General features: G+C 44.5%; 59 protein-coding genes, 1 tRNA gene and 4 pseudogenes (1 of these 64 cut by a window edge). 51 read left to right on the forward strand and 13 right to left on the reverse strand.

Going from position 1 to position 57357, the window contains the following annotated elements; translation table 11 throughout:
- Window positions 1-149: 149 nt before the first annotated feature.
- Entirely contained in the window at window positions 150-335 is a 186-nt protein-coding gene (locus tag HMPREF0650_RS08820; RefSeq protein ID WP_040563009.1) for a DUF4250 domain-containing protein, read from the reverse strand.
- A gap of 285 nt (window positions 336-620) precedes the next feature.
- Here HMPREF0650_RS08820 and HMPREF0650_RS08825 point away from each other — a divergent pair, with 285 nt between their 5' ends.
- Window positions 621-2987 (forward strand): TonB-dependent receptor, encoded by a 2367-nt coding sequence (locus HMPREF0650_RS08825; RefSeq protein ID WP_050774860.1) that lies wholly within the window; start codon window positions 621-623, stop codon window positions 2985-2987.
- A gap of 14 nt (window positions 2988-3001) precedes the next feature.
- On the forward strand, window positions 3002-4048 hold the full coding sequence (locus HMPREF0650_RS08830; protein WP_162013133.1) for a DUF4249 domain-containing protein: 1047 nt from the start codon (window positions 3002-3004) through the stop codon (window positions 4046-4048).
- A gap of 89 nt (window positions 4049-4137) precedes the next feature.
- Here HMPREF0650_RS08830 and HMPREF0650_RS08835 read toward each other — a convergent pair whose 3' ends face one another.
- The 6 genes from HMPREF0650_RS08835 to HMPREF0650_RS08865 form a co-directional block, all read right to left on the reverse strand.
- The gene (locus HMPREF0650_RS08835) at window positions 4138-5379 is read right to left on the reverse strand and encodes a D-alanyl-D-alanine carboxypeptidase/D-alanyl-D-alanine-endopeptidase (RefSeq protein WP_155813618.1); all 1242 of its coding nucleotides are present in this window, start codon (window positions 5377-5379) and stop codon (window positions 4138-4140) included.
- Window positions 5380-5454: 75 nt separating this feature from the next.
- Window positions 5455-6108 (reverse strand): carbohydrate-binding family 9-like protein, encoded by a 654-nt coding sequence (locus tag HMPREF0650_RS08840; protein WP_004350129.1) that lies wholly within the window; start codon window positions 6106-6108, stop codon window positions 5455-5457.
- A 7-nt stretch (window positions 6109-6115) separates the two neighbouring features.
- The gene (locus HMPREF0650_RS08845) at window positions 6116-7213 is read right to left on the reverse strand and encodes a phosphotransferase enzyme family protein (protein ID WP_004350130.1); all 1098 of its coding nucleotides are present in this window, start codon (window positions 7211-7213) and stop codon (window positions 6116-6118) included.
- Between the two features lie 133 nt (window positions 7214-7346).
- Window positions 7347-8735 (reverse strand): MATE family efflux transporter, encoded by a 1389-nt coding sequence (locus tag HMPREF0650_RS08850; protein WP_004350131.1) that lies wholly within the window; start codon window positions 8733-8735, stop codon window positions 7347-7349.
- 1888 nt (window positions 8736-10623) lie between these two features.
- Window positions 10624-11283, reverse strand: a complete 660-nt coding sequence (bamJ, locus tag HMPREF0650_RS08860) for a BamJ family beta-barrel-assembly machinery protein (protein WP_004350134.1) — start codon at window positions 11281-11283, stop codon at window positions 10624-10626.
- Window positions 11280-12881, reverse strand: coding sequence for a glycine--tRNA ligase (locus HMPREF0650_RS08865; protein ID WP_004350135.1), 1602 nt, complete (start codon window positions 12879-12881; stop codon window positions 11280-11282). The genes bamJ and HMPREF0650_RS08865 overlap by 4 nt, the downstream gene beginning before the upstream one ends.
- Window positions 12882-13035: 154 nt before the next feature.
- Here HMPREF0650_RS08865 and HMPREF0650_RS08870 point away from each other — a divergent pair, with 154 nt between their 5' ends.
- The 7 genes from HMPREF0650_RS08870 to HMPREF0650_RS08900 all read left to right on the forward strand — a co-directional run bounded on the left by HMPREF0650_RS08870 (window position 13036) and on the right by HMPREF0650_RS08900 (window position 20104).
- A complete protein-coding gene (locus tag HMPREF0650_RS08870; RefSeq protein ID WP_004350137.1) occupies window positions 13036-13797 on the forward strand; it encodes a YaaA family protein in 762 nt (253 codons plus the stop codon).
- Between the two features lie 133 nt (window positions 13798-13930).
- A complete protein-coding gene (locus HMPREF0650_RS08875; protein ID WP_004350139.1) occupies window positions 13931-16666 on the forward strand; it encodes a DNA gyrase/topoisomerase IV subunit A in 2736 nt (911 codons plus the stop codon).
- Window positions 16650-17489 (forward strand): DUF3316 domain-containing protein, encoded by an 840-nt coding sequence (locus tag HMPREF0650_RS08880; protein ID WP_050774862.1) that lies wholly within the window; start codon window positions 16650-16652, stop codon window positions 17487-17489. The genes HMPREF0650_RS08875 and HMPREF0650_RS08880 overlap by 17 nt, the downstream gene beginning before the upstream one ends.
- Entirely contained in the window at window positions 17486-18559 is a 1074-nt protein-coding gene (locus HMPREF0650_RS08885; protein ID WP_004350141.1) for a S41 family peptidase, read from the forward strand. Before HMPREF0650_RS08880 ends, HMPREF0650_RS08885 begins: the two co-directional genes overlap by 4 nt.
- Window positions 18560-18561: 2 nt before the next feature.
- Window positions 18562-18849 carry a hypothetical protein gene (locus HMPREF0650_RS08890; protein ID WP_004350142.1) on the forward strand — a complete coding sequence of 96 codons (288 nt, stop codon included), beginning with the start codon at window positions 18562-18564 and terminating at the stop codon, window positions 18847-18849.
- 94 nt (window positions 18850-18943) lie between these two features.
- Window positions 18944-19025: transfer RNA gene (locus tag HMPREF0650_RS08895), tRNA-Leu, on the forward strand.
- A 254-nt stretch (window positions 19026-19279) separates the two neighbouring features.
- The gene (locus HMPREF0650_RS08900) at window positions 19280-20104 is read left to right on the forward strand and encodes a hypothetical protein (protein ID WP_245543489.1); all 825 of its coding nucleotides are present in this window, start codon (window positions 19280-19282) and stop codon (window positions 20102-20104) included.
- Between the two features lie 108 nt (window positions 20105-20212).
- On the opposite strand, the pseudogene HMPREF0650_RS08905 reads toward HMPREF0650_RS08900, so the two are convergent.
- Window positions 20213-20401: pseudogene (locus HMPREF0650_RS08905) on the reverse strand (GntR family transcriptional regulator); the annotation flags it as partial.
- A 324-nt stretch (window positions 20402-20725) separates the two neighbouring features.
- Window positions 20726-22165, reverse strand: coding sequence for a C69 family dipeptidase (locus HMPREF0650_RS08910; protein WP_004350145.1), 1440 nt, complete (start codon window positions 22163-22165; stop codon window positions 20726-20728).
- Between the two features lie 644 nt (window positions 22166-22809).
- Between HMPREF0650_RS08910 and HMPREF0650_RS08915 the strand changes: the two are divergent.
- From HMPREF0650_RS08915 to HMPREF0650_RS09100, 40 genes and pseudogenes are all read left to right on the forward strand, one after another.
- A pseudogene (locus HMPREF0650_RS08915) lies at window positions 22810-23414 on the forward strand (IS30 family transposase); the annotation flags it as partial.
- A 93-nt stretch (window positions 23415-23507) separates the two neighbouring features.
- A complete protein-coding gene (locus HMPREF0650_RS08920; RefSeq protein ID WP_004350148.1) occupies window positions 23508-23966 on the forward strand; it encodes a hypothetical protein in 459 nt (152 codons plus the stop codon).
- 237 nt (window positions 23967-24203) lie between these two features.
- Complete coding sequence (locus HMPREF0650_RS08925) at window positions 24204-25241, forward strand: hypothetical protein (RefSeq protein ID WP_004350150.1); 1038 nt, start codon at window positions 24204-24206, stop codon at window positions 25239-25241.
- Between the two features lie 14 nt (window positions 25242-25255).
- Entirely contained in the window at window positions 25256-25861 is a 606-nt protein-coding gene (locus HMPREF0650_RS08930; RefSeq protein ID WP_040563040.1) for a PKD domain-containing protein, read from the forward strand.
- A pseudogene (locus tag HMPREF0650_RS13580) lies at window positions 25848-25997 on the forward strand (IS982 family transposase); the annotation flags it as partial. The gene HMPREF0650_RS08930 and the pseudogene HMPREF0650_RS13580, both read left to right, overlap by 14 nt.
- A gap of 353 nt (window positions 25998-26350) precedes the next feature.
- A complete protein-coding gene (gene rpsL, locus HMPREF0650_RS08935; RefSeq protein ID WP_004350155.1) occupies window positions 26351-26734 on the forward strand; it encodes a 30S ribosomal protein S12 in 384 nt (127 codons plus the stop codon).
- Between the two features lie 253 nt (window positions 26735-26987).
- Window positions 26988-27464: a 30S ribosomal protein S7 gene (rpsG, locus tag HMPREF0650_RS08940; protein WP_004350156.1), complete on the forward strand. Its 477-nt coding sequence runs from the start codon at window positions 26988-26990 to the stop codon at window positions 27462-27464.
- Between the two features lie 25 nt (window positions 27465-27489).
- Window positions 27490-29604, forward strand: a complete 2115-nt coding sequence (gene fusA / locus HMPREF0650_RS08945) for an elongation factor G (RefSeq protein ID WP_004350157.1) — start codon at window positions 27490-27492, stop codon at window positions 29602-29604.
- Window positions 29605-29698: 94 nt separating this feature from the next.
- On the forward strand, window positions 29699-30004 hold the full coding sequence (gene rpsJ, locus HMPREF0650_RS08950) for a 30S ribosomal protein S10 (RefSeq protein ID WP_004350159.1): 306 nt from the start codon (window positions 29699-29701) through the stop codon (window positions 30002-30004).
- 133 nt (window positions 30005-30137) lie between these two features.
- Window positions 30138-30752: a 50S ribosomal protein L3 gene (gene rplC, locus HMPREF0650_RS08955; RefSeq protein ID WP_004350161.1), complete on the forward strand. Its 615-nt coding sequence runs from the start codon at window positions 30138-30140 to the stop codon at window positions 30750-30752.
- Window positions 30752-31381 carry a 50S ribosomal protein L4 gene (gene rplD / locus HMPREF0650_RS08960; RefSeq protein ID WP_004350162.1) on the forward strand — a complete coding sequence of 210 codons (630 nt, stop codon included), beginning with the start codon at window positions 30752-30754 and terminating at the stop codon, window positions 31379-31381. Before rplC ends, rplD begins: the two co-directional genes overlap by 1 nt.
- Window positions 31382-31397: 16 nt before the next feature.
- Window positions 31398-31742, forward strand: coding sequence for a 50S ribosomal protein L23 (rplW, locus tag HMPREF0650_RS08965; protein ID WP_004350164.1), 345 nt, complete (start codon window positions 31398-31400; stop codon window positions 31740-31742).
- A gap of 8 nt (window positions 31743-31750) precedes the next feature.
- The gene (gene rplB / locus HMPREF0650_RS08970) at window positions 31751-32575 is read left to right on the forward strand and encodes a 50S ribosomal protein L2 (RefSeq protein ID WP_004350166.1); all 825 of its coding nucleotides are present in this window, start codon (window positions 31751-31753) and stop codon (window positions 32573-32575) included.
- Window positions 32576-32597: 22 nt separating this feature from the next.
- Window positions 32598-32864, forward strand: a complete 267-nt coding sequence (gene rpsS / locus HMPREF0650_RS08975) for a 30S ribosomal protein S19 (protein WP_004350168.1) — start codon at window positions 32598-32600, stop codon at window positions 32862-32864.
- Between the two features lie 33 nt (window positions 32865-32897).
- Window positions 32898-33302 carry a 50S ribosomal protein L22 gene (gene rplV / locus HMPREF0650_RS08980; protein ID WP_004350170.1) on the forward strand — a complete coding sequence of 135 codons (405 nt, stop codon included), beginning with the start codon at window positions 32898-32900 and terminating at the stop codon, window positions 33300-33302.
- A gap of 8 nt (window positions 33303-33310) precedes the next feature.
- Window positions 33311-34042 (forward strand): 30S ribosomal protein S3, encoded by a 732-nt coding sequence (rpsC, locus tag HMPREF0650_RS08985; RefSeq protein WP_004350172.1) that lies wholly within the window; start codon window positions 33311-33313, stop codon window positions 34040-34042.
- Window positions 34043-34056: 14 nt separating this feature from the next.
- Window positions 34057-34485 (forward strand): 50S ribosomal protein L16, encoded by a 429-nt coding sequence (gene rplP / locus HMPREF0650_RS08990; protein WP_004350174.1) that lies wholly within the window; start codon window positions 34057-34059, stop codon window positions 34483-34485.
- Between the two features lie 3 nt (window positions 34486-34488).
- Window positions 34489-34683, forward strand: coding sequence for a 50S ribosomal protein L29 (gene rpmC, locus HMPREF0650_RS08995; protein ID WP_004350176.1), 195 nt, complete (start codon window positions 34489-34491; stop codon window positions 34681-34683).
- An 11-nt stretch (window positions 34684-34694) separates the two neighbouring features.
- Window positions 34695-34951, forward strand: a pseudogene (gene rpsQ, locus HMPREF0650_RS09000) (30S ribosomal protein S17).
- Window positions 34952-34953: 2 nt separating this feature from the next.
- Window positions 34954-35319 carry a 50S ribosomal protein L14 gene (gene rplN / locus HMPREF0650_RS09005; protein ID WP_004350179.1) on the forward strand — a complete coding sequence of 122 codons (366 nt, stop codon included), beginning with the start codon at window positions 34954-34956 and terminating at the stop codon, window positions 35317-35319.
- 19 nt (window positions 35320-35338) lie between these two features.
- The gene (gene rplX / locus HMPREF0650_RS09010; RefSeq protein WP_004350181.1) at window positions 35339-35656 is read left to right on the forward strand and encodes a 50S ribosomal protein L24; all 318 of its coding nucleotides are present in this window, start codon (window positions 35339-35341) and stop codon (window positions 35654-35656) included.
- A 1-nt stretch (window position 35657) separates the two neighbouring features.
- Window positions 35658-36212 (forward strand): 50S ribosomal protein L5, encoded by a 555-nt coding sequence (gene rplE, locus HMPREF0650_RS09015; protein ID WP_004350183.1) that lies wholly within the window; start codon window positions 35658-35660, stop codon window positions 36210-36212.
- 6 nt (window positions 36213-36218) lie between these two features.
- Window positions 36219-36521, forward strand: a complete 303-nt coding sequence (gene rpsN / locus HMPREF0650_RS09020) for a 30S ribosomal protein S14 (RefSeq protein WP_004350185.1) — start codon at window positions 36219-36221, stop codon at window positions 36519-36521.
- Between the two features lie 86 nt (window positions 36522-36607).
- Window positions 36608-37003: a 30S ribosomal protein S8 gene (gene rpsH, locus HMPREF0650_RS09025; protein WP_004350187.1), complete on the forward strand. Its 396-nt coding sequence runs from the start codon at window positions 36608-36610 to the stop codon at window positions 37001-37003.
- Between the two features lie 14 nt (window positions 37004-37017).
- A complete protein-coding gene (gene rplF / locus HMPREF0650_RS09030) occupies window positions 37018-37590 on the forward strand; it encodes a 50S ribosomal protein L6 (protein ID WP_004350189.1) in 573 nt (190 codons plus the stop codon).
- Between the two features lie 18 nt (window positions 37591-37608).
- Entirely contained in the window at window positions 37609-37953 is a 345-nt protein-coding gene (gene rplR / locus HMPREF0650_RS09035; RefSeq protein ID WP_004350191.1) for a 50S ribosomal protein L18, read from the forward strand.
- A 6-nt stretch (window positions 37954-37959) separates the two neighbouring features.
- Window positions 37960-38472 carry a 30S ribosomal protein S5 gene (gene rpsE / locus HMPREF0650_RS09040; RefSeq protein WP_004350193.1) on the forward strand — a complete coding sequence of 171 codons (513 nt, stop codon included), beginning with the start codon at window positions 37960-37962 and terminating at the stop codon, window positions 38470-38472.
- A 12-nt stretch (window positions 38473-38484) separates the two neighbouring features.
- Window positions 38485-38661 carry a 50S ribosomal protein L30 gene (gene rpmD, locus HMPREF0650_RS09045; RefSeq protein ID WP_040563013.1) on the forward strand — a complete coding sequence of 59 codons (177 nt, stop codon included), beginning with the start codon at window positions 38485-38487 and terminating at the stop codon, window positions 38659-38661.
- 22 nt (window positions 38662-38683) lie between these two features.
- Complete coding sequence (gene rplO, locus HMPREF0650_RS09050; RefSeq protein ID WP_004350195.1) at window positions 38684-39130, forward strand: 50S ribosomal protein L15; 447 nt, start codon at window positions 38684-38686, stop codon at window positions 39128-39130.
- Between the two features lie 3 nt (window positions 39131-39133).
- Complete coding sequence (gene secY / locus HMPREF0650_RS09055; RefSeq protein ID WP_004350197.1) at window positions 39134-40471, forward strand: preprotein translocase subunit SecY; 1338 nt, start codon at window positions 39134-39136, stop codon at window positions 40469-40471.
- Between the two features lie 393 nt (window positions 40472-40864).
- A complete protein-coding gene (gene infA, locus HMPREF0650_RS09060; RefSeq protein WP_004350199.1) occupies window positions 40865-41083 on the forward strand; it encodes a translation initiation factor IF-1 in 219 nt (72 codons plus the stop codon).
- 13 nt (window positions 41084-41096) lie between these two features.
- A complete protein-coding gene (gene ykgO / locus HMPREF0650_RS12830) occupies window positions 41097-41213 on the forward strand; it encodes a type B 50S ribosomal protein L36 (protein ID WP_004350205.1) in 117 nt (38 codons plus the stop codon).
- Between the two features lie 95 nt (window positions 41214-41308).
- Window positions 41309-41689, forward strand: a complete 381-nt coding sequence (gene rpsM / locus HMPREF0650_RS09065; protein WP_004350207.1) for a 30S ribosomal protein S13 — start codon at window positions 41309-41311, stop codon at window positions 41687-41689.
- Between the two features lie 84 nt (window positions 41690-41773).
- A complete protein-coding gene (gene rpsK, locus HMPREF0650_RS09070) occupies window positions 41774-42163 on the forward strand; it encodes a 30S ribosomal protein S11 (protein ID WP_004350208.1) in 390 nt (129 codons plus the stop codon).
- A 73-nt stretch (window positions 42164-42236) separates the two neighbouring features.
- On the forward strand, window positions 42237-42842 hold the full coding sequence (rpsD, locus tag HMPREF0650_RS09075) for a 30S ribosomal protein S4 (protein ID WP_004350211.1): 606 nt from the start codon (window positions 42237-42239) through the stop codon (window positions 42840-42842).
- A 12-nt stretch (window positions 42843-42854) separates the two neighbouring features.
- Window positions 42855-43847, forward strand: a complete 993-nt coding sequence (locus tag HMPREF0650_RS09080; protein ID WP_004350213.1) for a DNA-directed RNA polymerase subunit alpha — start codon at window positions 42855-42857, stop codon at window positions 43845-43847.
- 172 nt (window positions 43848-44019) lie between these two features.
- Window positions 44020-44625 (forward strand): 50S ribosomal protein L17, encoded by a 606-nt coding sequence (rplQ, locus tag HMPREF0650_RS09085; protein WP_004350214.1) that lies wholly within the window; start codon window positions 44020-44022, stop codon window positions 44623-44625.
- Window positions 44626-44857: 232 nt separating this feature from the next.
- Window positions 44858-46297 (forward strand): B12-binding domain-containing radical SAM protein, encoded by a 1440-nt coding sequence (locus tag HMPREF0650_RS09090; protein ID WP_004350216.1) that lies wholly within the window; start codon window positions 44858-44860, stop codon window positions 46295-46297.
- Window positions 46298-46435: 138 nt separating this feature from the next.
- The gene (locus tag HMPREF0650_RS09095) at window positions 46436-47539 is read left to right on the forward strand and encodes an alpha/beta hydrolase family protein (protein WP_004350217.1); all 1104 of its coding nucleotides are present in this window, start codon (window positions 46436-46438) and stop codon (window positions 47537-47539) included.
- 106 nt (window positions 47540-47645) lie between these two features.
- Window positions 47646-48284: a hypothetical protein gene (locus tag HMPREF0650_RS09100; RefSeq protein ID WP_040563017.1), complete on the forward strand. Its 639-nt coding sequence runs from the start codon at window positions 47646-47648 to the stop codon at window positions 48282-48284.
- Between the two features lie 199 nt (window positions 48285-48483).
- Here HMPREF0650_RS09100 and HMPREF0650_RS09105 read toward each other — a convergent pair whose 3' ends face one another.
- The 4 genes from HMPREF0650_RS09105 to HMPREF0650_RS09120 form a co-directional block, all read right to left on the reverse strand.
- Complete coding sequence (locus HMPREF0650_RS09105; protein WP_004350219.1) at window positions 48484-50091, reverse strand: C10 family peptidase; 1608 nt, start codon at window positions 50089-50091, stop codon at window positions 48484-48486.
- Between the two features lie 201 nt (window positions 50092-50292).
- The gene (locus tag HMPREF0650_RS09110) at window positions 50293-51141 is read right to left on the reverse strand and encodes a hypothetical protein (RefSeq protein WP_004350221.1); all 849 of its coding nucleotides are present in this window, start codon (window positions 51139-51141) and stop codon (window positions 50293-50295) included.
- Between the two features lie 31 nt (window positions 51142-51172).
- Window positions 51173-52783 carry a RagB/SusD family nutrient uptake outer membrane protein gene (locus HMPREF0650_RS09115; protein ID WP_004350222.1) on the reverse strand — a complete coding sequence of 537 codons (1611 nt, stop codon included), beginning with the start codon at window positions 52781-52783 and terminating at the stop codon, window positions 51173-51175.
- A gap of 17 nt (window positions 52784-52800) precedes the next feature.
- Window positions 52801-56028, reverse strand: coding sequence for a SusC/RagA family TonB-linked outer membrane protein (locus HMPREF0650_RS09120; RefSeq protein WP_004350223.1), 3228 nt, complete (start codon window positions 56026-56028; stop codon window positions 52801-52803).
- A gap of 623 nt (window positions 56029-56651) precedes the next feature.
- Between HMPREF0650_RS09120 and HMPREF0650_RS09130 the strand changes: the two genes are divergently transcribed.
- Both HMPREF0650_RS09130 and HMPREF0650_RS09135 read left to right on the forward strand, forming a co-directional pair.
- The gene (locus HMPREF0650_RS09130) at window positions 56652-56855 is read left to right on the forward strand and encodes a hypothetical protein (protein WP_004350224.1); all 204 of its coding nucleotides are present in this window, start codon (window positions 56652-56654) and stop codon (window positions 56853-56855) included.
- A 494-nt stretch (window positions 56856-57349) separates the two neighbouring features.
- A protein-coding gene (locus HMPREF0650_RS09135) for a hypothetical protein (RefSeq protein ID WP_004350225.1) crosses the window boundary here: on the forward strand, window positions 57350-57357 show its 5' portion. The gene runs 685 nt beyond the window's last position; the window shows 8 of its 693 coding nt (coding positions 1-8); its start codon is at window positions 57350-57352; its stop codon lies off the right edge, out of view.

Genomic DNA, 57357 nt, shown 5'->3' on the forward strand with positions numbered 1-57357 from the left:
AGTTGGTAAGATGATGAGCTTTTGAGTTAATAAGTTGGTAAGTTAGTGAGTTGATGCGTTATTTAGTTATTGAGTTAATGAGTTAAAAGTTTATGTGTTAAGAACTTACTCTATCGACGCATAACGTACCGTTCATGCAACATCAACCACTACCAAACCCTATTCAGCTCGGCTGAATATTGAAATCCGCCAGCTGCCAGACGCTTTTCAAGATCAGCTCTATCAACATTGAAGTGATAACAGATTTGGTCGAGATTATCAAACTCCTCATCACGCAACAAAAAATTAATGGCGGACACCAACATCGGCGTATCATGTAATGGCAAATGATCCATGTTTCTTTCTTCTATCAATTAATGAATGCAGGCAAAGTTACAACTGCCTACATCCATGTTCCCTGCGACCAAGAGCCTCAAACGGGCATAGTTACGGGCGAATACAAAGGTAATTAAAAAATTATGATCAATATTGATAAGCGTCAAAAAAAACGTTCGGCGAAAAAATATGATGGGCTCATAGCATCTACATCCTGCTTTTTTACTAATTTTGCAGCCAGTTTTCTTACAACTAATTGTTTAGTAACGCCTTCGAAGCAAGAAGGCAAGACGTTTTTTGTATTTATGAACATTTGGAAAAAATGTGTATTATGCCTGGCCGCCTTACTGTGCCTTGCGGCCTCAGCCCAAAAGCGGTTCACCATCAGCGGATATGTCAAGGACATCCACTCCAGTGAAACACTCCTCGGGGCAACCATCCAAGACGCTAACAGCCACATGGGGACAACGACCAACTCGTATGGATTCTACACGCTGACGCTCCCTGCCGGACAGGTGCAGGTGGGTTATTCGTATGTAGGCTACGCACGCATGCAGAAATCATTTGTGCTGAACAAGGACACCGTCATCAACATCCAGCTCACACCATCGGCCAACCTGCCCGAGGTAGTAGTGTCATCGGCGAAAGATAATGCGGGAATCCTCGCCACCGGCATGGGCGTGACAGACATCGGTGTGAGCCAAATAGAACACACGCCCTCACTGCTCGGTGAGACGGATGTCATCAGAACCATTCAGCTCATGCCTGGCGTTCAGCCGGGATCCGATGGAGGGTCGGCTCTTTATGTCAGGGGAGGCAATGGTGACGAGAACCTGATTTTGCTTGACGGCACGCCCATCTACAAGATTGACCACCTGTTTGGATTTTTCTCGGTGTTCACGCCAGAGGCTTTGAAGAAGGTCACCTTCTATAAAAGTTCCTACCCCGCACGCTACAATGGGCGGTTGTCATCGGTCATTGACGTGAGGACGAAGGATGGCGACATGAACCACTTTCACGGAACGGCGTCGCTGGGTTTGCTCACCAGTAGGGTGCAGTTGGAAGGGCCTATCGTAAAGAATCGCACATCGTTCAACTTCTCTGCACGCACCACCTACATCAACTGGGTGTTGCAACCGTTTATGAAGAGCGACGAGAAGTTTGGCTATCAATTCTACGACCTTCACTTCAAGCTCAACCACCGCTTCTCGCACACGGATCGGTTGTATCTGAGTGTGTATCGGGGACACGACATGATGAAAGAGGACTACAAAGACCGCTACAGCTCATCCAGCTTCGAAATCAATTCTGCCTACGGTGACGACATCAACTGGGGAAACACCATCGCCTCACTGCGATGGAACCACATCTTCAGTAACAACCTCTTTGCCAACATCACGGCGGCCTATAACCATTACAACATGCACCTGGATAGCTACGATCACTCATGGCGTACCGATGTACTTGAGAAGAACAGCGCCAGCTACCGGTCGAAAATACGTGACTGGTCGGCAGCCATCGACTTTGATTACGAGCCGCTTCCCTCACATAGAATCAAGTTCGGGTCGTCCTACACCTATCATACCTTCAGCCCTGAGACCTCTGGAAGCAGCTTCACGGAAGAGGGAAAGGATGGAAAGGTGAACAGATCGGGCGAGTATTCTTCCCCCAGCAATCCCATCTACGCACACGAGGCCTTGGCTTATGCCGAAGACGATTGGCGGATTCTGCCATCTCTTACCCTCAATGCGGGTGGGTCTGTATCGATGTTCCATGTCAGAAACAAGTCGTACCTCACGTTTCAACCGCGTGTTTCGCTGCGCTGGCAAGCCCTGTCCGACGTGGCACTGAAGGCATCGTACAGCGAGATGTCGCAATATATCCACCTGCTCACCTCAATGCCCATTGCCCTTCCCACCGACTTGTGGGTTCCTATCACCGACAACATCAAACCAGAAAGGTCAAGACAATATAGTGTTGGCGCCTACTACACGGGCTGGAAAGGATGGGAATTGTCGGCGGAAAGCTATTACAAGCAGCTCGACAACGTGCTGGAATACAAGGACGGCATGAGTTTTATGGGATTCTCAGGCAACTGGGAACGTCTGGTCAGCATGGGTGAGGGACGTTCAAAAGGCATCGAACTGATGTTGCGACGCACCACAGGACGTGCAACTGGCTGGCTATCTTACACGCTTTCCAAGAGCGACCGCAAGTTCAGTGAGGACAGTGGCGTGAATGGTGGAGAGCGATTCCCTTTCACCTACGACAGGCGGCACAACGTGAATATGGTGGCAAACTGGAAGATGACCAAGCGCATTGACTTGGATGCGACATGGTCGTTCTACTCTGGAGCAACCGCAACGATATCCTTGCAGAGAGGATACGAGATGACTCCCGAAAGCATCGGAGAGAGTAGTTATGTATCAAGCCGCAACAATTACAGGCTTCCGCCTACGCACCTGCTCTGCTTAGGCATCAACTTCCGCAAGACATTGAAACGAGGCGTTGAGCGAACATGGAACGTCAGCGTGTACAACGCCTACAATGCGATGAACCCAAACTTCATACTGAGAAAGACTGACGAGTACGGAAGGGAAGTGCCGAACAAGCTGTCCAAATACACGTTGCTGCCCTGTCTGCCGTCGTTCACCCTCACTTATAAATTCTAATGACAATGAACAGAATGAAAACTTACCTATATTGTTGCCTCTCAGTTATGCTCTTCGGTCTGTCAGCATGCGAGAACGAGTTGGAACTTGACACAAAGACGGCCAGCAAGCAACTGTCGGTGAACGGATTCATCAATGCCGACAGCACCATCAACAGGCTATTGGTGTCGTTCACGGGCATTGACCGTCCTACGATTGTCACCGATGCTACCATCAAAATATCAGTCAACGGGAGCTTGCGCGAGACTGTTCATGAGCTTCCAGCGGGTTCGGAACAATATATCATCCATGGCCGCTTCAACCCAGGTGACCATGTGCGCATCGAGGTGTCTACACCTGATAACAACTATCAGGCTACTATAGAGGAAACGGTGCCGCAACCCATTGACAAGATTGAGCGCATCAGCACCGAGTTTGTCAAGGATGTAAGCTATGTGGACGAATATGAAATGGCGCGGGTAGACGACTTACAAAAAATCAATCTCTCATTTCAAGACAACGGACAGCGAGCCGATTATTACCGTCTGACGCTGGCTGGATACCAGACTATCATGAACACACAGTTTAACTACACGCTGCGAAGAAAAGAGCCCACCTATCGATATTTCGTCAGCGACATGGGCAGTTCGTACATTGCCACGGGCGACCCAATCATCATGGAAGGCAGGGTATGCACACCTTCAACCGACATGGGCTTTGCCTCACCCAACAATGTGGTGAACCAGATGGGCGTCTTCAACGACCTTTTGTTCAACGGACAGGAATGTTCCATCAGCGTATATTCCAAACTATACCTATTCAATAGGATGTCTGATCCAGATATGAAGACATCACTTGACCTGGTAGCAACCATCTCATCGTATACATCAGCGGCCTATTACTATCTGAAAGCCATGAATTTGAAGAAGTCAACGTATTATAGTGACTACAACGATTTGACCGGTCCCATCAAGATGCCGTCCAATGTTAAGGGCGGAACAGGCTTGGTAGGATTCTACACATCGAAGTCAATACCGGTTCATGTCTACGGAACTGATCGATATCCGCACCTCTACGAGTGATAGGATAGGAAGCCAAAACATGCGAAATGCCGTGTATCAATATCACAATCGGGGTATTGATACACGGCATTTTCGTAAGAATACACTTGTTATTCTACCAGTTTCTCGCACAACCTACGTTGCAACACACGGGCATCGAGGACAGACATCTCGCTGCTCATCACGGCAAATGCCAAGTCGTGTCCGTTACTTCCACGGCAATATCCCGCCAATGAACTGATGCCATAAGGATGCGACAGGGTACCCGTTTTAGCGTGTATTTTGCCCCGTGTCTTGGGACCTGCCATCTCATGTGCCAACGAACCATCAACGCCAGCTATCGCAAGGTTTTGCATAAGCATCGTGTGAATACTCTTATCCTTATAGCCATACACGAGAATCGCCGTCAATGCTTGGGGAGAAAGATGATTGTAGGTACACAAACCACACCCATCGTGTACAACCAATGAGGTGTCGGTCATGCCGAGATCTTCCCTTAAAAACTTTCTAAGATATTCTACCCCCGTAGCTGTTGGGTCGGCTTGTGTGTTAATACGGTGTCCAATGGTGTACAGCAGTGCGGTGGACTGGGTGTTGGAACTGTTCTTCCACATGCGCTTAACAATGCGATGAATGGGGGTACCGTATCTGTAAATAGCCTTTGAACCAGCAGGCATCGTACCCAACACCACCTGACTGTCAGCGAAAGCGATACCCTGAGTGCGCATCACACTCTTCAAACTCTTCATCACCCGAGGCGCACCTTTGTAAAACAAGCCATATCGACTGAAAGATAAATCCCAAGGATACCAATGCTCTTCGCTTTTCACAGGTTCCTGTATCACGAGATCCACATAGATCTTGCCATTCACTCTGTTGATTCCTCTCTTCTTTGCAGCCTGCCCAAATCGTACAAGCTCCTGTTCGTTGAGCTGTGGATCCAGGCTTCCCTTGAAGGTTAGGTCGCCTTGAAGGACACCATCAGACACCTTTCCCCGCTGATACAAGCCCGTAATATACAGATAATCGCTGCCCAAGAGGTGTAGACCTGCCACGCCACTAAGCAACTTCAAGCACGAGGCCGAAGGCTGTGACAAGGTTTCTTGGTAGCCATATACGGGCTTGTCCGCAGTAAGGTCGTACACATGAAAGGCAAATTTGCCCTGCACCCTGGGGCCTTGTGCGAATGCTGCCAAGCGCGAACGCAAGCTATCGTCAATCGCTATATCAAGCTTCTTTCCTTTCGGTTCTTTCTGATGCTTATCGCTACAAGCCACGAACAGCAGCGCAACACTCATCAAAATCATCAACGGAGTTGGCGCAACCGCCATCGTTCTAAAGACTTTCCTCATAGACTGCAAAGTTAATCATTTCTTTCCTAAACTACTTATCGTAAAGGAAAGAATGAAAACCGCCCAGGTACTCATCTACTCAAACGTGATTTCACCGAAGAAATCGGGACGATGGAAATCGGGCTTCTCGATGTTGATAGGGTTCCATGATAGGAAATGCGGCTTCTTCAAGGCGTCACCACACTTGTAAAAGTTGGCGCGAATGGTCTTCCCACTCAGGGATTTGATGTCATGCATGAAGAAAGTCTTGAGCGGAATGATGAAAGCCATCTGCCAATCATAAGGTCCTTTGAGTTCTTCAAAAGGTCGACGACCAAGCGATGACCAGCGGTCAACCTGGTCCAATACCGTCTGAGGGGCTAACGTTCTGCCTTCTCTTCCTTTGCCACATCCCACCAAGATGGTTCCTCCACAATTACATTCTATATTATAATAGGTACCATCATCGGCAGGTTGTGAGAAAAACTCGCAACAAGAGTCTTCCCACACGCGCCCATTATCATGAGGAGCCGCCGCGCGAATGGAGTCCTCTTTCACACGATAATGCAAGAAGATAGCACGGTCACTATAAGCAATTCGGAAGACTACCTGTGGCGTATAGGGATATTTCTCGGCCCAGTTGGCTTGATTAATGACATGATATTCTATCCCCTCCTCATCCATCATAGAAGGAATGATGGCTGCGGCATAAGGATGCTGCTTGAGTTTCTTAACTGTTAGTTTTTCCATGACAGATTTATTGATTCAGACAAGTATGAATGACGGACACCATTTCGGGTTCATGAGCGCAAACACGGCGGAACAGACACAACTGATTTTGCGTGCGCACCAAATTATGCTTGTCGTAGTTAATCTTATAATAGGTATCACCATTGATGTAATCGGCTAGGAACCTCACGCACTGCATGTACGGAAAGAGCTTGGCGGCATACGGCAGATTCTCTATTTCGATGGGTTCCAAGAAGCGTTGAGCCGATTCAAGATAGCCCTTCGTGAACGCCTCGAAGATGTCCATCCGGAAGTCTATTTGGTCAAATTCTTTTGAATCTTCGGCTACGGTATTGGCCCCTGTGCGCAGAAAATCGCCGTAATCGGAGAACACGAAGCTGGGCATCACCGTATCCAAATCGATGACACACAGCACCTTTCCATCCTGGTCGAACATCATGTTGTTCACCTTGGTGTCACAATGACAGATGCGTTTCTTCAATTTTCCCTCGCGATACAAGCGTTCGGCCTTGCACATTTCCTCGGCATACTGCTCCAGTTCGTCCAAGATGGGCTGCACCTCTGCCACTCTTCCCACCTTATCTTCGGCTACGGCTTCGCGCAATTGGCGCATGCGCAGCTCCATGTTGTGGAAATCGGGAATGGTTTCGCCCAGCTGTTCAGGCACGTCTACCAGCATCGACTCGAAGTTTCCAAAGGCCTTACCGGCATGATATGAGTATTCAGGATTGACGGTTTCATAGGTTTTAGCATCAGGAATGAACAAAGAGATCCGCCAATACAGGCCTTCATCATCCTTGTAATAAGTCTTTCCCTCAGCCGTTTGGACAAATCGCAGCACCTTTCTGTCCAAGTCATCCTCACCCTTTTCTTCCAGTTTTTGGCGGATATGCGCCGTCACCACCTGTATGTTGCGCTGCAACAGGTCTACATCCGTAAAGATGGCATCGTTGATGCGTTGCAAAACATAATCAGGAGTGTCCTGACCTTGTGTCACCACTCGATAGGTATCGTTAATCAGACCATTGCCCAAAGGCAATATGCGGTCTACCGTCCCCACGGTTTCAAAGTGAGAAACTATCTGTTTAAGTTGTTCATTTTCCATGCATCTTGTTGTTTGAGGGTTGATTTTTTCAATAGATACGGCGCATTCGAAGACCGCTCCATCGTCTCCTGTTCATGATCGTAATAGATACCGCAAAAATAAAGAATTATTCCCAAACGACAAAATACGAAGGTTAAGAAGATGCCTGTTGCATCTTATGAAGCCACTTGCCGCTGAACAATCGGTACAAGAAAATACAGCCCCGGAAGGCCAGTTCTATAGCCATGGCTGTCCAAACGCCCGCCAATCCATACTGAGGAGCCAGTATGGCGGCCAGGGTAAGGCGCACGCACCACATAGACAGCAGGTTCATCATGGCAGGTTTCAGGGTGTCACCAGCCCCAACGCACACACTGTAAACAACGATGGCAGCAGCAAAGAAGGGTTCGGCGAAGGCCTCGATGCGCAGGCTCTGGATGCCCAACACACGGATTTCCTCCACCGGTGTGAGCACACCAATCATCTCCGGAGCAAAAATGTACATCAGTATACCCATGAAAGCCATGACGCCCATGCCCAGCCACACCGTCATGTGAGCGAAGCTCTTGCAGATGTCATAGCGCCTGGCACCCGCACTCTGTCCCACCAACGTGGTTGCCGCCTCACCAATACCGTACCCCGGCATGTAACAAAGGCTCTCGGCGGTAATGGCGAAAGTATTGGCGGCGATGGACACCTTACCCAAAGGTGCCACGATGATAATGCTGACAATCTGCGCGCCACTCATCAGAATAGATTGTGCAGCCATCGGTGCACCTATCTTCAAGGCGTTCGTGACGTAGTTTGACATCCATCTGAATGGACCCTCGTCTTGCTTCAAAGCCAAAATCTTGTTGCGGAAGATGGCGAAGTAGGCCTGCATCACCGAACCAATGAGGTAGGCAGTTGCGGTTCCAAAAGCTGCTCCCAACACCCCTAAATGCAAGATGTAGATGAAAAAATAATTAAAACACACGTCCATGATGCACATGCCCACACTCATCATACTGGGTATTTGCATGTTGCCCGAGCATTTGAGCATGGCCCCAGTGAGGTTGGCCAGTTGGATGAAAGGCATGGCTAAAGCAAAAACCAGGAAATAAAGCGAGGCATCGTGTGCGATGTCTTCCGTTCCGCCCAGCCAGTAGGGTAGTGGTTGATAAATAAACAGAGCAATGACCGCAATAACCACACTTAACAGAAGACAACAGATGAGTCCATGCCTGAACACCTGTCGTGCTTTCACAAAGTCGTTGGCTCCGATAAAATGGGCTACCTGCACGGAGAAGCCCATGGATGCCGAGGCGGTGATGCTGCCCAACAGCCAGGTAGTGCTTTCTACCAAACCAATAGATGCTGACGGATTGGTTCCCAAATGTCCCACCATCGATGCATCGATGAAGAACATCAGTACGGTGGTGATTTGGGCAAGAATAGACGGAATACTCAACTGTACAATCAAGTTGAGTTTCTCACCATTCGTCATGCTCCTTCCCTCACGAATGCTGGCCAGTAGCGCATCTGTCTTGGTTGTTGAAAACATCTCGTTTAATTCTGTGACAAAGATAGAGCAAGCCGAGGACAAAGGAAACTTGTTTGCTTTGTTGAGGCGAAGCCTATCTTATGCAAAGATAGCGCAAGCCGAGTGCAAAGAAAGTTTACTCGCTTTGTTAAGGCGCAGCCTATCATTTGCAAAGGTACGGATTATAATTTGTTTTGGGTGAGATTTTTCAGAAAATCCTTTACGATTACGTCCCATATATCAACACATCGTCCAGACAGGCGGAACGTGATGAATCACGTCCCTACATTGTTCAAAAAAATGACAATAAAATTGAACGTGTGAATGTGAAATCTAGAAAAAATCAATAGGCTTATGGTAGGCAAGCGGCCACCATTTGCAGTAAGAAATCCTCATTTTTGAAGCAAAATCATTCGTTTCACCCAATTAGTAGGGTCACTTTGTGATGTAATTGGTACCAGATTGCGGTGTAAAAGCATGCTTATTGAGCCTTTAGAGCAATGCTTTTGTGCATAAGGGTAGCGAAAACTTATTGGATAACCCACAAATAACCCTCAATTTACTGACATTCAACAATTTACAAAACCATCTTATTTTTGGCGTATTTTCGACCAGGCCAGAGGTTGATGATTTAGAAGCAAATTATAGAAGACTTGTTGTCAAGAATATTTCCAATACGCATCATTCTTTTCAGGTGCCATTGCCTGTTCAACTACAACGTCGCTGGGTGCATCATCAAACGAGCAGATGGAGAAAACAAGACATAAAAAAAAGCGACTCACCTCTTCAGTGTAATCGCTCCTTATCATATTGATTTCTTTCTATAATCTCTCAAAAAGGGAAGTATTTTTGTTTCTCTCACGCCCCTCCCGCGGCGTAGCCAGTGCAGCATATTGCTGCGACTAGGCTTTTCATCCAATCCTAAACAATCTTTTACCTAACCTTCTCCAACGCTTATCGTGTGGTTGGAGCCTTTTACTATTGAAGATTTCTCCTTACTAACAACCTTAAACTTTACCTTAACTAACCCTATTTTCGTCTATCCTAAAACACTTTTACCTTGACTAAACCTATCTTCTGTCTATCCTAAATCTTATTTACCTTAACTAATACCTCTTCTGTGTCTATCCTAAAATCTTTTACCTTAACCAATACCTCTTCTATGTTATCCTCTGTCAAACCTTCTCTTTACCAACTAATACCTGATATCTTCATCTTTTACCTTTGGGTCTAATACCTATGATATCTCTCAAATTTTCAATTGAATCGATTTTATTTCGAACATCTCCCGACATCCTTTTTGTCTCATTGACGATGCAAAGATACTGCTGTTTCCGCACACAACCAAGAAACAGCAGGTGGTTTTTTACACAAAAACAGTGTTTCTTGATGTAAATCAAAATGAAATTGATATATCCATATAACAACAAAAGGCCAAGCAAATCCACCCCAAACTTCGTAGTTTTTCCTTTAAAAGTTCGCAAATCATTGACAACCAAGCTTCTTTATTCTGGTTTGGAGATGCGGTAACCCACGGGCTGAAAGCCCAAAAGCCTATAGCCCAGGGCATCGCCCTGAGGTTGTGATGCGTTGAGGTAACTGCGTCCTGTAAGGACAAAAGCATTTGACTGACATTGTATTGCGCGTGCTTTTGCCCCTGCGGGGCGTACGTCTTGCAACACACTTACCCAAGGCGATGCCTTGGGCTATAGGTTTTTGGGCTTTCAGCCCGTAACCACCTCGACCAACAGGCACATAGTAAAACGCCCAGAGGCCGTATGCGTCTGAAACGAATTGGGTGAAGCAAAGATGAAGTCAGGTAATGGATGCTTGCATATATAACAACAAAAGGCCAAGCCAGTCGTCCGAATTCGAAAGACTTGCTTGGCCTTTTAAGCTGGTATTCAGCCTATTTCTTGATCCAAGAACCAGACACCACACCTGCTCGGGTAGGAGCCTTGGGGCGATAATAACCCGCCAAACCGATATCGAAAATCAGCGTAGAATAGCCAGGGATTTCGCTTTTGGGAGCTTTCTCCGTACCATAACCCAACTTATAGGGAATGTAAACCTCCCAACGGTCGCCGATAGACATGTGCAACAGTGCCGTGGTAAAGCCGTCGACAAGTCCACTCACTGCAAATTTGGCAGGGTTCATGGTCTGCGGATTGTACGCACCCGAATAGCTACGATCGAACAAATAGCCTGATGTATAGGTGGTCGAGGGGATGAGACGACCACGATAGTTCACCATCACCGAATCGGTGTACAGCGGACTACCCGAGGTACTGTTGCCTCGTTCCAATACATGCACGATGATATAATTGTTCAAATCGGCATGAAATTTCTGACCGTCGGCTGGCAACGACCAGTTGCGAATGATCATCCAGTTCTGGTCGCCCTTCGCAATCCGCTCTTGCGTAGCGGCATGAAGCTGTGCGAAATAGGTTTCGTTTTTATGTTGCCAATCGGCAAACTCTTCCACCTCGCCGCTGTCTTCGCTACACGATGCCATCGTGAAGACAGCCATCATGAGCAGGAGAAGGTAGCATATTGAATTTTTCTTCATTGTCGTTTCGTTCTAATTTGCCTACATAAGCCTTGGATGGCTTGCAGGCAGTGGGATTTATTGCATTTTTTCAGCAAGCTGGTAATACTTACCTTTTCTTCTATCACCGAGCACAACTCGCTGATGTCCACGCGCTGCTGTTCCATGGTGTCACGATGGCGCAGCGTCACCTTGTTGTCTTCCAGTGTGTCAAAGTCAACCGTCACGCAATAAGGCGTGCCAACCGCATCCTGACGGCGATAACGCTTACCGATAGAATCCTTCTCGTCGTAGCTCGTATTGAAGTGGAACTTGAGCAAGTCTACTATCTCGCGCGCCTTCTCGGGCAAGCCCTCCTTACGCACCAAAGGCATCACCGCGCACTTCACGGGAGCCAAAGCTGCTGGCAAACGAAGCACGACACGCTTTTCACCGTTCTCCAATTCTTCTTCCTGATAACTGTGGCACATCACGGAGAGGAACATGCGGTCTACGCCAATAGAGGTCTCAATGACGTAAGGCACATAGCTCTCGCTGGTCTCTGGGTCGAAATATTTCAGGTTCTTGCCACTGAACTTCTCGTGTTGCGACAAGTCGAAGTTGGTTCGTGAGTGTATGCCTTCCACCTCTTTGAATCCAAATGGCATCTTGAACTCGATGTCGGTGGCCGCATTAGCATAGTGGGCCAGCTTCTCATGGTCGTGGAAACGATAGTTTTCGGCGCCGAAACCCAGTGCCTGATGCCACGCCATGCGTGTTTGCTTCCATTGCTTGAACCACTCCAACTCGGTGCCGGGCTTCACGAAGAACTGCATCTCCATCTGCTCGAACTCGCGCATACGGAAGATAAATTGGCGCGCCACAATCTCGTTGCGGAAAGCCTTACCAATCTGTGCGATACCAAAAGGCAGCTTCATGCGCCCCGTTTTCTGCACGTTGAGATAGTTCACAAAGATGCCTTGCGCCGTCTCTGGCCGCAGATATATCTTATTGGTAGCGTCCGAGAGCGAGCCCATTTCGGTGGAGAACATCAGGTTGAATTGGCGAACATCGGTCCAGTTCTTGGTGCCACTGATGGGGTCTACGATGCCTTCGTCTACGATAATCTGCTTCAGTTCTGCCAAATCGGGACCTTGCATGGCCTGTGTGTAACGCTCATGCAGGGCATCACGCTTGGCCTGATGGTCGAGTACGCGTTGGTTGGTAGCCCTGAATTTCGCCTCATCGAAAGCATCACCAAACCGCTTGGCAGCCTTGGCCACCTCCTTATCGATTTTTTCTTCGTACTTAGCAATCTGGTCCTCTATCAGCACATCGGCCCGATAGCGCTTCTTCGAGTCGCGGTTGTCTATCAAAGGGTCGTTGAAAGCATCCACGTGTCCGCTGGCCTTCCAGATGGTGGGGTGCATGAAGATGGCCGAGTCGATGCCCACAATGTTGTCGTGCAGCAGCACCATGCTCTTCCACCAATATTCTTTGATGTTCTTTTTCAGCTCAACACCATTCTGTCCATAGTCGTAAACGGCTGCCAAACCATCGTATATATCACTGCTGGGGAACACAAAACCATATTCCTTGCAGTGGCTCACAATCTTTTTGAAAACATCTTCCTGTGCCATATTTATTTCAATTTATGATTCTATAACGTCTGGCAAAGGTACTGATTATTTTCGAGTAAGCGGACATCTCGCCTGTAATTCTTTGTGTTTCGTGTCATTTTAAGCATGTTTCTAACAATCATTTTGTATTTTTGTAAGCAAAAAGAATCGTTCCATGCAAATACTCCTTTCGTGCGCCAAGGACATGACAGACACCGCTGCCGCCACGGACTTGGGCGCCACACAGCCCCTCTTTCAGCGAGAAGCCGAGCAAACGGCCGTGCAACTCACGAGATACAACGCCGACGAGTTGGCTGAAATGCTGCACGTCAACCCACAATTGGCGGCGCTTAACAAACTGCGCTATGCTCATTTCTTAGATCCCAGTCCTACTCTTCAGGCCGCATGGGCCTATCACGGCATCGCCTTTAAGAAATTGGATGCCGCCACCATGACTGCCGAGCAACAGCTTTATGCTGAGCGTCACCTGTGGATTACCTCGTTTATGTACGGGCTACTTCGCCCGCTCAATGGCATCAAAAACTACCGACTGGAAGGTAACGTGCGGCTGCCCGAATACGACGACCAAACGATGTTTGACTTTTGGAAACCGCGTCTGACCGATGTTCTCATCCAATCGGTTCTCGATGATGACGGCATCTTGCTGAACTTGGCGAGCGGGGAGATGAAGAATCTGTTTGATTGGAAGCGCATCCGAAAGGCCGTGCGCATCATTGAGCCGGCCTTCAAGGTACGCAAAGGTGACAAACTGCGCACCATTGTGGTGTACGCCAAGATGTGTAGGGGCGCCATGGCGCGCCATGTCATCGTGCAACAAACACACAACCCCAACGCACTCAAAGCGTTTGAATATGAAGGATTTGCATACGATGAGCAAGAAAGCAAAGATGATCATTGGGTGTTCACCATGCTTTAAGGCCAACCGTGGGTTTTTACATCTACCCTTTTGTGCTGACATTCCAGCAGCAAAGCTGACTGACTTTTGCACATTTGGCTTATTTTTCTTACTTTTGCATATTGACTTTTCATCCTCTTTTTAATTCACGACAATGAGCGATAAAACAACAGATATAGACAACTTGGAAACTGAAGACGACGAGTTGCAGACCGACCAGCATTCTGATTACCAACCAGCCGACCGATTTGACGCTTCGGCAGTACATCATCTGAGTGGGATGTACAAGAATTGGTTCTTGGATTATGCCTCGTATGTCATCTTAGAGCGTGCCGTTCCACACATAGAGGACGGGTTAAAACCTGTGCAGCGGCGCATTCTGCACTCGATGAAGCGCATGGACGATGGGCGATACAACAAGGTGGCCAACATCGTTGGACACACCATGCAGTTTCATCCCCACGGCGATGCGTCCATCGGAGACGCCTTGGTACAGATGGGACAGAAAGACCTATTGGTAGACACGCAAGGTAACTGGGGAAACATTCTCACGGGCGACCGTGCCGCCGCACCGCGATACATCGAAGCACGACTGTCGAAATTCGCACTCGACGTGGTGTTCAATCCCAAAACCACCCATTGGCAACTAAGCTATGACGGGCGCAACAAAGAGCCCATCACACTGCCGGCAAAGTTTCCTTTGCTGTTGGCACAGGGTGCGGAAGGTATCGCCGTAGGACTGAGTTCGAAGATTCTTCCACACAACCTGAATGAGATTTGCGAGGCGGCGATACATTATCTCCGAGGCGAAAAGTTCCAACTGTATCCCGACTTCCCCACGGGTGGCAGCATTGACGTGGAGAAATACAACGACGGACAGCGTGGCGGAACGCTGAAAGTGAGGGCCAAGATTGAGAAACTGGACAACAAGACGCTGGTTATCAAGGAGATTCCGTTTAGCAAAACCACCACCACCCTTATAGACTCGATACTGAGAGCGATAGATAAAGGTAAGATTAAGGCCAAGAAAGTGGACGACAACACGGCTGCGGAGGTGGAAATTCAGGTGCATTTGGCACCAGGAGTGAGCAGCGACAAGACCATCGATGCGCTGTATGCTTTCTCCGATTGCGAAATCAACGTGTCACCCAACTGTTGCGTTATCGAGGACGACAAACCCGGTTTCCTGACCATCAGTGACGTGCTGCGGCACAACGTGGACAGCACCATGGGACTGCTTCGCAAGGAATTGGAAATACGTAAGAACGAATTGCTGGAACAATTGTTCTTCGCCTCGTTGGAAAAAATATTCATAGAAGAGCGTATTTACAAAGACAAGAAATTTGAAGAGGCCAAGGATTTAGACTCCGTGGTGGCTCATGTAGACAACAGATTGGAGCCATTCAAGCCCAACTTTATCCGTGAAGTGACCCGCGACGACATCTTGCGACTGCTGGAAATCAAGATGAACCGTATCTTGAAGTTCAACAAAGACAAGGCCAACGACTTCATCGCACGCACGAAAGCCGACATCAAGAGCATTGACCACGACTTGGCTCACATGACGGACGTGACCATCCATTGGTTCGAGTTCATTCGTGACAAGTACGGAAAAGACCATCCCCGACTGACCGAAATCAGGAGTTTTGAAACCATTGAGGCCACCAAGGTAGTGGAGGCTAACGAGAAGTTGTACATCGACCGGCAGGAAGGGTTCGTGGGAACCGGACTAAAAAAGAACGAGTTTGTGTGCAACTGCTCCGACATCGACGACATCATCATCTTCTACAAGGACGGAAAGTTCAAGATAATCAGGGTGGCCGACAAGATATTTGTGGGCAAGAACGTGATTCACGTGCAAGTGTTCAAGAAGAATGACAAGCGCACTATTTATAATGTAGTGTACCAAGATGGCAAAAAAGGCACTTACTTCATCAAGCGTTTCAACGTGACCAGCATCACGCGAGACAGGGACTACGACCTGACACAGGGCAAGCCTGGGTCGAGAGTGATGTATTTCACGGCCAATCCGAACGGCGAGGCCGAAACCATCAAGGTGACGCTGGACCCCGATCCGAAGAAGAAGAAACAGAACATCTTCCTGGAAAAAGACTTCTCTGAAGTACTCATCAAGGGCAGAGGAGCCAAAGGTAACATCCTGACCAAGAAGGCTGTTCACCGCATTGGCCTGAAGAGTCATGGACACAGTACGCTTGGTGGCCGAAAGGTTTGGTTCGATCCCGATGTCAACCGCATCAATTACGAAGAGCATGGACGGTTCTTGGGCGAGTTCAACGACGATGATGCGATACTGGTCGTGCTGACGAATGGTGACTTCTACATCACCAACTTTGATCCCAACAACCACTACGAGGACAACATCCAGGTGCTGGAGAAATGGGATGAGCGCAAGGTTTGGAGCGCCGTGTTGTTCGATGCCGACAATCAAAACTATCCTTACGTGAAGCGATTCATGATGGAAGCGACCAAGAAAAAGCAGAACTACATCGGAGATAATCCAGACAGCAAGCTGGTCTTTCTCACCGACGAGGCCTATCCCAGGCTGTTGGTGACCTTCGGTGGTAATGATGCCACGCGCCCTGCACAGGAAATTGACGTGGAAGAGTTTATTGCCGTCAAGGGATTCAAGGCCAAAGGCAAACGCATCACCACATGGGAAGTGGACAAGATTGAAGAACTGGAACCCACGCGTTTCCCCGAACCACCAGCTGACGAACGCGACAACAACCCGGAGGAAGAGGGCGAAGGCCAAGAGGATGCTGATGCAAACGAAGAAAATCTCGACCCGGATGCAGGAAAAAGTCAACAGCAGGTGATTGACGAAATATCGGGACAACTCAACCTGTTCAGCGATGAAGACTTGGGATAATCACAGGAAGCTAACATGGCAATGGGCGTGTATCGCACTAATGCTATGTTGGTCAATGGGCATGGCGGCGCAAACAGGCGCCACACCGTTGGACAAAATAACCACCAATGCCAAGATGATTGGCTGGGGCTATGGGGACATGCTCGACACTTATCTATCTCCTGAACGCTATAAGGGTTGGCAAGTCAACTACCTATCGCATACCATGCACGAGCGTGAAGACCGTCGCATCAGCACTTTAAGCGTGCACCAAGGTAGTTTTGCACACGCTGACAATAGGGCAGGCAACGCAAACGAAATGCAGGCGATGTACCATTTTGCATACGCCTGGCATTACAATTGGCACTTTATGAACCAACGTTTGAACGTCAAGACGGGCGGCATGCTCAACACACACCTCGGCATGTTGTACAATGCCCGCAACTCAAACAATCCCATGCAGGCGAAAGTGGGGCTGAACGTGGCTCCATCAGTCATGGCAAGCTATCATTTCAGCATCAAGAATAGGCCGCTGACGGTGCGCTATGAGGCTGACGCACCACTGTTGGGCATGATGTTTTCGCCCAACTATGGCCAGTCATATTACGAGATTTTCTCAGAAGGAAATTACGATCATAACGTCGTTGTCACCCATCCAATCAACGCTCTCTCACTACGACAGATGCTCACACTCGACTTCTCATTATGCAAAACCACGTTCAGAATTGGTTATCTGGGCGACTATCAGCAAGCCCATGTGAACCATTTAAGGTATCACACCTATTCGCATGTGCTCGTATTGGGCCTCGTGAAGAAATTCACCTTAAACCATCTCCGCCCATGAAACAGTTGTTCTACCTATTGATAGCCTGTCTTTGCTTGACTGGCTGCGTCGATGAAGAGCCGTTACCAGACACTCCTCGGGGCAACATGGAAGCCTTGTGGCGCATCATCGACGAGCATTACTGCTTTTTTGAATACAAAAACATTGATTGGCAAGAGGTGTATCAGCGTTATTCTAAGCAGATGGAAGAACGCATGGGACCAGAGCAACAGTTTGAAGTGCTGTCGAACATGCTGGCCGAACTGAAGGATGGACACGTCAACCTTTACACCAGTTTTGACCATGGACGCTATTGGAAGTGGCACGAAAACTACCCATCCAACTTCAGTGATACCCTGCTGAACAAATATCTCGGCACCGATTACCGCATCGCCACGGGCATGCGATACCGCATATTGGACGACAACATCGGCTATGTTTACCTGGCATCATTCAGCAACGGCATGGGTGCGGGCAATCTTGACAACGTGTTGTACCACCTGGCACCGTGCAACGGTCTCATCATTGACATCCGCAACAATGGCGGGGGCATGCTGACATCGGCCGAACAGTTGGCCGCACGATTTACCAATAAAGAGCTGCTGGTGGGCTACATGCAGCATAAAACGGGAAAAGGCCATCGGGATTTCTCCGAATTGCGAGAACAACGTCTCAAGCCAAGCAAAGGATTGAGATGGCAGAAGAAAGTGGTGGTGCTGACCAACCGACAGGTGTTCAGTGCGGCCAACGAGTTTGTAAAATACATGAAGGAGTGTCCAAACGTCACGATTGTGGGCGACCGTACAGGCGGAGGAGCCGGACTACCATTCTCCAGTGAGCTGCCTAACGGCTGGGGCGTTCGTTTTTCAGCCTGCCCCATGTACGACGTGAACAAACAGAGTACGGAGTTTGGCATCGATCCCGATTATCGCGTGGACATCTCCCATGAAGACTTTCTGCGAGGAAAAGACACCATCATCGAGTTCGCCCGCCGCATTCTCAGCACGCACGACAAGCAGACACCAATAACGAACCATGCCAAAGCCCACAAAGGGCAAATGGATCGTAACAATCTTACAACCGGACATTGACAATGAAACAAATAGTTAGTCGCATGAAACAATGGCTGCAAGGACTGTCTTTCCGCACGGGCGTGATTGTGCTGTGTATCTGCATCCCCTGTTACATTCTCTCTTTCGCCCAGATGCTGCTTCCCATCAGCCAAGCCTCCAAAGGTGCGTTGTGGGTGGTATTCTTTGGATTGGCCAAAACCTTCCAATATGGTGGCCTTACGATTCTTGGAGTGGATGGCTACAAACGACTGAAGAACAAATTCGGTCATCACAATGAGAACAAAAAGCCACGAACACCACAAGAATAAGACCTGCACATGAAGGATATTTCGTTGGAAAGCAAAAAAACAGCTCAAAACAAATAATAATAGAATATTATTCATTACCTTTGCAACCGCCTGAGCGCCCGTGGCGAAATTGGTAGACGCGCTAGACTTAGGATCTAGTGTTTTGCGACGTGTAGGTTCGAGTCCTATCGGGCGCACCGAAGAAATCCTAACCGCTTGAATGTATGCGGTTGGGATTTTTCATTCATGCCTTCGGCGTCATGCTGTGAGGGAAGCCGCAGCAACTTCTCTGCATTGCCCTGGTGTTCATGAAAAGCAAAATAGAAAGTTACAAAATAAAGTTTTTACGATTTTCAAATTAAAACACAACATGAAAGGATTATCAAGAATTTGCCCAACACTGATGTTGGCATTGTTTACATGTGTCGCATTTGCGCAGACACACGTTGGTATGACCGTCAAATTTCCCGCAGACATCGACGATCACCTCTATTGTTACCACGACTATCCTTATACAGGTAAGCCACTTCAGGGGGCCGTCAAGTCGATAACTATTGAGAGCGAAGATCAAAAAGCGGTGTACTCGTTTGACAAGGCCGGACGATTGACAGGGCTGTCCGATTATTCCAGTGGTAAAGAAATGATATATAAGCACTACAAATATGACAAGCAGGGACGCCCTGTCAAAAAGGAATACATGGACAATGGCTACAAATCTTCAGCCATTCTCATACCCGACGAGTTCGGCAATCCACTGGAAAGAAAATACAAGGAAGGCGGATACAAGGAAACAACGATATTTTCTTATGATTTTGCCAAGCGTCAGGTGACGGCCAAGCCGACTGAAGGCAATAATGCACAAGGATGGACTTATTACTTTGACGAGAAGGGCAGGGTTACCCGCAGGGAGAAACCTGGGAAGAATTTGAGCAAGTCCGTTACCACCTATGCATACAATGATCAGGATCAGCTCGTGAAACAGACAGACCATTTCGTCAAGGATGGCTATTACAGCTATGAGGAAGAGACAACCGTCCAGACCATCAGCTACGACGAGCGAGGATTTATCAGCAGAAAGGACAAGGCGACCTCATGGAGTGCCCAAGACAAAGAAAAGGATGGGAAGCTAAAGTCAGAGGTTCGTAAGGGTGACAAAAAGAGCTTCGTGCTGTATTCTGATTATGAGCTTGACGGGCATGGTAATGCAGTGAAGAACACCGTCAACCACAATGGAAAGAATCCCGAAACGGTTGTCAGGAGCATCATATATTATTGATAACGCCGCCTTTCATGGCGTTTGGATGACAACTATATGTCAACGGAAGCTCCTCCCACTCGTCTTCCACACATATACAATCGCAGAAGCCCGCAAGTCTGTTAATTCTTACTTGCGGGCTTTCTGTAGATAGATGCCATCTGACTCAATTGATATGAGGTGGCGTTTATACAAGTCGCCAATGGCCTTCTTGTAGTTTTTCTTGCTCACTTCGAAGCGACGCTTTATCTCTTCGGCGTCACTCTTGTCACCCAAATCGCAATAGCCGCCATGTTTTTGCAGATATTGCAACTGGGTTTTACGACTGACCCGTATTGATGACGCCAAGAAAAACCTGATGAAACCAAAGGTTCTGTCTTAACATAAGATAGGAGAATTGGTTTCATCGGGTTTTAGTTATGGTTCAAGGACGGTTCTATAAATTAGCTTTGACAGATTGTGAGACTATTTTTGAGGTCAATTTGTTTGTGAGTGAAGGAGTATAGCGAGCTATACGACTGAACGAACAAGCAAATTGAACCCAAAAAGAGTCCACAAGATGACAAAACGTAAAAAGACTGACATAAAAAACTTTACGGTGGTAATTTATAGAACCGCCCTCCAATAAGCCCTGCGGTTCAATTAAGCACCGTGGAACAGATATTCGGCTTGAATGTCTTTGGTGAGCTCTGTGAACAACCGCTCTTGCAGTTTGTCGGCTACACATAGTGCACGAGTCAACACCTTGTCAGAAAATTCTTGCAGCATGTCTTTCGCACGTAACGGCTGTGTTTTGTATATACGCAAATACTCTTCTTCCATTTCACGTTGCCGTTGGTCGGTTTCCTCCTCAAATTTGCGATACGTCTCTTTAATCATGGGCGCATATTTGTTGTAGTTCACCATACCCAGCGTCATCACCTTACGGAATTTCCAATAAGCAGAATCGGCACTCGACTGGTCGGTTCCCTGCGTATATTCAACTGGATATGAGCTGATGCCCTGATACAGCGGCAAGAACAAACCTAAGTCGGCCATGCCCATGGCAACGTAAGCAACACAGCCAATGGCCTGAGGCAGTTCGGGACGCACCTGAAGGATGTGGGTCTGTGTGGTTCTGAAGATAGATACCGGGCGATAAGGTTCTTTTGGATTGCTATGTAGATAGGGATCGTGTTCGGTATTGTCGTAGTGGAAACGGAATGCTGTACGTAAATCGGCGATGCTGATAGGCTTGTCGGCTTTGGCGTAAACAGGGAATGTATTTTTGGTTACGTCATTCTTAATCGCTGGTGAAAAAATCTGCTGCAGACCCCATACGCGCGGATAGTTATAGGTAGTGTCGAGTTTGACATCGCGTGCATACGATACATGGAAATCAAATTCTCCCTTCTTTGGGTCGTGTAATCCATGTTTCTCGGCAAATTCAATCAAGTCGGCAGATGCCAAATAGTTTTCTTTGTCGTTAGGATCGTACTGGCGGAAACGGCTCTGGTTGCCCGTGACGAAATATTGCTCTTTCGGCATTCTGCAAGCCAACCAACGATGTCCGCAGGCCGTTTCCAAGTACCATATTTCTTGTGCGTCTACGAATCCGATGCCGAAACCTTCTGCAATACCATGTTTCTCGATGAGCATGCCCAAGCGCTCTACGCCTTCGCGTGCAGTGTGAATGTAGGGCAGTACGACGTTGAACACGGCATTTTCGGCCAAACCCGTTTCTACCAAGGGGTCATACTTTAACACCTCATCGCTGCTGAAAATGCTTTCAGTTGCACTCATGCCCACGCCGGCGGTGTTGAATCCTGCGCTTCCCCAGTGGCGTGGTAGGTTGAAGGGTGCCAATGCACTGTAACCCAATGCTTCTTTGGGCAGTTCACAGCGGAACGGACTGTCCAAGGCGATAAATTCTTTCGGTCCCTCTTTTGTGTCTTCGTACAGTTCGTAGTTTTTGGCTTCCATGGCATCCCAGTCTTCCGAACGGGCTACGATCATGGAACCGTCGGCTGTCATCTCTTTTCCTACTATAATGGTAGTACACTCTGATGGTAATTCACTTACTTGGTTTTTCTTTTTTTTCATAGGTTGTTGTGTGTGATAGGATGTTTAAAATATAATGTTGTGCGGTATTAGACTCCGCCATTTGCAAATTTAATGAATATTTTTTGGATGATGTATCAATAGGGTTGTAAATTTTTCCAGAATCACACGGCGCTTTCATTTAAGAATGTTGGTTTGCGTTTGTATCCTATCAAACGGACCGTTCTTCGGTAAAATGGCTTCTGCTGCAGCGACTTTTTAACACAAATGCGAGGCGTTTTTTCAACTAACTTGCTCATGCACTGAAAATATGCGAGAAATAGAGATGCTTTGTTATTTTGCTGATTGTTAGATGATTATGCGATTTGAAAACTTAAAACACCATGAAAAGGTGAAGTGGTTTGAATGTGAGATACCTTCTTTTAGTACAAAAAGGCCTGCTATATGATGCAAATTGGGACATAAAAGCATGCACATTAAGCGCCAAGAGCATACCTATTGTAAGGAAAAAGCATGCATATTGCCGATTTGTTCTTTGTGAATGTGGTAAAAGATGGTGATTTCATGGCTTTGAACACCTAAATTATCTCCGTATTTTATCTATTTCGCAATTTTGTTTTGTCAAAGAAAATGAATTGAATTAACAAACGAAAGGTATTTTAACACATACGGCTAGCGATGGCTACATCTATAACATCATCCACAATGACACAACTGGGGAACTTGCCAAGCACACAAGGCATAAGATGAAATACAGGCATCGTCCGAAGGGCAGACATCTTCCAATCAAGGACAGGGTGAGTATCCATGAAAGAAGTAAGGAAGTTGACGGGAAGAGATTCGGGGATTTTGAGATGGACTTGATCGTAGACCCTGATCAGCACGCCATACTCACGCTGGTGGAGAAATCTACCAGTATGCTGCTTATGCAGAAACTGCCATTTGGAAAGCAGTCAAAGCTTCTGGCAAAGGTAGTTAGGAAACTGCTACTGCCATACAAGGACAGTCTGAAGACCATTACAACTGACAACGGACCTGAATTTGCGGCACATAAGGACATTACCAAGTACTTAGGCGTACCTGTGTACTTAGCCGATCCATATTGCTCATGGCAAAAGGGAGCTATTGAAAATACAAATAAACTTATCAGACAATATATACCGAAAAAGGAGTCGTTTGAACGTTATACGGACAAGAGAATTATGTCGATACAAAAGAAATTGAACGAAAGACCGAGAGAAAAATTAAACTTTTCTACACCAAATGAGAGTTCTTCAAACACGTTTTATAATTTTGCACTTGCTGGTTGACTCTACAGATGCCATTCATCCCAAAATAAAGTTTGAAATTCACATATTGGAGGATTATATAAAATAATGGTAGTATGTTTACTATAGGGAAATTGACATATTTGAATATAGATAAAAAGAGTTTTAGTTTTGTGACAGATACTAAAGGCTCTATAGATTATCAAAAATGGGTAAAATACATTGATAAAAATCAGGGACTATTTGTATGGTATGAAGATACAGAAGATGGAAAAAATATCTTAAAAAACATTAAAGATGTTCCAGAGGAATTTCAAAAGCATGCTCTTGCTTTGTTGAATAAGGTGCGGTGTTTTGCTAAATTTAATAGCAAAAAGAATTATTATGATATAAGTGTAGGATGTTCCGAAGAAAGCCAAAGAGTAACTATCACCTTTGAGCGAAGACCTCAAATAGAGGAGATTAGACTATTTTTAAACATGGCAAAATATTTAGATGCTATGCTCCTATACAGGGGAGAAAAAAAGATAGATGAAAAGATTATCGAGGAGTTGGAATACAACAGCAAAAAATGACAGCAATGAGAAATTTGTATATTACAATAAATAAGTTTAGTACTCTTAATCGTTCAAGATTACAAGCATTAGACTACAATAAATGGGTGAAGTATATAGAAAGTAACTCATCATATTTCATATGGTATTCAGATACAGAATCTGGCAGAAGACTCGCTGAGTCTATCACGAATTATCCCAAAACCCTGAATACCGATTATTCAGAAACATCATATTAACAACAAAATAGTTTCAAGTATGAGATATATTGAGTCACAAAAAATAGAAAATGTCAAAAGCTTCTGTCCCAGTAATGGGGACTATGCCTATACCAAAGAGCAGAAAGGTTATTTGTATATCGATGGCGTGCTTTTAGAAAAAGATGATGCACCTTTAGAGCTTTCTCTTAGAGGTAAGTATATGTATGTATGGTATAGTCATTTGGGGAGTCTTGAACTATACGAGGGGCACACACTTTTGAACAGTATAGAACGTAATGTTATTCTGCTAAATGAGCAAACTCAATATATAGGTAAGACCTATGAGGAATTTAATCCTTTTCGACAGGGTTATAACTTCGCATCTCCAATTGATGGACAACTGATATTGCCTGAGTTTATTCCGTACATGCTGTATGTGGAAGATGATATAATTATCGCCTATGATAATTTTAGCGGAGAGTTCAAGCGAATAAATACTCAAATCGAAACTCTCTGGCAATTTCCTCTTTCTTTATTGGGAGGGACGGAATATGAACCTGACGGAACCGACAAAATAGACAAGATATTGGGAGTTATTCACGGGAACATCTGGTTTTATACAGATTTTTATAGATTGGTAGCTTTGGACTTGGAAACGGGAAACAAAGTATATTCATTTGATTGCTTTGGTGTCTATTTAGACAAAAGAACAAACAACATATTTGCAATTTCATCAAATGTGATTACGATAATCGACACGGAAAAGTTAGCAGTTATAGAACGGTATGATTTCCTTGAAACTGATCCCACGGGTATAGGAACATACCGAAGAGTATTCAGTCCGATGCTTCAAGGAGACTATTTTACCTTTTTGGGTGAGAAAGAGGAGGACTTCGGTAGCAACATGCGTCGGATCGGCATTTTCGATTATAAAGCTCGCAAGCTGGTTTGGGAATATGAACTCATCAGCATAGATGAATACGAACAAACACGTAACCACTTAGTGCCTTCCAAGCCTTTGTATATGATAGGCAATAAATTATACATAAAGGACTTTAAAAATACTTTACACATCTTTGAACGAGAAGATATTTGATGATAACAGAAAATATGAAGAAAATTAAGATGCAGAATAGGAATGAATTAATATTTATGTTTGCTTTCTTAGTCTCTTCCTGTCTCAAGGAGACTGCTGTTCCTATCGAATCGGCATTCACCATAGAGACATCAGAAGATAAGACCTCACCTGTAACTATTCAACTAAAAAACGAGAGTTATGGGGCAGATGAGTATGAATGGACATTTGAAGGAGGACAGCCTGGTAGTTTTACGGACAAAAGTCCGGGTAAGGTTGTGTTCACGCAAGCAGGTGAGCACAAAATAACCTTGCGAGTCTGGAATGCTGTAGAGGAAAGGACAAGTCAGCAGACCCTCAGAGTTGACTCCGCCATGACGATAGACTTTAATTTTACCGTGGCAATCAATGGTATTGCTCCAGGAACTGTCCCCATCATCAACAAAAGCAAAGGTGGAAGCCAATACGAGTGGGCATTTGAAGGAGGTGTTCCCTCTACATCCAACCGACAGCATCCGGGCACGATAACCTTTGCGGACGGTGGTGAGCATAAGATTCACCTAAGAGTATTCAATGGCAGTAAATACGAGGAACGTACTAAGGTGCTAACCCTACAACCTCCAATTCAAGCCGACTTTTAAGTCGTACTTCCCTAACGCTGTCTCTTACAACCGTTTTGTTGAACTTGAATGTAAGGTGTTTTTCCCTCTTATGTTCTTTCTTAATCTGCGTGCATTTGGAAGATGTGCAGGTGTTACATTTGTTGACTCAACAATGAACATTACCCTTAACTTGTCAGAATAAGGTCGGGGTGAACCCGAATTGGGGTAAAAAATATAATACGCGAGAGTACGTTTTACGGATTCTTTTCGCGCTCTTCACGAACGATAAGTGATGTTGATATACATTTGTTTTCGACGTAAATTATTAAAACGAATGCTATATTTTGTTAAATTTTTAAGCTCGTGAAAAATTGAACTTATTATTTTGTACGAGTTTTAATTATTATTTGTACCTTTGCAGCCCGAAAAGGTTCATTGTATCCTATTTATTCAAAGGGGATATTGTGCCTTCTTTCGATATTGCTTTGATAATATACAAAATAATATATAAAATTAAAAAGTAAAATTATGCCTACTATTTCACAGTTAGTAAGAAAAGGCAGACGGGTGATTGAAAGCTCGAGCAAGTCGCCGGCTTTGGACAACTGTCCTCAGCGTCGTGGCGTATGCGTGCGCGTGTATACAACCACTCCAAAAAAGCCTAATTCGGCGATGCGTAAGGTCGCCCGTGTTCGTTTGACCAACCAAAAGGAAGTAAACTCTTACATCCCAGGAGAAGGACACAACTTGCAAGAGCATAGTATCGTGCTGGTTCGTGGCGGTCGTGTTAAAGATCTTCCTGGTGTGCGTTACCACATCGTTCGCGGAACATTGGATACCGCCGGCGTTGCAAACCGCACACAGCGACGTTCTAAATATGGAGCGAAGCGTCCTAAGGCAGCTAAGAAGTAAGCTGAATACAGGAAAGATTCTAAATCAGCGGGTTCTGTGGTTGGTAAGAATGTAGGTGATACATGACTTCAGAACCGGAGATTGGAAAATGGCTCAAGAGCCCAGTGACTTAGAATCTTTTCTTTATCCCATTAAAATAATATTTATCGTTTTGCTGGAGAATTATTATCAAGGTTGAGTAAATGCTCAAGAGTGAGTGTTGAAGATCAAAACAATAACAGCCTCCGCAGACACAATTTTTTATTAAGTAAAAATGAGAAAAGCAAAACCAAAGAAGCGTGTGATCTTGCCAGATCCAATCTTCAATGACAAGAATGTATCTAAGTTTGTCAATCACTTGATGTACGATGGAAAGAAAAATACAGCGTACGAAATCTTCTACAAAGCTCTGGACACCGTAAAGGCTAAGATGGGCGATGAAGAAAAATCTCCATTAGAAATTTGGAAGCAGGCGTTGGATAACATCACTCCGCAGGTGGAGGTGAAAAGCCGTCGTATCGGTGGTGCCACATTCCAGGTGCCAACGGAAATCCGTCCTGATCGTAAGCAGAGTGTGTCAATGAAAAACTTGATACAGTACGCACGGAAGCGTGGCGGAAAGAGCATGGCAGATAAGCTCGCAGCAGAGATTATGGATGCCTTTAACAACCAAGGTGGCGCTTATAAGCGTAAAGAAGATATGCACCGCATGGCAGAGGCTAACCGCGCATTCGCTCACTTCAGATTTTAACTATATAAAATAAGGTAAAAAGACAATGGCAAATCGCGATTTACATTTAACACGTAACATAGGTATCATGGCCCACATCGATGCCGGTAAAACAACAACTTCTGAGCGTATCTTGTTCTATACAGGAAAAACTCATAAGATTGGTGAGGTGCATGATGGAGCAGCTACCATGGACTGGATGGCCCAGGAACAGGAACGTGGTATTACCATTACTTCTGCTGCGACAACCTGTACCTGGAAATATTTAGGAAAAGCTTTCAAGATTAACCTGATTGATACTCCGGGACACGTCGACTTTACCGCTGAGGTAGAACGTTCTTTGCGTGTGCTCGACGGTGCAGTAGCAACCTATTCTGCTGCCGATGGTGTACAGCCACAGTCGGAAACAGTGTGGCGTCAGGCTGATAAATATAATGTACCGCGCATAGGATATGTGAACAAGATGGACCGTTCTGGTGCAAACTTCTTCGAGACTGTTCAGCAGATGAGAGACATCTTGGGTGCGAATCCTTGTCCAATTCAGATACCAATCGGTGCAGAAGAAAACTTCAAAGGGGTAGTAGACCTTATTAAAATGAAGGCGATGTATTGGCACGACGAAACTATGGGTGCTGAATACGACATTGCTGATATCCCAGCTGAGTTGGTGGACGAAGCAAACGAGTGGAGAGAGAAATTATTAGATTCAGCTGCTAGCTTTGACGATGACTTGATGGAGAAATACCTTGAGGGTCAAGAAATCGATGAGGTGCAGTTGATCAAAGCAATCCGTAAGGGAACTTGTGCCATGGAGCTGACTCCGATGGTACTGGGATCATCCTATAAAAACAAGGGTGTTCAGCCTTTATTGGATTATATTTGTGCATTCTTGCCATCACCTTTGGATACTGAGGCTGTTGTCGGTACTAATCCTGATACAGATGAGGAAGAAGATCGTAAGCCTTCTGAAGAAGAGCCGACATCTGCTTTGGCATTTAAGATTGCGACAGACCCATTCATGGGACGTTTGGTATTCTTCCGTGTTTATTCGGGTAAAGTCGTAGCAGGATCGTATGTCTACAATCCTCGTACAGGTAAAAAAGAGCGTATCAGTCGTTTGTTCCAGATGGACTCTCATAAAGAAATTCCGATGGACTCAATTGATGCGGGTGATATCGGCGCCGGTGTTGGATTCAAGGATATTCGTACGGGTGACACCTTGTGCGATGAGGCTAAGCCTATCGTATTGGAGTCTATGACATTCCCCGATACCGTGATATCGATTGCCGTTGAACCCAAGAGTCAGGCAGATATCGCTAAGTTGGATAACGGTTTGGCCAAGTTGGCAGAAGAAGACCCAACATTTACAGTTCGCACCGACGAGCAGAGTGGTCAGACGATTATCTCTGGTATGGGTGAGTTGCACTTGGATATCATTATTGACCGTTTGAAGCGTGAATTCAAGGTTGAATGTAACCAGGGCAAGCCACAGGTTAACTATAAGGAGGCTATCACCAAGGATGTAACCTTGCGTGAAGTTTATAAGAAACAAAGTGGTGGTCGTGGTAAATTTGCCGACATTATCGTTACTGTAGGTCCAAAGGACGAGGATTATACCGAAGGCGACTTGCAGTTCGTTAACGAGGTTAAAGGTGGTAACGTGCCTAAGGAATTCATTCCTTCTGTACAGAAGGGCTTCCAAGATTGCCTGAAGAATGGTGTTTTGGGTGGTTTCCCTGTAACTGGCTTAAAGGTTACGTTAACAGATGGATCTTTCCACCCTGTTGACTCTGACCAATTGTCTTTCGAGCTTGCCGCACACAATGCATTCAAGAATGCTTGTCCGAAGGCTGGTCCTGTTTTGATGGAGCCTATCATGAAAGTGGAAGTGGTGACACCAGAAGAGAACATGGGTGACGTAATTGGCGACTTGAATAAGCGCCGCGGTCTTGTACAAGGCATGGATGAGGCGCGCAGCGGTGCCCGTATCGTTAAAGCGATGGTGCCATTGGCAGAGATGTTTGGTTATGTAACCGCATTGCGTACCATCACCTCTGGACGTGCAACCAGTTCGATGGAATATGATCATCATGCACCCGTCTCTACTTCTATTGCGAAGACGGTGCTTGAGGAGGTTAATGGTAAAGCAGATCTTTTGTAAGAAATCAAAATCAGGACAGAGAATCACGTCTTAGCGTATGACTCTTAAGACGTGTATCTCTCTCCTCTTAATAAATAACTAACAAATATCAAAGATGAGTCAAAAAATTAGAATTAAGCTGAAGTCTTACGACCACCAGTTGGTTGACAAATCAGCCGAGAAAATTGTGAAGGCAGTTAAGGCAACAGGTGCTATTGTCAGTGGTCCAATTCCATTGCCTACTCACAAGAGAATTTTCACCGTGAACCGCAGTACTTTCGTGAACAAGAAAGCACGTGAGCAGTTTCAACTCTCAAACTTCAAGCGTTTGATAGATATCTATAGCTCATCAGCTAAGACAGTTGATGCTTTGATGAAGTTGGATCTGCCAAGTGGTGTTGAGGTAGAAATCAAGGTGTAAATAAACGTGTGAAAAGTTTTTTCGTAGATGAGTATGAGAAAATGATTAGAGAAGTATAAACTTGTCAACTCGTCAACTCGTCAACTAAAAAACTCATAAACTAAAAAACTCATAAACTAATAATTTTATTGAAATGCCAGGATTAATTGGAAGAAAAATCGGAATGACATCCGTTTTCAGTGCCGACGGTAAAAATATACCGTGCACTGTTATCGAAGCTGGTCCTTGTGTTGTAACCCAGGTAAAAACAGAAGAAACTGACGGTTACAAGGCTCTTCAATTAGGTTTCGGAGAAGCAAAGGAAAAGAGAACAACCAAACCTTTGTTGGGAACCTTCAAGAAAGCCGGCACAACACCTAAAAAGCACTTGGTCGAGTTCAAATTTGATGGGGAGTATAACCTGGGTGACACTATTACTGTTGAGTTGTTTAACGATACAGAATTCGTTGACGTAATAGGCACCTCGAAAGGTAAAGGCTTCCAGGGCGTAGTTAAGCGTCACGGATTCGGCGGCGTAGGTCAGCGTACACACGGTCAGGATGACCGAGCTCGTAAGCCGGGTGCTATTGGTGCATGTTCTTATCCAGCTAAAGTGTTTAAGGGTATGCGCATGGGCGGCCAGATGGGTGGTGACAGAGTCACAACTCAGAATCTGAGAGTGTTAAAAGTGATTCCAGAGAAGAACCTGTTGATTGTCAAGGGCTCGTTTGCTGGATGCAATGGTTCAACTGTTTTAATTGAGAAATAATGGAAGTTAGCGTATTAAATATCAATGGTCAGGAAACTGGAAGAAAGGTTACGTTGAACGAAGCTATCTTCGGAATAGAGCCAAACGACCATGTGCTATATCTTGATGTAAAGCAGTATCTTGCAAATCAGCGTCAAGGAACAGCTAAGTCGAAAGAGAGAAGTGAGTTGAGTGGTTCTACTCGCAAACTTGGTCGCCAGAAAGGTGGTGGCGGTGCACGTCGTGGTGACATCAACTCGCCATTGCTTGTTGGTGGAGCTCGTGTGTTTGGTCCAAAACCACGTGACTATCGCTTTAAATTGAATAAAAAAGTAAAGAATCTTGCACGTAGATCGGCTTTGTCATACAAAGCACAGGAGAACGCAATCGTTATCGTGGAAGACTTTACTTTGGATGCTCCAAAGACTAAAGATTTCGTAAATATTGCAAAAAATCTTAAAGTAGAGGGCAAGAAGTCGCTCCTGGTTTTGCCAGAAGCAAATAAAAATGTATATTTGTCGGCTCGTAATCTGCAACAAGCAGATGTGATGACGGCATCTACACTCAATACTTATAAAGTTTTGAATGCAGATGTTCTTGTTGTGACAGAAAACTCGTTGAAGGTGATCGACAATATCTTAATTAAATAAAAGGAGACAATAGAACATGGCATATATCATTAAACCATTGGTCACTGAGAAGATGACTAAGATTACAGACAAGTCTTCTATTGAAAAAACTTATAAGGTGAAGGGCGAGGACCGCACAAAGGTTGCAGAACTGAAGTACGGCTTCATCGTTCGTCCAGAAGCCGATAAGCTCCAAATTAAGAAAGAGATTGAAAGTCTGTACAATGTTACAGTAATAAATGTGAACACAGCTCGCTACGCTGGGAAGCGCTCAAGCCGCTATACTCGCGCTGGACTTGTGAAGGGACAGAAAGCTGCGTTCAAGAAAGCAATCGTCACTCTGAAAGAGGGCGATACAATTGATTTTTACAGCAATATTTAAAATAAAAAATGGCAGTACGTAAATTTAAACCGGTAACTCCGGGACAAAGACACAAGGTTATTGGCACGTTCGAGGAGATTACTGCATCCGTGCCAGAGAAGTCTCTCGTTTACGGTAAACGCTCTTCAGGTGGTCGAAACAACACCGGAAAAATGACTGTCCGCTACATGGGTGGAGGTCATAGAAGAAAACTTCGTTTTATCGATTTCAAGCGTGAGAAAGATGGTGTTCCAGCTGTAGTAAAGACAATCGAATACGATCCAAACCGTTCGGCTCGTATCGCTTTGTTGTTTTATGCAGATGGTGAAAAACGTTACATTATTGCTCCTAATGGACTACAGGTAGGTGCTACGCTGATGTCTGGTGCTAATGCTGCACCTGAGGTAGGTAATGCACTTCCTTTAGCAAACATTCCTGTTGGTACAGTGATTCACAACATTGAATTGCGTCCAGGACAGGGTGCGTTGCTTGTCCGTTCGGCTGGTAATTTTGCTCAGTTGACTTCTCGTGAGGGCAGTTATTGTGTGATTAAGCTCCCTTCTGGCGAAACTCGTCAGATATTGAGTGCTTGTAAGGCTACGGTAGGTAGTGTAGGTAACTCTGACCATGCATTGGAACAGTCAGGAAAGGCTGGTCGTTCACGCTGGTTGGGTCGTCGTCCACACAACCGTGGTGTAGTGATGAACCCTGTTGATCACCCAATGGGTGGTGGTGAAGGCCGACAGAGTGGTGGACATCCACGTTCACGCAAGGGCTTGTATGCTAAGGGTCTCAAGACACGCGCACCTAAGAAGCATTCTAATAAGTACATTATTGAAAGAGCTAACAAATAATCAAGTAAACTAAGAGTAAAATATGAGTCGTTCACTTAAGAAAGGTCCGTATATCAACGTAGCTCTGGAAAAGAAAATTCTCGCAATGAATGAGAGTGGAAAGAAGAGCGTTGTTAAAACATGGGCAAGAGCTTCAATGATTTCCCCTGATTTCGTGGGTCACACTGTTGCAGTCCATAACGGAAATAAATTTATCCCTGTTTACGTTACAGAAAACATGGTTGGACATAGGTTGGGAGAGTTTTCTCCAACTCGTCGTTTTGGTGGCCATGCCGGTAACAAGAAATAATAGGGACAAACCATTTAAAAGTAAAAATTAATAATGGGAGCAAGAAAGCATATAGCGGCTGAAAAATTAAAAGAAGCCCGCAAAAATTTATACTTCGCAAAGCTCAAAGGTGTTCCTTCATCACCCCGAAAAATGCGCTATGTAGTAGACATGATTCGAGGTATGGAAGTTAACCGCGCTCTCGGAGTATTGAGATTCTCAAAAAAGCAAGCTGCTCAAGATATAGAGAAGTTACTTCTTTCTGCAATTGCTAACTGGGAAGCTAAGAATGATCGTAAGGCTGAAGATGGAGAGTTATTCGTCAGCCGTGTCTTCGTAGATGAAGGTGTTACGATGAAGCGTATGAGACCGGCACCGCAGGGTCGTGGGTACAGAATTCGTAAGCGTAGTAACCATGTTACTTTGTTTGTTGATGCCAAAACTAATGACGAAAAATAATAAATAGAATGGGACAGAAAGTTAATCCAATAAGCAATCGACTTGGAATTATCCGTGGTTGGGATTCAAATTGGTTCGGTGGTAAGGACTTCGGAGACAACCTTGTAGAGGACAGGAAAATCCGCAAGTATCTTAATGAGCGTTTGGCTAAAGCTAGTCTTTCACGCATTATCATTGAACGTACCTTGAAGCTCGTTACCATTACTATTTGTACAGCAAGACCTGGTATCGTCATTGGTAAAGGTGGTCAAGATGTAGATAAACTTAAGGAAGAATTGAAGAATCTTTTCAATAAAGAAATTCAAATCAATATCTTTGAGGTGAAGAAGCCTGAGCTCGACGCCAACATTGTAGCAAACAATATCGCTCGTCAAGTAGAAGGTAAAATCGCTTACCGCCGTGCTATCAAGATGGCCATCCAAAATACCATGCGCGCAGGTGCAGAGGGTATCAAGGTCCAAATATCTGGACGTTTGAATGGTGCAGAAATGGCACGTAAGGAAATGTATAAAGAAGGTCGTACGCCTTTGCATACATTCCGTGCTGACATCGATTACTGCCAGACAGAAGCGCTTACGAAAGTAGGTTTGCTTGGCATCAAAGTTTGGATTTGTCGTGGAGAAGTTTATGGTAAGCAAGAATTGACACCAAACTTCACACAGGATAAGACGAATAATGGTCGTCCAAACGGTGGCCGTAACGGTGGTCGTGGTAATCGTAGAAGAAACAATAACCGTTAAAAGAAAAAGTTATCATGTTACAGCCAAAAAGAGTAAAATATAGAAGACCTCAAGATGGACGTGGAAATAAGGGAAACGCCCACAGAGGAACACAGCTCGTTTTCGGTTCATTCGGTATCAAGACGCTTGAACCCAAATGGATCGATAGCCGACAGATAGAAGCTGCACGTGTAGCAGTAAACCGTTACATGCAGCGTGAAGGACAAGTCTGGATACGAATCTTCCCGGACAAACCAATCACTCGTAAGCCTGCCGATGTCCGCATGGGTAAAGGTAAAGGTGATCCCATGGGATGGGTGGCTCCAGTTACGCCAGGACGTATCCTCTTTGAAGTAGAAGGTGTAAGCTTTGATGTAGCTAAAGAGGCACTGCGCTTAGCAGCTCAGAAGTTGCCTGTGAAGACAAAGTTTGTTGTACGACGTGATTACGATAAAAACGCTTAAGCTATGAAGATGACAGAATTAAAAGGACTCGCTGAAAAGGACTTGCGAGAGAAGCTAGAGAATGCAGAGGCAGCTTACAATCAGATGAAGCTAAATCATGCAGTATCTCCTTTGGAGAATCCATCTCAGATAAAGATAGCTCGTCGTGACATCGCACGTATGAAAACTGAACTGCAGCAGAGAGAACTTAATAAATAACAATGGTTCAGATGGAAACAAGAAATTTAAGAAAAGTAAGACAGGGTGTCGTTGTTAGCAACAGCATGGATAAGACCATCGTCATTGCATCAAAGTTCAAGGAGAAGCACCCTATATATGGTAAGTTTGTTCAGAAAACAAAAAATACCATGTACACGATGAAAAGAATGAGGCTAATGTAGGTGATACAGTTCTCATTATGGAGACACGTCCTTTGTCAAGAACAAAGAGATGGAGATTAGTTCAAATAGTAGAAAAAGCTAAGTAATTATGATACAGGCAGAATCAAAACTTACAGTATGTGATAACAGCGGCGCACGCGAAGCTCTTTGCATCCGTGTTCTCGGTGGTACCGGTCGCCGTTATGCAAGTGTGGGAGACGTTATTGTTGTTTCAGTGAAAAACGTAATTCCATCAAGTGATTTGAAAAAAGGTGCAGTATCTAAGGCTTTAGTCGTTCGTACAAAGAAAGAGATTCGTCGTCCGGATGGTTCATACATTCGTTTCGACGATAATGCTTGTGTTTTATTGAACAATGCTGGCGAGATAAGAGGAAGCCGTATCTTCGGTCCTGTCGCTCGTGAGTTGCGTGCAATAAACATGAAAGTGGTTTCTTTGGCACCAGAGGTTCTTTAATTATTAAAATTACAAGTAAATGAGTAAGTTACATATAAAGAAAGACGATACAGTGATTGTACTGTCCGGTTCGGATAAAGGCAAGACTGGAAAGGTGCTCAAAGTGTTGGTCGACGAAGAACGTGCCATCGTTGAGGGTGTGAATGTTGTAGCCAGGAGCACAAAACCTTCTGCTAAGACTCCCCAAGGAGGCATTGTTAGGCAGGAAGCACCTATACATATCTCGAATTTGAGTTTAATAGACCCAAAGAGTGGCAAGGCTACTCGTATTTCTATCAAACGAGAAGGTAAGAAAGTGATACGAATCGCCAAAAAATCAGGGGAGGAAATCAAATAATATGGATACAGCGCAATTCAAGAAAACTTATAAAGAGAAAATCGCTCCAGCATTGAAGGAACAGTTTCACTACTCTTCAACAATGGAGGTTCCCGTTCTCAAAAAAATCGTCATCAATCAAGGACTTGGTAATGCAACTGAGGACAAGAAGATTATTGACGTTGCGGTGAATGAAATTTCATCTATTACCGGTCAGAAAGCTGTTACGACCTATTCTAAGAAGGATATTGCAAACTTCAAACTTCGTAAGAAAATGCCGATTGGTGTGATGGTAACCTTACGTCGCGAGCGTATGTATGAGTTCTTGGAAAAACTCGTACGTGTAGCTTTGCCTCGTATTCGTGACTTCAAAGGTATTGAAAGCAAGTTTGATGGACGCGGAAATTATACACTGGGTATTGAAGAGCAAATCATCTTCCCGGAAATCAATATCGATGCGATTGATCGTATACAGGGTATGAACATCACTTTTGTCACGTCTGCCAAGACTGATGAAGAGGGATACGCATTGCTCAAAGGTTTCGGTCTTCCATTTAAGAACGCAAAAAACGATTAAAAGAATATGGCAAAAGAATCAATGAAAGCTCGCGAAATTAAGCGTGCGAAGCTAGTAGCTCGCTACGCTGAAAAACGCGCAGCTCTTAAAAAGGTTATTGCAACAACAGAGGATCCTGCGGAAGCTTACGAGGCTGCTCGTAAATTGCAGTCAATTCCTAAGAATGCGAATCCTATCCGCCTTCATAACCGTTGCAAGGTTACGGGACGTCCAAAAGGATATATCCGCCAGTTCGGCCTTTCTCGTATTCAATTCAGAGAAATGGCTTCGGCAGGATTGATTCCAGGCGTTAAGAAGGCTAGTTGGTAATTGTTAACGCAATACTGACACCATACATCAAAAAGATGCTAATTTAATATTGTCGGGGTAGTCCCGATTAATTAAACTTTTATAAAATGACAGATCCAATAGCAGATTATCTGACAAGACTCAGAAATGCGATTATGGCACATCACCGTGTCGTTGAGATTCCTGCGTCTAACTTGAAAAAGGAGATTACTAAGATCCTTTTCGAGAAGGGATACATCTTGAACTATAAGTTCATTGAAGATGGTCCTCAGGGAACAATTAAAGTTGCTTTGAAGTATGATTCTACTACAAAGCAGAACGCTATCAAGGAATTGAAGCGAGTGTCTACACCCGGTTTGCGCCAGTATACCGGTTACAAAGACATGCCGAGAGTAATTAACGGACTAGGTATTGCAATATTATCTACGTCTCAGGGTGTAATGACTGACAAGGAGGCTACCGCTCAAAAAATTGGCGGTGAGGTTCTTTGCTATGTATATTAATTGGAGGTTAGAATATGTCAAGAATAGGAAAATTGCCAATTAGTATTCCTGCAGGAGTAACAGTGAATTTCGACGATAAGACCAATGTCGTTACTGTCAAGGGACCCAAAGGTGAATTAACTCAGGAGATAAATCCTTCTATCAAGCCATCCATTAGCGACGGACAAATTACTTTCGAGGTAGATGAGAAAAGTCCGGTAGATTATAAGCAAAAACAAGCTTACCATGGTTTGTATCGTTCTTTAGTCAACAATATGGTCGTTGGTGTAAGCGAAGGCTATAGTAAGACACTCGAACTCATCGGTGTTGGTTTCCGTGTATCCAACCAAGGTAACCTTGTAGAGTTCTCTCTCGGATATACTCACCCAATCTTTATCCAACTTCCAAATGAAGTAAAGGTAGAAACAAAGTCAGAAAGAAATCAAAATCCGCTCATTAAGTTAGAGTCGTGTGATAAGCAACTGTTAGGTCTCATTTGTGCTAAAATTCGTTCTTTCCGTATGCCTGAGCCTTACAAGGGAAAAGGTATTCTCTTCAAGGGAGAGGTTATTCGTAGAAAGTCTGGAAAGACAGCTGCGGCTAAGTAATTTTAATTTTTTACGATTATGACAACAAAGAAAGAAAAAAGACGAATGAAGATAAAGTTCCGTATTCGTAAGAATGTAAACGGAACAGCTGAGCGCCCACGTTTAAGTGTTTTCCGCTCTAATAAACAGATTTACGCTCAGGTAATTAATGATATAACTGGTACAACTCTCGCTTCTGCTTCCTCTTTAGGCTTAGAAAAAATGCCAAAGGATGAACAGGCACAGAAGGTTGGTGAACTCATTGCACAAAAGGCTCAAGCAGCTGGAGTAGAAGCTGTTGTCTTTGACCGTAATGGTTACCTCTACCATGGTCGTGTTAAGGAGTTGGCTGATGCTGCTCGCAAGGGTGGACTTAATTTTTAAACGGTTATGGCAATGAATAAAGTAAAGATAAATAGCGACGTAGAATTAAAAGATCGTTTGGTTGCAATCAACCGTGTTACCAAAGTGACAAAAGGTGGCCGAACATTCACTTTTGCTGCTATTGTCGTTGTAGGTGATGGCAACGGAATTATTGGCTACGGACTCGGCAAGGCTGGTGAAGTAACATCTGCCATCGCCAAGGGTACTGAAGCTGCCAAGAAGAATTTGGTGAAGGTTCCAGTATTGAAAGGTACTATTCCTCATGAGATAGAAGCACGTTATAGCGGTGCACGCGTATTCTTGCGTCCGGCTGCTGCTGGTACAGGACTGGTTGCCGGTGGTGCTATGCGCGCAGTGTTGGACAGTGTTGGTATTACAGATGTGTTGGCTAAGTCGAAGGGATCTTCTAACCCTCACAACTTGGTTAAAGCCACGATTTTAGCGTTGAGTCAGGTTCGTGATGCATACACCGTCGCAGGCGCACGTGGCATCGAGATGAATAAGGTATTTAACGGATAAGGAGACTGAAGAATGGCAACAATAAAAGTAAAGCAAATCAAGAGTAAAATTGGCGCTCCTGTGGACCAGAAGAAAACACTGCTGGCACTGGGACTTCATAAAATCTCTCAGATTGTTGAAGTCGAGGATACTCCAAGTATGCGTGGTATGATTCGGAAGGTACATCATTTAGTATCCGTCGTTGAATAGTAATCTTTTAAGAAGTAAAATCATGAAATTATATAATTTGAAACCAGCAGAAGGCTCTACTCATTCACGTCGTCGTATTGGTCGTGGTCCAGGTTCTGGACTCGGCGGAACTTCTACCCGTGGACACAAAGGAGCCAAATCTCGTTCTGGTTATAAAAAGAAGATCGGATTTGAAGGTGGTCAGATGCCACTTCAGCGCCGTGTTCCCAAAGGTGGCTTCAAGAATATCAACCGCAAGGAATATTTCGCTGTAAACTTGTCGACACTCCAGACGTTAGCAGAAGAAAAGAACCTTACCAAGATTGGAATCGCCGAGTTGGTGGCAGCTGGCCTAACCAATGGCAAGAAGCTTGTAAAAATCTTAGGAAACGGTGAACTGACAGCTAAAATTGATGTAGAAGCAAATGCATTCTCAAAAACTGCTGAAGAGGCAATCAAGGCAGTAGGTGGTAACACAACTAGAATCTAAGTAATGAAAAAGTTTATTGAGACACTAAAGAACTGTTGGAAGATTGAGGATTTGCGCCAGCGTCTCCTCATAACTCTTCTATTTACGGCCATCTATCGTTTTGGCTCGTTTGTAGTACTGCCGGGTATTAATCCTGCTTCGTTAGGACAACTCCAAAAGCAGACTGAAGGCGGCTTGATGTCGCTGCTTGACATGTTCTCTGGTGGTGCATTCTCAAATGCGTCCATATTCGCACTTGGGATTATGCCCTATATCTCAGCTTCTATCGTTATGCAACTTCTAGCTGTTGCTGTACCTTATTTCCAAAAGATGCAACGCGAGGGTGAGAGTGGTCGGAAGAAGATTAGCATGTACACTCGGTATCTGACAGTATTTATTTTGCTGTTACAGGCTCCTAGTTACTTGATGAACCTGAAGTATCAGGCTTCACAGGCTTTGGCTACAGGTATCTCATGGACAGTCTTTATGATTCCGGCTACCATTATCCTGGCTGCAGGCAGCATGTTCATCCTTTGGCTAGGTGAACGGATAACAGATAAGGGTGTAGGTAACGGTATCTCATTAATTATCATGATTGGTATCATCGCCCGCCTTCCTCAGGCTTTCGTTCAAGAGGCAGGTTCACGCTTAACAGCCATTAGCGGTGGTGGATTGATTATGTTTATCGTTGAGTTGCTGATTCTCTTTGGCGTGGTCTGTGCTGCAATCTTGCTGGTACAGGGAACACGTAAAGTTCCTGTGCAATATGCCAAACGTCTGGTGGGCAACAAGCAATATGGTGGTGCACGTCAGTACATCCCATTAAAACTGTTCGCGGCCAACGTAATGCCTATCATCTTTGCTCAAGCATTGATGTTTATTCCTTTGGCTATTGTTCAGTATCAGTCTGATAATGCATCTCCGATAGTTCGTTCTCTCATGGACCCTCACAGCTTGTTGTATAATGTCATCTATGTGATTCTGATTATAGCATTTACATATTTCTATACGGCTATTACTTTGAATCCTGTTCAGATGGCAGAAGACATGAAGCGCAATAATGGTTTCATTCCGGGGATTAGACCTGGTAAGGATACAGCCGAGTACATTGATACGATTATGTCTCGCTTGACCTTTCCTGGCTCGTTGTTTATTGCTTTTATAGCGATTATGCCAGCTTTAGCTGGTCTGTTGAACGTACAGCAAGGTTTCTCACAGTTCTTCGGAGGTACGTCTCTCTTGATTCTCGTTGGTGTCGTTATAGATACGCTGCAGCAAATAGAGAGCCACTTGTTGATGCGTCATTACGATGGACTGCTAAACGTGGGACACACGAGAGGTAATCATGTATCAGCCTACTAATCTTTAGTCTGAGAGTGAATATATTCTTAAAGACTGAAGATAAAATAGACTTGATGCGTTAGACATAACATCTGACAGGAGCAACGCTCACTGATGTTGGTAAGTCTGTCAATGAAGGTGTCACGACACCTCTGTTGGATTGCTTAACTAACGTGTTTTGTTAGAGATTGCGAATCACCCCGAGCTTGTTGAATAATCCATACTCGTATGGAGATTCATTCCCGGAGAACATCTCTGCCTCTATCAATTTTGTAGTTCCACATGGCATTCCAGACAAGCAACGATTTTGCGTGAGGGTGACATCAGCCCAATCGCAGTTGCCATTCATCATGGCCAAGTGGAGATTTTATCAACGTTTAAGAATATTGAACTTTTAGAAAGAAATAATTAATTATGGCTAAACAGTCCGCAATAGAGCAAGACGGAACCATCGTGGAGAGTTTATCTAACGCAATGTTTCGCGTAGAGCTTGAAAACGGTGTGGAGATTATAGCACATATCTCAGGAAAAATGAGAATGCACTATATCAAGATCCTGCCTGGTGACAAGGTGAAGGTCGAAATGAGTCCTTACGATTTGACTAAAGGCAGAATCGTTTTCAGATATAAATAATCAAGTATAAGATATGAAGACAAGAGCATCATTAAAGAAACGTACACCCGACTGTAAGATCGTTCGTCGTAAAGGTCGTCTGTTCGTCATTAACAAGAAAAACCCGAAGTTTAAATTACGTCAGGGCTAAAAAAAAAGATGAAGTGTTGTATCTCTTTCAATGAGAATTGAAGTGTGCAGCTCAAATCCAATTAAAGTTATTTATTTTATTAATTTTATCAACAAATGGCAATAAGAATTGTTGGAGTAGATTTGCCCCAGAATAAGCGTGGCGAAATCGCATTGACCTATATCTATGGTATTGGTCGAAGTAGTTCAGCAAAGATATTGGATAAGGCTGGTGTAAACCGTGACTTGAAGGTTAGTGAATGGACTGACGACCAAGCAGCCAAGATCCGTGAAATTATCGGTGCTGAATTCAAAGTAGAAGGTGATCTCCGCTCAGAGATCCAGATGAATATCAAGCGACTGATGGATATTGGTTGTTATCGTGGCGTTAGACATCGTAATGGTCTTCCAGTTCGTGGTCAGAGCACCAAAAACAATGCTCGTACACGTAAGGGTAGAAAGAAGACTGTTGCTAATAAGAAGAAGGCTACTAAGTAAATTTAGTTGAGAGTTGAGGGTTGAGAATTCATTTTTCTCAATACATTAAAACTTAAACTCCTAACTTTTAAACTAAAAAAGATTATGGCAAAGAAAACAACAGCTTCAAAGAAGAGGAATGTAAGAGTTGATGCACTGGGACAGTTGCATGTTCACAGCTCATTTAATAATATTATCGTTTCATTGGCAAACAGCGAAGGTCAGGTTATATCTTGGTCTTCAGCAGGTAAGATGGGCTTCCGTGGCTCTAAGAAAAATACTCCCTACGCTGCACAGATGGCAGGTGAGGATTGCGCTAAAGTCGCTTTCGACTTAGGATTGCGTAAGGTTAGAGCGTTCGTTAAAGGGCCTGGAAATGGTCGTGAGTCTGCTATTCGTGCGGTTCATGCTGCAGGAATTGAGATTACAGAGATTATTGATGTCACCCCATTGCCACACAATGGATGCCGTCCACCAAAGAGACGTAAGGTATAAATTCTTATCTTGAGCCTGGTTTAACTGTCAGGCTCCTGATATTATCACTAGAATAAGTTTATTTTTTTATATTATGGCTAGATACATAGGTCCGAAATCTAAAATTGCACGTCGATTTGGTGAACCCATCTTCGGCGCTGACAAAGTTTTGTCCAAGAGAAACTTCCCTCCTGGACAGCATGGTAATAACAGACGCAGGAAGATGTCTGAGTTTGGTGCCATGTTGGCAGAGAAGCAAAAGGCAAAGTACACGTATGGTGTACTTGAGCGCCAGTTCCGTAATATGTTTGAGAAGGCTGCAAAGTCTGATGGAATTACCGGTGAGGTTCTCCTTCAGAACCTTGAATGCCGTCTTGACAATGTGGTCTTCCGTATGGGTATAGCCCCAACGCGTGCCGCAGCTCGTCAAATGGTTGGGCATAAGCATATCGTTGTTGATGGAAGTGTTGTCAATATACCATCTTATGCAGTTAAACCAGGTCAGATAGTGGGTGTACGAGAGAAAGCAAAGTCTCTCGAGGTCATCGAGGCTTCTCTGGCTGGTTTCAACCATAGTAAATATCCTTGGATCGAGTGGGATGAGAATTCAAAGAGTGGTAAGTTCTTGCATCTGCCAGAACGTGCTGACATCCCTGAGAATATTAAGGAACAGTTAATCGTTGAGTTGTACTCTAAATAAATCATTAAATTAATGGCGATATTAGCATTTCAAAAACCTGATAAAGTAGTAATGTTGGAGGCTGACGACAAGTTCGGTAAATTTGAATTTCGTCCACTTGAGCCTGGCTTTGGTATTACCATCGGTAATTCATTGCGCCGCATTCTCCTTTCATCACTTGAAGGCTATGCTATCAATACCATTCGTATAGCTGGTGTTGAGCATGAATTTTCTTCAGTGCCTGGTGTAAAGGAAGATGTTACCAACATTATCTTGAATCTCAAGCAAGTTCGATTCAAGCAAGTAGTAGAAGAATTCGAGAATGAGAAAGTTAGTATCACCGTAGAGAATTCCACTGAGTTCAAAGCGGGCGATATCGGTAAGTATCTGACTGGATTTGAAGTGTTAAATCCTGATTTGGTGATTTGTCATTTAGATGCTAAAGCTTCCATGCAGATAGACTTGACCATCAATCAAGGACGTGGATACGTTCCCGCTGATGAGAACCGTCAATTCTGCACGGATGTTAATGTCCTCCCAATCGATTCAATCTACACCCCAATCCGTAATGTTAAATACTCAGTAGAGCCTTATCGTGTTGAACAAAAAACCGACTACGACAAGCTTGTCATTGAGGTAACAACGGATGGTTCCCTATCCCCAAAGGATGCACTGAAAGAAGCTGCCAAGATTCTTATCTATCACTTCATGTTGTTCTCGGATGAAAAGATAACACTCGAAAATCCGGATCAGGACGACAACCAGGAGTTTGATGAGGAAGTGTTGCGCATGCGTCAATTGCTTAAGACGAAACTTATTGACTTGAACCTTAGTGTTCGCGCACTCAATTGCCTCAAGGCAGCTGAAGTTGAAACTCTCGGTGACTTGGTGCAGTACAACAAGACAGACTTATTGAAGTTCCGCAACTTTGGAAAGAAATCGCTTTCAGAGCTTGATGATTTGCTCGAAAGTCTGAATCTATCATTTGGAACCGATACATCAAAGTATAAACTGGATAAGGAGTAAGGTTTTAGTATGTGAGTTATTAAGTTCTTATGTAGTTGAGTTTAGAAGTTTAGGTTTGGATGTATTGAGTAATCAATATTCAGAACTATGAATGAGTAAACCTTCTATCTACTTGAATCTATAACGTCTATATTAGTAAATCCACTCTCATCCAAAACGAACAAAACAAAAAATGAGACACAATAAAAAATTCAACCACTTAGGTCGTACTGCATCTCATCGTGATGCTATGCTTGCTAACATGGCAGTATCTCTGATTATGCACAAAAGAATCACTACGACCCTCGCAAAGGCAAAGGCTTTAAAAAAGTATGTAGAGCCACTGATTACTCGTTCAAAGGACGATACGACCAATTCGCGTCGTGTTGTTTTCCGCTACCTCCAGAAAAAAGAAGCTGTAACAGAACTGTACAAGACTGTAGCTCCAAAAGTAGGAGACCGTCCAGGCGGTTACACCCGTGTAATCAAGCTGGGTACTCGTCAAGGTGATGCTGCTCAGATTGCTTTTATCGAGTTAGTTGATTTTGATGACAATATGGCAAAGACTGAGAAAACAGCTAAGAAAACTCGTCGTAGCCGTCGTTCTTCAGGTAAGAAGAATGATGAAGCTGCTAAGGCTGATAGTGCTGTTGAAACAGACGATGTTGTTAAGGCAGAGACAGCCGAAGAAACTTCGAAAGAGGCTTCTGAAGCTAAAGCCAAAGAAGATGTTTCTGAAGCAACAGCTAAAGAAGATGCTTCTGAAGCAAAGGCACAAGACGAAAAGGAAGCTAAGTAAATTTTACCATATTGGTTTCAATATAAACGCTCTCATCCAATTGGGTTGAGAGCGTTTTTTTATAAGTACACTCGGCATCAGCACTATCTAATGGGTAAGTCCCGATTAAGTCCTTGTGGCAGAAACTACATAGTCGTACCTTGAAGACTATTTAGTCGTCCTTCTATCGCTCTCCGTATACTTTTTCAGATAATCATGCGTTATTGTCATAGCATCTTAAAAAAAAGATAGAATGAGAGTTAAGATGATACTACCTGCATTGCAGGAGGCAGAAAGTCCTTATTGGCGACCTATAAAGTATTCACTTTTTCCCCCTTTGGGACTGGCAACACTCGCTGCCTATTTCTCCTATGATGACGATGTGGTGATTCAAGATCAGCATGTTGAGAAACTGGTCCTTGATGACACGCCTGATTTGGTTTGTATACAAGTGTATGTTACTAATGCCTATCGTGCCTATAAGATTGCCGATAGTTATCGACAAAGAGGGGTATTTGTAGCTCTAGGTGGTCTACATGTAACCAGTCTTCCTGATGAAGCATCACTTCATGCTGATACCATATTATTAGGTCCAGGGGAGGAAGCATTTCCTCGTTTTATCAAGGACTTGCGTGAGGGGCATCCGCAAAAGAGGTATGTTGCCAGTTGGAGAAGTCTGGAGAACATACCTCCTGTCCGTCGCGACCTCATCAAGAGGGAAAAGTATTTCGTACCGAATTCCCTTGTTGTATCAAGAGGCTGTCCTCATCATTGTGATTTCTGCTATAAAGATGCTTTTTATGGTAAGGGGAAATCATTTTACACACAAAAGGTAGATGATGCATTAGCAGAGATTGACAGGCTTCCTGGCAGACATCTTTATTTTCTTGATGACCATTTGTTGGGTAACCCCCGGTTCGCATCCGAGTTGTTCGATGGAATGCGTGGTATGGGCAGGGTGTTCCAAAGTGCCGCTACTGTTGCTTCGGTATTAAATGGCAATCTGATAGAGAAGGCAGCAGAGGCTGGTTTACGTAGTTTGTTCCTGGGTTTCGAGACGTTTTCTCCAGAGAACCTTCGTTCCAGTAACAAATTACAAAACTTATCAAAAGATTATGTGGCTGCTGTTGAACGACTTCATCGTCTTGGCATCATGATCAATGGTAGTTTTGTTTTCGGCCTTGACCACGATGATAAAGATGTATTCCATAGGACTGTTGATTGGGGGATTGAGCATAGTATCACCACCGCAACGTTCCACATTCTAACTCCTTACCCAGGAACGCGACTTTTTCAGCAAATGGAACGGGACGGTCGCATTACATCACATGATTGGAGCAAGTACGACACTAGGACTGTCGTTTACAAGACGATGGGCTTGTCTACAGAAGAGTTAAAACAAGGCTATGATTGGGCTTATCGCGAGTTTTACTCATGGAAAAACATCTTCAATGCAAGTTTTGGTCATGACAATCTGAAGCAGCAGTTCGCCCATTTATTTTATATGGGCGGATGGAAGAAGTTTGAGCCATTTTGGAATTTTATGATTCAGTATGGTAATCTGAATCGTATGTTGCCTGTGTTGGAAAGTCTGTTAACTAACACTGGTGGTCATAGAAATAAAAAAAACTCCAAATCTAAATATGGAGATCCTAAGAATAAACTGCCCTATGAGAAAATGTCAAGCTATTGAAAACGTCTATTGCTGCATGATGATGGTATGTTGTGTTACCATTAGTCGTTTGTCACGAATTTATTCATACTAATTTCAATTAACGACATTGAGTATTGTCAAAGTGATCTGCAATTATATCCAGAACTAAAAACATTTATGATGAAAAAAATTACATCTTTTTTGTTATTATTCATGGCTGTCATGGTATTCGCAACATGGCAGTACCGTTTGCTGTGCTTCCTGTTTTTCATCCTTCTCAACAGAAATTGGGTTAAGTCCTTGCCTCTGATGAAACGAACTATACATTCTTATAGCTTCTTAATCGCATTGTTACTGGTTGGTATTTTAATCTCTATCCCAAATTATATCCAGAGAGGCCGTACTCAGTTGGTTTATTTGAATGATACTGGACAGAAAACTTCCACGCCGCTAAGTCTCTATGTCGTGAATGCTCTGTTTCCGGAGGAAGAAGTGATGAATATCTGTTTGAAGGCGACAGCCATTTTGCCATCATCAAAACTTAGTCCGATTTTTAAGAACCTTGGAAGTCGCTTCATCAGGGATGCTCAAAAAGATTTCTGGAATGGAAAGGCGATTGGTTTTTATACTCCATATAATCAACTGTCGTGGCAAGGTAGTAACCCCGGATCATTTGCTATTACTCAGGCATATAATGAGTTTATAGGAGGAAATTATAATGGCATATATATAACAAAGCCGAAACATTATTCTACATCAAAGAACTATCCAGTTGTGTTCTTTGCACATGGCTATCTGGGCAGTTGGGAATTCTATCAAGGGTTTCTCTCCAGTTTGGAGGATTGTTTTATAGTAAGTATAGCAACTCGAGATTTGTCTGGTATTTTTAGTTATGAGGATATCAGCAAGATATTCAAGCACTATCTTCCATTGTTAAAGGAAGAAGGATACAATATAGATGAAAGTCATCTCCATTTAATAGGATTATCAAATGGTGGCACGGCATCAAATGTGGCCCTGCGTAGCTTTGATAATCGATTTCAGACAATAACTTATATTTCAACATCATGTGATGTGATAAAACGGTCGCATGCAAAAGTGTTGTTGATAGGAGGGGGAAAGGACGCTAGTTCCTCTAATCTTCCAGGTGCCAGTAAACGATTGCAGCGACGTGGTACAAAAACAACCATATTGTTCGATGATGAAGAAAACCACTATATCATGGTACATCAAAAAGAAAGGATAATAGAATTCCTCAACAAAGAATTGGAATTAATATGAAAAGACAAAGGGCTTCTGTTAATAATTCCCAACAAGCAGCACAGCATGTTGCGAAAAATACTATATTTACCAACAATAAATTTGACTAACCAAACAATTATTTGAGATGAAGAAAGTATTTTTGATGGCAATGGCAGCCATAGCGTTTATATTTGCGGGCTGCGAAAACAAGAAGACAGCACCTAACGACAATCAGGCAGACACAACGATTGTGATGGATGCAAGTGTAGACGCAACCGCCGACTCTCTGACGTCTGAACTTGATACGCAGTTATCGCAGAACAACACGGATGCCATTCAGGCAAGCCTGACATCGCTGCAAAACAAGTATGCTGAGTTGGTGGCTTCTGGCAAGCTGGACACGGCCAAGGCCTATGCCGCCAAAATTCAGCTGTTTTTGAACGACAATGCAGAGAAAATCAAGGCTGCCACAGCTAACAATGCCACTATTGCTGCGCTTGTATCGGGCATTCAGAACCTTCCTACAACAGCAGAAGCAACAGCCGAACAGGCTGAGGCAGCTGTAAAAAACAATGCGGAGGAAATGATGAAAGAGGCTGAATTTGAAACCAACAAGGCCATTGATAAGGCCAAGCGGGAAGCCACGAAAGCCACTGACAATGCCAATGCCAAAATGAATGAGGCGAAAGACAAAGCCGGCAAGGCGCTTGACAAAAGTGCAGAGGAAGCCAACAAAGAAATAAACCAGGCCAGAGGGCAAATCCGAAAAGGACTGGGGCTGTAATTCCAGAAGCACTTCCAACTGGATAGGTGGAGCTGTAAACACGTTAGCCCAGGGCAATGTAATGTCCTGGGCTAACGTACTTTTGGGCTTTCAGCCCGTCGTCATCTCGATTAACATTCGCATCGTACACCGCTAGAGGCCGTGTGCGATTGAATCGAGCCGGGTGACGCAATGACGTAGTCGGTAGGAAAAACGATTCCTACCTCACTATCTTCATTGTTTTTTTACCTTGTTTGACAATGTAGATGCCATGCAAGGGCAGTTGGTTTACAGAGAAGGCTGCTGCTGGGAGTTGCAATAGCTTGTGACCCTGCAAGTCGTACACGCTGACAGGTGCTTCGGCATCGCTTACCGTAGATGCCTCGATGGCTGTTACCCAGTCGTAATTGGTGCGGTCGCCCTTGACGGAGAAGGTGCCATTGGCGATGTTGATCACCACACTGTTGGGTTTGCCATATTCTGATCTTACCACTTGCCAGTTGGCATCGCGATCATCCTTGAAACGTAGATAGACTTGATAATCGCCATCGGGCAGGTCGGCAGGAATGAGGATTCTTTCCCGCAAAATTGAGTTCCAGTAACCGTCTTTGGCTTGATAGTTTGTTGTCTCAAGGTCGCGTTGTAGTCCATTTCCTTCGATAACTAAAGCAAGTGTACCATTGACAGGTGTGCTGCTCACGTTCCAAACCTTCGCCTCGCCCCTGCTGATAGCTCGCCTGGAGAGTTTTTCGATGGTGAGCTGGCTGCCATAATACAGGGTGAGGTGACTCTTCCACGCTCCTTGCTTCTCTGGATGAATGCCAACAATCATATCTTGATAGTAACTGTAGTCACCGCTATTCTTTGGTGTCAAGATACCGATGTCGAAATAGCCGTCTTGATAGCCTCCCCATCCCCAGTTGACATGCACTTTGCCTTCAGCGTTATAACCATCGATTACAAAAGCATGGCCATTTTCCCAGTTCCTATCGTTGCCAGAATAGTAGATGGGGCGATGTTGGGACAGTTCGTTAAATACCATGTCCATCCACTCTTGTTCCGAATAGTAGTTGCGGGTGTAACGATTCATGTTGGGGTTGTAGCCGAAATACTTAATAAGCGCGTTTTGTGCGCTTCTTGTGTATGACGAACTGAAGTTTGGTTTATAATCCATATTGACGGAAATACCCACCTGTCGCATCAACTCTGATACAGCTTTCGCCTCTTCGTCAGTGTATTTTCCTTTTTCATAGATAGGCAACATCTTGTCCCACTGATAGGGTGATGCGGAAAAGTCAGCGGAGAGTGTCTCACCGTTCATGGAATAGGTGTTCGACCCTTTGCCCTCCTTGGGGTACTTGTAATAGCGCATAATTTGCGTCATGGTGATTGCCACGCATCCCACAAGATAGGGTTTGCCCTTATCATCCTTTTGTACATCGTTATTAAATGGGGCTTCTTGTTGCCATCTGGTTTTTATGAGTGGTTCTACATGGTCGGGTAGGGGTGCTGATGGTGCGATGGCACCACTGTAGCCATGTCCACTGGCTATACGCGAGGCAATAGCTGCGTTGGCTGCCCGTAAATACCATTGAAAGGCGGGGTTGATGTTTGTATCGTTAGTATATGGCTTGTTTGATACACCGACAACGGCTTCAATGGCATCGTCGTTGGCCAATACCACAAAACCTACATGGCGGTTGCCAATCACTGTCAAGTCAGACAGTTGCTGAAGCGTAGCCATACTGCCGGTGTTTGTGGCTCTCGTATCTTCGATAGTCGTAGATACAGAAAGTTCTCGAGCAGCGATGGCTCTGAGTTGTGCCATGGTGCGAGGTTTTGCCGATGCAGAAAGACTAAGCAGCAAGCTAAGGAAAAAAGTAGTAAATAATCTGAATCTCATTATATACATATTTGTTACAGTTGATAGAAAAACCCAATGGGCATTGGCAAGAGTTCTCCCACCGCCCATTGGGTTGCAATTGATGACAACACAGTGTGTGTTATCTTTTTATTGTTCGTTCATTTTTTAGTCCAAAAGCGCAATCCATTCTGGATTCCCATTGTTGGTCCACCATCCCCAATCAGGCGAGTACCAGTGTAGCCACAACTCAAAGGTGTCATCATCTGGATAATATTTGCCACATTCGTCTTTGGTCAAAGCGTCAATGTCTGCCTTCTTCCAAAGTTTCTCGCTATCACTATATAAACCAACAATCCAAAAATCTTTCATGCCATCGTTGTTCCATTTCTGCGTATGGATGTACTGGGGTTTCATGTGAAGTATGTTTTCACTATCTTTCCAGAAAGTAATGGTTCCCATGTCGCTGTCAATCCATTCAGCCTTTGCATGTAGACCTTTGATGGTGTAAGTTCCCTTAGGAAATTCCATGACATCAATATTCTTAAACATCCATCCATAATACCAGCTGTCCCAATTGGCATGGTGCAGGATGTATCGGTTCACGGTGATATCAAGCTCGGTGTTACCATAATCGTAAGCTTGCGCATCATCCACCTTGATGTTTACTTTCTCAGTGCTTGCGGGTTGCATGTCAAAGTTGACGTTGATCTTCTTTGTTTTTTCCCCAGCTTTAAACTCCACACTTTGTGGCACTTTGAACTTGCTGTTGTTGGTTATTAAATGAATGGTCGCAGCTGCAGAACCGTCAGGACGTCCCACCGTCAACTCAAGTTTTTGTGGCTCGCTGTTTTCCAAGTCTAAGACTGTTTTTGCAGTGAGGATATATGCTTTTTGTGTGGCAACGCTACTATCAGCTGTGGCAGGCTCATACTCGTACTCCTCTACGCAAGAAGCGAGAAGTGCTACGCTCACAAACAGTAGAATAGCCTTCATGGTTTGATATGTCTTTTTCATAATTTCTAATGATATGATGTTACAATATTAATTACTTCACCCATGGCGTGTATTTGTTGGATGGGTCAGGGTTGTTCCATCCTACAAGCGCTTTATTGTTAATTTGCTCTTGGTCTACAAACACGATGTTCATCCAGGCTGGACGACCGTCGGTATTGAATCTGCATCTCTCATAGAAGTTTGTGCCAGGATAGCCACGTTTAACTGAGTAGTTCAAACGCTTTACATCGAAGAATGTTTGTCCCTCGCCCCAAAGTTCCACACGTTTTTGGAAAACAATTTCCTCTACCAAAGCGTCTTTCGTGGATGCTGTGGCCGAATATTGCTTATCACGATAGTTGCGCATGAAGTCTTCTACGAGCTTCTTTCCACGTGCCATATCCTGATGCGCGGCTGCCTCGGCTTCGATAAAATACATTTCCTCAACACGCATGAGTGGGTAAGCGGTAGACTCGCCAGTAATCATGTCATCAAATCGGCCTTCTCCCGGTCTCCATTTTAAGGAAGCGTATGTGGGAAGAATAGATTTAAACTTATTGTCAACATAGACGTTTTTAGCGGCCAAAGGTGAGTCGTCTGGAGCTTTCCACATCAGTTTTCTGAAGTCGGTATCACCGATTCTATCATAAACGCTCTTACCAATCATTTGCTTACATGGATTTTGGAGATATCCGTATGTAATTTCGTTGCTCTTCCATGACGTCCAATTCAGCCATCCGTCTTTAACCGCTTCATCATCCTTGGTGTATTGAACGGCCCACATCCATTTGTCAGCTTGGTTGAAACCCTTTGCTGGGTCTAGACAATCTTTTTCAGTCATAGGTTGCACGCTTGCTTTGTTGATAGCGTTTCGAGCCGCCTTTTCAGCATTGGCATAGTCGCCCATCCAAAGATAGAGGCGTGCCTCCAAACCATAGACAACAGCCAGATCAGGAAGTGTTTGTCCGCGGGTGCTCTTCAAATGAATGATGTTTTGCTCTGCATTTTTCAGGTCTTCAAGAATAAATGCAGTCATCTTTTCCTTTGTAGCACGAGGATTCACACGTGCGGAATCATTGCTCATGTTAGGTTTGATGATAGGAACGGTTAGCCCAGTAACGTCGTTCCCGTCTGCATTGATGTTGCTTGTCACCTTGTTTGGCAAGAACTCGAACATACGAGCGATATCCAAATACATCATGGCCCGGTTGGCTTGCGCCACGCCTAAATATCCTTTTTGCTCATCAGTAGCGTTTTTGGGGTCGATGGTTCCGATGATATTGTTCGTGTTCAATATATACTTGTAGGGATATTGCAACAGGAATTGCGTGCTAAGTCTGTCTTGACCGAGGAGGGTACAGTTTGTCCACATCCAAAACCAATCGAACTCATTGTCCACGGTGGCCAAATCTTCGGTCATGACATCGCGGATGTGCATCATGGCTCCCAACCCCCAACTGTATGAAATGTTCCATGACCACCAAACAGCTTTAGCATAAGCAGGGATGGCATTAACCATCGCCTCGGTTGCCGTGGGTGATTTGCCAACTTGGTCTTTTGTAGCTTGAGACGTTGGGAAGGTCTCATCTATACAGCTTGTGAGCAGCGAAGAACATATTAACGAGCCCACAAATGCTTTTGTGATTATATTTGTTAGTTTCATCTTCTTATTTGTTTAAGTTAGAATGTGATCGATATACCACCTGTAATGGTACGAATGGGTGAATAGTTCACATTGTTACCAGTTCCGTCAATGCTTTGTCTTGGGTCCATGCCTTGGCGTTTCGACCACAGCCATACATTGTCGGCAACACCATAAATGCGTATCTTCTCCAAACCCCATGAAGTGGTTAACTTTGCTGGAAGTGTGTATCCCAGGGTGATGTTTTGCAGTGACAGACTTGATGCGTTAATCAAAAAGCGATCGCTGTAAGCTGTCGAGAACTCGTCATTGCTCTGGATGCGTGGAATGTTCGATTCTGTGTTTTCTGGCGACCAAGCATTTAACATGTCTACGTGGAAAGCGTATCCACGGCTGAGCGACATGGCGCTGGCATAGGTGCCATCGTAGTACTGACCGCCAATTTGATAAGCAAAGTCAATCGAGAAATCAAAGCCCTTGAAGTTAACAGATGTACCAAACCCACCATAACCATCTGGCAGTGAGGTGCCACAGAGATAATAGTCAGCCTCGCCTGTTGTCTTTACGGTGGTTAATTCTTTCACAACGGGTTGCCCCTTGCTGTCCAACACACGCTTGCCATTGGCATCGGTCTCGTAAACGTTCTTGTAATACAAGGCTTCACCCGTTTTATGGTCAACACCAGCATAGCGATACATACGGAATACGTTGAGGGGTTGATCCTCGCCATAGAAGTAACCACCAGACATATAACCTTCAACGCCGTCTACTACAGCATTCTTGCTTTCTTTAGCCAGCTTGGTGATACGGTTTTTGTAAGTTGTAAAGTTCAGGTGTGCCGACCATGTGAAATCTTTGGTTCGGATGAGGTCTCCGTTGAGTTCTATCTCAACTCCGCTGTTGGCCATGTTACCAATGTTTTTGTAATAGCCAGTGTAGCCTGTCGTTCCAGGAAGTGTGTACCATGCCAACATATCTGTTGTGGTACGGTAGAAGTATTCCAAAGAACCACTTAATCTGCTGCCGAAGAGCGTGAAATCAATACCGGTGTTGAAGTTTCCACCTTTCTCCCAAGTGATATCCTCGTTTCCTACCGTTGCTGGTGTAATGGCAACTTCACCGTTAGAATTCACAATGTTGTACATATAAGTATATCGGAAGTTACCGATTCGGTCGTTTCCTTGCTCTCCGTACGATGCTTTCAATTTTAATTCGTTAATCCAATTAGTCTTCATCCAAGACTCTTTGCTTACCAGCCAGGCACCGCCCAACGACCAGAAGTTACCCCAACGATGGTCGGGATGGAAGCGAGAGGAGGCGTCGCGGCGATAGGACATCGAACCAAAATAACGTTGGTCATAGTTGTACTGAACACGACCGAACCATCCTTCGGTGTTGTAGTCGCCCATAGAAGAGCCTGTGTCGATAACTAAGATAGCTTGGTTCATCTCGCTACTTTCGTTTGAGAAGGTTTTTTGGCGTTCGCCAAATATGTTGTAACCACGTGAACGGTAATATTCATGTCCCAACATGGCCTCAACCTCATGTGCTCCATACTCATGATGCCAGTTGAGCAATTGTTGGTAGTTGTAACTCCAGGTTCTTTTGTGTGAACGTTGCACGGCACCCTTTTGAGCAGCATAGTGACCCAGCCAAGGGTTATGCGTGGTGATTCCTCTGTATTCATCTACAAACACACTGTTGGTTGTGGTGAACTTGAAATCTTTGAGGAAGCGTATTTCAGCAGTACCAATCGCGCTGAACGAGTTGCCCTCTTCGCCGTTTTGATTCAGCAAGTTGTCTGAAAGACCGTTTGCGTTGGGCAAGAAAGCTCTTGGTATGCCTAATGTTTGGCCATCACCATAGTCGTATGCGGGGATTCCTCCATTAGCGAAGGTCATGATATTGCCATTCTCATCACGAAGATAGAGCGGGTAGATAGGAGCTATGGTAGCCATGGCGAATACGTTATCAGGCGCACCGCCCTTACCTCCGTCTCTCAACGAGTTGCTCTCGTAGTGCGAGTAGCTGAAGTTTCCACCGAGTTTCAACCAAGGTTTCATTTGATAATCAGCTTTCATACGTCCAGAGAAACGGGTGTAATCAGAGTTGGGAGAGATACCATCATATTTCAGATAGTTTGCCGAACCAAAAAAGGTTGATTTCTCCGTACTGCCGTTTGCAGACAAGTTGTATTCCTGACGCATACTGTTCTTGTAGATAGCGTCAATCCAGTTGTCTGGGTAGAGCATGTATTTCGTGCCGTTAGGAGCCGTGATTACATTGCCTAATGTAGCGTTAGGGTTCAATTTTCCGTTCTTACCAATCAAATACTCATTGGCGGGGACGTTATAAACATTATATCCTAAGCCAAAGCTGGTGTTCGAGGTTAAGTTCTCATTGGCAAATCTATACGCTTCCAAAGGAGAGGATTGGCGTTTGTCGATAGCGTAGTTGTACAAGCCTTTGTACCACATTTCGTAATATGCGGCAGGGTGGTTGATATATTCATAGTCGGGCAGCATTCGACTGTTTGAACCCCATTTGGCATCAAATGTGATGGAAGCATGGTCTTTGCGTCCGTTCTTGGTGGTTATAATAATCACACCGTTGGCACCACGTGCACCGTACAATGCAGCTGAGGCAGCGTCTTTCAACACTGTTTCACTTTCGATATCAGCGGGGTTGAGAGAGTTCATATCGCCATCAAAAGGCACACCGTCGAGAATAATTAATGGTGCGTTGCCCGAGTTGATGGAGCTGATACCCCTGATGCGGATAGCAGGAGAAGATCCTCCAGGCTGTCCTGACTGTCTGGTCATCTGTACACCAGATACCTTTCCACGCAATGCGTCTACAGGGTTGGTTACTTGTACCTTAGATATTTCATCTTCTTTCAGTACGCCTGCCGAACCGGTAAAGGCTGATTTCTTTGCAGTACCATAGGCTACAACGATTACTTCGTCAATGCTCTTTTGCACTGGTTCCATCACTATCCGCATGTTGCTCTTGGCTGTTACGTCCAGCGGCTCCATGCCTACATACGTGATGCGCAGTGTGCGTTTGCCTTGCGGCATCGTTAGTTTAAACTTGCCATCGATGTCGGTGATAGTTCCCGTTCCGGAGCCAACAACTTGGATGGTGGCACCCACGACGGGTTGTCCATCCTCTTTTGAAATAATGGTTCCTGATACGTCTGTTTGTGAAAATGCTGTTCCCATCAGTAAGAATAGGAAACACATCGTCAAGAATAGTCGTCTTCTCATATTTATAGAATTAGGTTAGTAATATAGTCTTGTTCACTCGTGCTGCAAACGTACCCGCATATCTGCCCTTGTCAGTTGCCAAGAGTGGTTTCGTCTTTACGCTTTTCAGGGACTGTCTGCGGTAGATTGTAGATAGTAGTAGGTTGTTAACCGCTGCAAATATATCAATTCTCTCATAGGAAACAAAAAAATTAAGAAAAATATTCTTGTAACGAATGCCTTGTCATTTTCGCCCATCGAGCAATTCATTAATGACAATTGTTATAATAGGTCATCTTTATTTTTATTTGGTGCGCATTGGTGACGATTTGACATTCTTCTTCCTGTTTTCAATGCAATGCGTAAAAACGTAATTTTCAAAAAAAAGTTGTTGAATGATGTTCGTTCTGTGCTTCAATGTGTGGCAACGATGGTGAGTCATGCGCTTTTTAGAGATATGGTATTGTGAGGAAGCGCATACCTCGCCATGTCGTCGCTTCCTCTGGGTGCGTCTTCTTGGGTGGATGGTCAGCTCGATGTATGTGCGGGTGAAATGGCGAACGCGTCGAATGTTTTCTACAGAATCCATGGCCGATTCATCTTTATTTTCTATTTTTGCAAGGTACAATATAAATATATAAGGTATGGAAATCATAGCATTACTGGCGTTTATAGTCATTGCCCTTCTAGGTTGGGGGTGTGGCGAGCTGCACGACAAATGGTTCAACTACTGCCCAACGGCTGAGGAGAAGGACGCTTTTAGTGACGCTTCACACGCATCGCATGGCGAGTTGAGCCTAAAGGATATTCTGAAGACCAACAGCATTAAAGGCTTTCAGGCTATCTAACGGTTTGCCTTTTTGGCAAGGTCGGTTTTCGCTGTTGTTCGTCTTTGTAATACATTGATAATAAATGCGTTAACTCTTTCGTGTTTAATGACTTAATGCATCCAAAAACATGGCATACTTGGTTCCAAGGGAAAAATGCACGGCATAGAGCTTATGATTACATGGTCAGAAGATCAAAAAACTTGGAATAGAAATTGCGGCCGTGAATCTAGATGATAAAGGAGTGCTAGTATACGAAGAAGTTGGCAATACATACACTTCCTCGCATAATTATTTTGTTAGTAATAGTAATTACTATCGTCGACGGTAAGAAATAATATTCTTGCTGCTAATGGTGTTCTTTTTGAACTTCATATTCTATAAAAGAAGGATTAGCTTTGGATCACCAAGCACGTAAACCAAGTATATCAATAGGCTCCAATCTTATCGGACAGTAATAATAAAAAATAGTGTCTAACAATTTTTTTTGACTTTTTGCATATTCTTAAATTAAGATGAATAA

Source organism: Hoylesella buccalis ATCC 35310, assembly GCF_000177075.1.
In the GTDB taxonomy this organism is placed as follows: Bacteria; Bacteroidota; Bacteroidia; order Bacteroidales; family Bacteroidaceae; genus Prevotella; species Prevotella buccalis.

Excerpts from the sequence above, each read along its gene's own strand:
- rpsG (WP_004350156.1), top strand. The coding sequence starts at position 26,988 with ATGAGAAAAGCAAAACCAAAGAAGCGTGTGATCTTGCCAGATCCAATC.
- bamJ (WP_004350134.1), bottom strand. The coding sequence starts at position 11,283 with ATGAAGAAAAATTCAATATGCTACCTTCTCCTGCTCATGATGGCTGTC.
- HMPREF0650_RS08875 (WP_004350139.1), top strand. The coding sequence starts at position 13,931 with ATGAGCGATAAAACAACAGATATAGACAACTTGGAAACTGAAGACGAC.
- rpsD (WP_004350211.1), top strand. The coding sequence starts at position 42,237 with ATGGCTAGATACATAGGTCCGAAATCTAAAATTGCACGTCGATTTGGT.
- HMPREF0650_RS09080 (WP_004350213.1), top strand. The coding sequence starts at position 42,855 with ATGGCGATATTAGCATTTCAAAAACCTGATAAAGTAGTAATGTTGGAG.
- rplV (WP_004350170.1), top strand. The coding sequence starts at position 32,898 with ATGGGAGCAAGAAAGCATATAGCGGCTGAAAAATTAAAAGAAGCCCGC.
- HMPREF0650_RS09110 (WP_004350221.1), bottom strand. The coding sequence starts at position 51,141 with ATGAAAAAGACATATCAAACCATGAAGGCTATTCTACTGTTTGTGAGC.
- rpmD (WP_040563013.1), top strand. The coding sequence starts at position 38,485 with ATGGCAACAATAAAAGTAAAGCAAATCAAGAGTAAAATTGGCGCTCCT.
- rpmC (WP_004350176.1), top strand. The coding sequence starts at position 34,489 with ATGAAGATGACAGAATTAAAAGGACTCGCTGAAAAGGACTTGCGAGAG.
- rplO (WP_004350195.1), top strand. The coding sequence starts at position 38,684 with ATGAAATTATATAATTTGAAACCAGCAGAAGGCTCTACTCATTCACGT.
- rpsK (WP_004350208.1), top strand. The coding sequence starts at position 41,774 with ATGGCAAAGAAAACAACAGCTTCAAAGAAGAGGAATGTAAGAGTTGAT.
- HMPREF0650_RS08925 (WP_004350150.1), top strand. The coding sequence starts at position 24,204 with ATGAGATATATTGAGTCACAAAAAATAGAAAATGTCAAAAGCTTCTGT.
- rplC (WP_004350161.1), top strand. The coding sequence starts at position 30,138 with ATGCCAGGATTAATTGGAAGAAAAATCGGAATGACATCCGTTTTCAGT.
- infA (WP_004350199.1), top strand. The coding sequence starts at position 40,865 with ATGGCTAAACAGTCCGCAATAGAGCAAGACGGAACCATCGTGGAGAGT.
- HMPREF0650_RS08885 (WP_004350141.1), top strand. The coding sequence starts at position 17,486 with ATGAAACAGTTGTTCTACCTATTGATAGCCTGTCTTTGCTTGACTGGC.
- rplN (WP_004350179.1), top strand. The coding sequence starts at position 34,954 with ATGATACAGGCAGAATCAAAACTTACAGTATGTGATAACAGCGGCGCA.
- HMPREF0650_RS08930 (WP_040563040.1), top strand. The coding sequence starts at position 25,256 with ATGAAGAAAATTAAGATGCAGAATAGGAATGAATTAATATTTATGTTT.
- rplR (WP_004350191.1), top strand. The coding sequence starts at position 37,609 with ATGACAACAAAGAAAGAAAAAAGACGAATGAAGATAAAGTTCCGTATT.
- HMPREF0650_RS08920 (WP_004350148.1), top strand. The coding sequence starts at position 23,508 with ATGTTTACTATAGGGAAATTGACATATTTGAATATAGATAAAAAGAGT.
- HMPREF0650_RS09115 (WP_004350222.1), bottom strand. The coding sequence starts at position 52,783 with ATGAAACTAACAAATATAATCACAAAAGCATTTGTGGGCTCGTTAATA.
- HMPREF0650_RS08830 (WP_162013133.1), top strand. The coding sequence starts at position 3,002 with ATGAAAACTTACCTATATTGTTGCCTCTCAGTTATGCTCTTCGGTCTG.
- HMPREF0650_RS09100 (WP_040563017.1), top strand. The coding sequence starts at position 47,646 with ATGAAGAAAGTATTTTTGATGGCAATGGCAGCCATAGCGTTTATATTT.
- HMPREF0650_RS08840 (WP_004350129.1), bottom strand. The coding sequence starts at position 6,108 with ATGGAAAAACTAACAGTTAAGAAACTCAAGCAGCATCCTTATGCCGCA.
- rplF (WP_004350189.1), top strand. The coding sequence starts at position 37,018 with ATGTCAAGAATAGGAAAATTGCCAATTAGTATTCCTGCAGGAGTAACA.
- HMPREF0650_RS09120 (WP_004350223.1), bottom strand. The coding sequence starts at position 56,028 with ATGAGAAGACGACTATTCTTGACGATGTGTTTCCTATTCTTACTGATG.
- rpsH (WP_004350187.1), top strand. The coding sequence starts at position 36,608 with ATGACAGATCCAATAGCAGATTATCTGACAAGACTCAGAAATGCGATT.
- rplQ (WP_004350214.1), top strand. The coding sequence starts at position 44,020 with ATGAGACACAATAAAAAATTCAACCACTTAGGTCGTACTGCATCTCAT.
- rpsS (WP_004350168.1), top strand. The coding sequence starts at position 32,598 with ATGAGTCGTTCACTTAAGAAAGGTCCGTATATCAACGTAGCTCTGGAA.
- rplP (WP_004350174.1), top strand. The coding sequence starts at position 34,057 with ATGTTACAGCCAAAAAGAGTAAAATATAGAAGACCTCAAGATGGACGT.
- HMPREF0650_RS08850 (WP_004350131.1), bottom strand. The coding sequence starts at position 8,735 with ATGTTTTCAACAACCAAGACAGATGCGCTACTGGCCAGCATTCGTGAG.
- ykgO (WP_004350205.1), top strand. The coding sequence starts at position 41,097 with ATGAAGACAAGAGCATCATTAAAGAAACGTACACCCGACTGTAAGATC.
- rplE (WP_004350183.1), top strand. The coding sequence starts at position 35,658 with ATGGATACAGCGCAATTCAAGAAAACTTATAAAGAGAAAATCGCTCCA.
- HMPREF0650_RS08865 (WP_004350135.1), bottom strand. The coding sequence starts at position 12,881 with ATGGCACAGGAAGATGTTTTCAAAAAGATTGTGAGCCACTGCAAGGAA.
- HMPREF0650_RS09095 (WP_004350217.1), top strand. The coding sequence starts at position 46,436 with ATGATGAAAAAAATTACATCTTTTTTGTTATTATTCATGGCTGTCATG.
- HMPREF0650_RS08890 (WP_004350142.1), top strand. The coding sequence starts at position 18,562 with ATGAAACAAATAGTTAGTCGCATGAAACAATGGCTGCAAGGACTGTCT.
- HMPREF0650_RS09130 (WP_004350224.1), top strand. The coding sequence starts at position 56,652 with ATGGAAATCATAGCATTACTGGCGTTTATAGTCATTGCCCTTCTAGGT.
- rpsM (WP_004350207.1), top strand. The coding sequence starts at position 41,309 with ATGGCAATAAGAATTGTTGGAGTAGATTTGCCCCAGAATAAGCGTGGC.
- HMPREF0650_RS08910 (WP_004350145.1), bottom strand. The coding sequence starts at position 22,165 with ATGAAAAAAAAGAAAAACCAAGTAAGTGAATTACCATCAGAGTGTACT.
- rplD (WP_004350162.1), top strand. The coding sequence starts at position 30,752 with ATGGAAGTTAGCGTATTAAATATCAATGGTCAGGAAACTGGAAGAAAG.
- rpsL (WP_004350155.1), top strand. The coding sequence starts at position 26,351 with ATGCCTACTATTTCACAGTTAGTAAGAAAAGGCAGACGGGTGATTGAA.
- fusA (WP_004350157.1), top strand. The coding sequence starts at position 27,490 with ATGGCAAATCGCGATTTACATTTAACACGTAACATAGGTATCATGGCC.
- secY (WP_004350197.1), top strand. The coding sequence starts at position 39,134 with ATGAAAAAGTTTATTGAGACACTAAAGAACTGTTGGAAGATTGAGGAT.
- rpsE (WP_004350193.1), top strand. The coding sequence starts at position 37,960 with ATGGCAATGAATAAAGTAAAGATAAATAGCGACGTAGAATTAAAAGAT.
- HMPREF0650_RS08870 (WP_004350137.1), top strand. The coding sequence starts at position 13,036 with ATGCAAATACTCCTTTCGTGCGCCAAGGACATGACAGACACCGCTGCC.
- rpsC (WP_004350172.1), top strand. The coding sequence starts at position 33,311 with ATGGGACAGAAAGTTAATCCAATAAGCAATCGACTTGGAATTATCCGT.
- HMPREF0650_RS08825 (WP_050774860.1), top strand. The coding sequence starts at position 621 with ATGAACATTTGGAAAAAATGTGTATTATGCCTGGCCGCCTTACTGTGC.
- rpsJ (WP_004350159.1), top strand. The coding sequence starts at position 29,699 with ATGAGTCAAAAAATTAGAATTAAGCTGAAGTCTTACGACCACCAGTTG.
- rplX (WP_004350181.1), top strand. The coding sequence starts at position 35,339 with ATGAGTAAGTTACATATAAAGAAAGACGATACAGTGATTGTACTGTCC.
- HMPREF0650_RS09090 (WP_004350216.1), top strand. The coding sequence starts at position 44,858 with ATGAGAGTTAAGATGATACTACCTGCATTGCAGGAGGCAGAAAGTCCT.
- rpsN (WP_004350185.1), top strand. The coding sequence starts at position 36,219 with ATGGCAAAAGAATCAATGAAAGCTCGCGAAATTAAGCGTGCGAAGCTA.
- rplB (WP_004350166.1), top strand. The coding sequence starts at position 31,751 with ATGGCAGTACGTAAATTTAAACCGGTAACTCCGGGACAAAGACACAAG.
- HMPREF0650_RS08845 (WP_004350130.1), bottom strand. The coding sequence starts at position 7,213 with ATGGAAAATGAACAACTTAAACAGATAGTTTCTCACTTTGAAACCGTG.
- HMPREF0650_RS08820 (WP_040563009.1), bottom strand. The coding sequence starts at position 335 with ATGGATCATTTGCCATTACATGATACGCCGATGTTGGTGTCCGCCATT.
- HMPREF0650_RS09105 (WP_004350219.1), bottom strand. The coding sequence starts at position 50,091 with ATGGCACAACTCAGAGCCATCGCTGCTCGAGAACTTTCTGTATCTACG.
- HMPREF0650_RS08835 (WP_155813618.1), bottom strand. The coding sequence starts at position 5,379 with ATGAGGAAAGTCTTTAGAACGATGGCGGTTGCGCCAACTCCGTTGATG.
- rplW (WP_004350164.1), top strand. The coding sequence starts at position 31,398 with ATGGCATATATCATTAAACCATTGGTCACTGAGAAGATGACTAAGATT.
- HMPREF0650_RS08900 (WP_245543489.1), top strand. The coding sequence starts at position 19,280 with ATGACCGTCAAATTTCCCGCAGACATCGACGATCACCTCTATTGTTAC.
- HMPREF0650_RS08880 (WP_050774862.1), top strand. The coding sequence starts at position 16,650 with ATGAAGACTTGGGATAATCACAGGAAGCTAACATGGCAATGGGCGTGT.